This is a genomic window from Pantoea sp. SM3640 (assembly GCF_015654165.1).
Classification (GTDB): Bacteria; Pseudomonadota; Gammaproteobacteria; order Enterobacterales; family Enterobacteriaceae; genus Pantoea; species Pantoea vagans.
In genome coordinates this window covers 2,761,779-2,817,559 of record NZ_CP064872.1, presented here as the reverse complement: position 1 = coordinate 2,817,559, position 55,781 = coordinate 2,761,779, and the positions used below count along the sequence as shown (strand labels likewise).

Sequence of the window (55,781 nt, the reverse complement as noted above, 5' to 3'; positions counted from 1 at the left end):
GGCAGGGTAAAGCGTGCCGCGATACCCGGGTTACGCACCGGGTTATGCTGTTCCCCCTGCGTCACATTGTCGGTAAAGCGGGTCTCAATCGGGCCAGGCTCAATCAGGCTGACCCGGATGCCACGGCTGCGCACTTCGAGCCGCAGCGCATCGCTCCAGGCTTCCAGCGCATATTTACTGGCGGCATAGGCACCCCGGCCAGGCGTGGAGATCAGGCCCAGCACCGAGCTGGTATTAACAATGCGGCCATCACCGCTGGCCTGCAGCGCGGGCAACAGCCGCAGCGTCAGCTGATGGACGCCGAAAAAGTTGCTGGAAAACTGCTGCTCCAGCTGCTGACGCGAGAGCGTATGCAGCGGGCCATAGAGACCAAATCCGGCATTGTTAAACAGTGCGGCCAGACGGTTATCGCAGAGCGCGAGTACCGCATCCGCTGCCCGATCGACACTCTGCGGATCGTCGAGATCGAGCTGGATGCCCGTATAACCCAGCGTGTTCATGCGGGCGACATCGTCGGCTTTTCGGCAGGCGGCGATCACCTTATAACCCCGCGCCAGCAGATCGTGCGCGGCGACCAGGCCAATACCGCTGGAACAACCTGTAATCAGAATGGTTTTTTGCATTTCTTTACCCTTTTTGCGCATCCAGGCGCGCTACGGCTGCTTAACTAAGGGAGCCAGTTCTTTTGCCATTAATCCGGCGATAAACGGCTGAGCATCAGGATTGGGATGAATGCCATCCTGTTGCATCCACCCGGGCTTCAGATAGACCTGCTCCATGAAAAAGGGTACGAGAGGAATATCATGCTGCTGCGCGAGTCCAGGGTAGATGCCGCTGAACGCCTCGGTGTAGCGGCGGCCATAGTTGGCGGGCAGGCGGATCTGCATCAGCAGCGGCTTTGCATTGGCGGCTTTGACATCGTCGATGACTTTACTCAGATTCTGCGCGATAGCATCAGGCGGAAAACCGCGCAGACCATCGTTACCGCCCAGTTCGATTAACACCCATTGCGGCTGATGCTGTTTTAATAGCGCAGGCAGACGCGCCAGTCCCTGTGCGGCAGTATCGCCGCTGATGCTGGCGTTGACCACTTTCGGTTTTTGCTGCCACTGCTTATCGAGCAGGCTGGGCCAGGCCGCCGTGGCAGACATACGATAGCCTGCACTCAGGCTGTCGCCCAGCACCATCAGGGTATCTGCAGCAGCAAGACGCGACGCCATCAGAAGAATCAATAACAGGAAGGGATAATGCCAGCGGAAAACATTGTTGAAGTTCATCATCTTACTAAGTCCGTCGGTCAGGGAGAGCATCAGTTAACCATCCTCACCGGAGTTGAGTTGGTTGTCAAACCAGCCGAGACCATTGCGCTGATTGGCGAGTCCGGCTCCGGCAAGTCAACCCTGCTGGGCATTCTGGCCGGGCTGGACGATGGCAGCAGCGGCGAAGTTCATCTGCTGGGGCAGCCGCTGCACCAGATGAACGAAGAGCAGCGTGCGGCCCTGCGTGCCCGGCAGGTCGGCTTTGTGTTTCAGTCATTCATGCTGGTGCCGACCCTGAATGCGCAGGAGAACGTTCAGCTGCCATCACTCCTGCGCGGCGACAGCGACCGCCAGAGCCGCGAACAGGCACGGGAACTTTTGACGCTGCTCGGGCTGGGTGAACGTCTGCATCATCTGCCCGCTCAGCTGTCAGGCGGTGAACAGCAGCGTGTCGCGCTGGCCCGCGCCTTCAGTGGTCGTCCGGGTCTGCTGTTTGCCGATGAGCCGACCGGCAACCTCGATCGTAAAACCGGTGATCGCATCGCCGATTTGCTCTTTTCCCTTAATCGCGACTTCGCCACCACGCTGATTCTGGTGACGCATGACGAGCAACTGGCGGCGCGCTGCGATCGTCGTCTGCGGCTGCGCGACGGTAAATTGTGGGAGGAGCAATGATCTGGCGCTGGTTCTGGCGCGAGTGGCGCTCGCCCTCGCTGCTGATTGTCTGGCTGGCCCTGACGCTGGCGGTGGCCTGCGTACTGGCGCTGGGGTCGATCAGCGATCGCATGGAAAAAGGGCTGAATCAGCAGAGCCGTGATTTTATGGCCGGTGACCGCACGCTGCGCAGCACCGATGCTGCGCCTGAAGCCTGGCTGGAAAAGGCGCGGGAAACCGGCCTGACGGTCAGTTCCCAGCTCACCTTTATGACCATGACTTTTGCGGATCAGTCACCGCAGCTCGCCTCCGTCAAAGCGGTGGATGACCGCTACCCGATGTTTGGCACGCTGCAGACGCAGCCGCCGGGGCTGCGGCCCCAGGCAGGCACCGCGCTGGCGGCACCGCGCCTGATGGCGCTGCTGAATCTGAAAGTGGGCGACATGCTGGAAGTGGGAGATACCCAGCTGCGCGTCAGCGGTGAGGTGATTCAGGAGCCGGATGGCGGCTTTAACCCGTTTGAGATGGCACCGCGCCTGCTGATCAATCTGGCGGATGCCGCCAGAACCGGTGCGATTCAGCCTGGCAGTCGCATCACCTGGCGCTATAAATTCTCCGGCAATCCTGAGCAGCTGGCCCGCTATGACCGCTGGATTCAACCACAGCTGAAGGCGGATCAGCGCTGGATCAGCGTAGATAACTCAGAAGATGCGCTGGGCCGTTCGATGCAGCGCGCGCAACAATTCCTGCTGCTCTCTGCCTTACTGACGCTGATGCTGGCGATTGCGGCTGTGGCGGTTGCCATGAGCCACTATTGCCGCAGCCGCTACGATCTGGTGGCGGTGCTGAAAACCCTTGGCGCGACGCAGGGCGCATTGCAGCGTTTGATCATCGGTCAGTGGCTGGCGGTGCTGCTGCTGGCGGCGATTGCCGGAGGTGTGGTGGGGCAGGTCGTGGAAGCGATCCTGATGACGATGCTGAAACCCGTATTGCCTGCCAGCTTACCGGCGGCCAGCGTCTGGCCGTGGATTTGGGCGGTGGGTTCACTGTTTGTGATTTCGCTGCTGGTGGGTCTGCGTCCCTATCGTCTGCTGCTGGCAACCCAGCCGCTGCGGGTGCTGCGGCGCGATACGGTGGCGAACCTCTGGCCACTGAAATTTTATATTCCGGTAATGATCGTGGTGGTGGTGGCGCTGTTAGCGCTGCTGGTCGGCGGCAGTAAAATGCTCTGGGCGCTGCTGGCGGGTGTAGTGGTGCTGGCGGGATTACTGGCGTTACTCGGCTGGGGAACCCTGCTGCTGCTGCGTCGGCTGGTGGTACGCAATCTGGCACTGCGACTGGCGATCAACCGGCTGCTGCGCCAGCCCGGGATGACGCTGAGCCAGCTCGCGGCCTTTTCCCTGTCGTTTATGCTGCTGGCGCTGCTGCTGGTGATGCGCGGCGATCTGCTGGATCGCTGGCAGCAGCAGTTACCGGCGGATAGCCCGAACTTCTTCCTGCTCAACATGACGGCGGATCAGGTGCCGCAGGTGCGTGATTTCCTGCAAGCGCATCAGATTAAGCCTGAAACCTTCTATCCGATTGCGCGGGTGCGGCTTAGCGAACTCAACGGTAAACCGGCCGATCCGAAACTGGATAATGCCCTTAACCGCGAGCTTAACCTGACGGCGCTGGCCGATCGCCCGGATCACAATCCGCTGGTGGCAGGCAACTGGCCGCCGAAAGCGGGTGAAGTGTCGATGGAAGTGGAGCTGGCGGATCGGCTGGGGCTGAAGCTCGGCGATACCCTGACGTTCGACGGTGATACGCAGACGTTCAGCGCCCGTATTACCAGCCTGCGTAAAGTGGACTGGGAAAGTCTGAAGCCGAACTTCTTCTTTATCTTCCCGCCGGGTGCGCTCGACAGCCAGCCGCAGACCTGGCTCACCAGCTTCCGCATGGAGGCGAATCCTGTTCTGCTGGCGCAGCTGAACCGTGCTTTCCCGGCGCTGAGTCTGCTGGATATCGGCAGCATTATGCAGCAGATCGGTCAGGTACTGACGCAGGTCAGCCGGGCGCTGGAGATCATGGTGGTACTGGTCACTGCCTGCGGTGTGTTGCTGTTGCTGGCGCAGATTCAGGTCGGGATGCGGCAGCGTCGGCAGGAACTGGTGGTCTATCGCACGCTCGGTGCGGGCAAACGTCTGCTGCGCACCACGCTGTGGTGTGAGTTTGCGCTGCTCGGCGTGGTCTCCGGCGTGGCGGCCGCAATGGGAGCAGAAGCGGCGCTGTGGGGATTACAGACGAAGATTTTCGACTTCCCATGGCAGCCTGACTGGACATTATGGCTGGCGTTGCCGTTGTGTGGCGCGCTGCTGTTATCGCTCTGTGGCGGCTGGCTGGGAGTCCGGTTACTGAAAGGGAAAGCGCTGTTCAGGAAGTTTGATGCGGCATAAGGCAGGGCTGAAATAAGGCGGCGCCAGGCCGCCTTTGACCTTTATCCAGACGCACCCGTTACCCGCAATCGGGTAACGGGTTCAGGGAAACTACAGCTTTTCAACGGCCCAGGCGATGCCGCTGGCGTACTCTTCCGGAAGCTGAGGCACCAGCGCATTCAGCGCCGCTTTCAGCCGCTCTGCATTGCTGTCGGTCAGATTGAGGTGGCCCACTTTACGACCCGGACGCACTTCTTTGTCATACCAGTGCAGATGCACCAGCGGCTGCTGCAGCCAGCTGAGATTCACGTCGGTACCAATCAGATTCACCATTACCGACGGCGCAAACACCACCGGCTGCGGTAAGGCCAGGCCCAGAATGGCGCGCAGATGCAGCTCAAACTGGCTGATCGACGCACCGTTCTGTGTCCAGTGACCACTGTTGTGTACACGCGGTGCGAGCTCATTGATCAGCAGTCCGGCTGGCGTCACAAAACACTCCATCGCCATCACGCCCACGTAATTCAGCGCCTGCATGATCGCGCTCAGCATCGCTTCGGCCTGCTGCTGCTGTGTCTGATCCGCCTGCGGCTGTGCCACGCTGGTGCGCAGAATGCCGTCCTGATGCAGGTTATGCGTCAGCGGATAGAACACCACCGAGCCATCGTGACCGCGCGCGCCGACCAGTGACACTTCACCGGAAAAGTTAATGCCCTGCTCAACGATGCATTCGCCGTAGCATGCCTCCGGCAACTGGTCAGTTTCATCAGCACGCAGACGCCACTGACCCCGCCCGTCGTAACCGCCGGTGCGGCTTTTCACAATCGCCAGCTCGCCCAGTGAATCAAACACCGCTGGCCATTCGCTTTTATCCGCCAGCAACTGCCACGGCGCGGTGGCAAGCCCCAGCTGATCCAGCAGCTGTTTCTGCGTCAGGCGATCGGCCAGACGTGGAAAAATATCACGGTTCACAAAGGCCGGATGGCTCGCCAGCTCACGCGTCAGCGCCGTTTCCGGCCAGCGTTCGATTTCGGCGGTGATCACGCTGTCGGCGATCGGCAGGGAGGCAGGATCGGCATCCAGACCCACGGGATAGACCGCGATGCCCAGCGGTTCACCCGCCTGACGCAGCATACGACCTAACTGGCCGTTGCCCAGTACGCAGACCGGCTTCATGCATCCACCCGCGGATCGGGATGGTTCAGCACCTCATCGGTCTGGCTCTCACGCCAGGTATTCAGGCGGGATGCCAGCGCGCTGTCGTGCAGCGCCAGAATCTGTGCGGCCAGCAGGGCGGCATTGGCTGCGCCTGCTTTGCCAATCGCCAGTGTCCCGACCGGAATACCACGCGGCATCTGCACAATCGAATAGAGGCTATCGACGCCGCTCAGGGCTGCGCTCTGAACCGGCACACCCAGCACTGGTACCAGCGTTTTGGCCGCCAGCATACCCGGCAGATGGGCTGCGCCACCTGCGCCAGCAATAATCACCTGCAAACCGTTACCGGCTGCCGTTTCGGCGAAGCTGAACAGTTTATCCGGGGTGCGGTGCGCAGAGACCACTTCAACATGAAAAGGGACGTCCAGGCTGGTGAGGATTTCAGCGGCGAACTGCATGGTGGCCCAGTCACTTCTGGAACCCATAACAATGGCGATGCGGGCCGGGGCGTTGGATGACATGCGGTCAACTCCTGTGAATAAACAAACAGACCTGGCCGGGCGGACAGGTTTTGAAGGGCACCGAGAATAGCATGACAACGACGCAAGGAAAACGGTTGCGTCGGCCAGATGTCGTGGATTTAACCGGCGATCAGAAGTCGAAGTGGATAAGCTGAATGCCGCTGGCGTCGAGCTGAATCATCGAACCACGGCTGTGCCAGGCACCCAGCACCGCGCGTTGCGCCGTTTCACCTTTTAAGCTCAGCGTATGGATTGCCGGGCGATGGGTGTGGCCGTGGATCAGCAGCGGCACCTGCTGGCGCAGCATCGCGGCGGCCACGGCATCCTGATTCACATCCATAATGGTCTGGGATTTATGCTGGTTGGCCTGTTTACTGTCGGCGCGCATCCGGGCAGCGATGCGTTTGCGGATCCATAACGGCAGCGCCAGGAACAGTCGCTGAATCCAGGGATTGTGCACTTTGGCACGAAAGCGCAGATAACCCGCATCGTCCGTGCAGAGCGTATCGCCGTGCATGATCAGCAGCCGATGGCCATAGAGCGTCAGTACCTGTTCTTCCGGCAGCAGCGTCATGCCGCTGGCGCGCGCAAAGCGTCGGCCAATCAGGAAGTCGCGGTTGCCATGAATAAAATAGACGGGAACTGGCAAGGCGCGCAGGGCGCGGGCAATCTGCTGATGCAGCGGATTGGGATCGTCGTCGCCAATCCAGGCTTCAAACAGATCGCCGAGAATATAGAGCGCGTCGCAGTGGGGCGCTTCGCGCTGTAAAAAATGCAGAAAACCGGCGGTAATCGCCGGTTCTTCCTGACACAGATGGAGATCTGCGATAAACAGCGTGCGCGACATTACTCGCTGACGGTCACTTTCTGGATCACGACGTCATCTTTTGGCACATCCTGGTGCATGCCGCTGCGGCCGGTAGAAACGGCTTTGATCTTCTCGACCACGTCCATGCCTTCAACCACTTCTGCAAATACGCAGTAGCCCCAGCCCTGAACGCTTTCGTCACGGAAGTTCAGGAAGTCATTGTCAGCCACGTTGATGAAGAACTGTGCGGTCGCAGAGTGCGGTGCAGAGGTACGTGCCATTGCCAGCGTACCTTTGGTGTTTTTCAGACCGTTGTTCGCTTCGTTCTGGATTTCATCTTTGGTAGCTTTCTGCTTCATGCCCGGCTCGAAGCCGCCGCCCTGAATCATAAAGCCGTTGATGACACGGTGGAAAATGGTGTTGTCGTAAAAACCTTCACGGCAGTAATCCAGGAAGTTCTGTACGGTTGCCGGCGCTTTATCATCGAAAGTTTTGATTACGATATCGCCATGGTTCGTCTGGAAAGTTACCATTTTTGTTGTCCTGTAAAGGTTGTGATCAGTTGCCGGGATCGCGCTGTTAACTGGCGTACCCCTTTTAGTCGACCGTTCTTATATCATAATTTCCAATGACGCGTCAGCAGCACGGCGCAGTTGGCTTGCTTTGCGTCGCGCGAGCGATAAAAATACGGCACAATGTCTGGATACTTAAAAAAGCCAACCACACGCAAAAACGGAACCGTTCAATGCTTAAGATTTATAACACCCTGAGTCGACAGAAAGAGGAATTCAAACCCATTCATGCCGGTAAAATCGGGATGTATGTTTGCGGCATCACGGTGTATGACCTCTGTCACATTGGTCATGGGCGGACGTTCGTGGCGTTTGACGTGGTGGCGCGCTACTTGCGTTACCTCGGTTATCAGCTTAACTATGTACGTAACATCACCGACATTGACGACAAAATCATCAAACGCGCCAATGAAAACGGTGAGAGCATCGAAACGCTGACCAACCGTATGATTGGCGAGATGCACAACGACTTCGCCGCGCTGGGGATCCTGCCACCTGATGAGGAACCGCGCGCCACCCGCCACATTGCTGAAATCATTGAGCTGGTGCAGACGCTGATCGCCCGCAATCACGCCTATGTGGCGGACAATGGCGACGTGATGTTTGATGTGCTGAGCGACACCGATTATGGCGCGCTGTCGCGTCAGGATTTGGAGCAGCTGCAGGCGGGCGCGCGGGTTGAAGTCGCGGACGTGAAGCGTAATCCGATGGACTTCGTGCTGTGGAAAATGTCTAAAGCGGATGAGCCAGCCTGGTCATCGCCGTGGGGCAACGGTCGTCCTGGCTGGCATATCGAGTGCTCGGCGATGAACTGCAAACAGCTGGGCACCCATTTCGACATCCACGGCGGCGGTTCGGACCTGATGTTCCCGCACCATGAAAACGAAATCGCCCAGTCGAGCTGCGCCCATGACGGTCCTTACGTTAACTACTGGATGCACTCCGGCATGGTGATGGTTGACCGCGAGAAGATGTCTAAATCGCTCGGCAACTTCTTCACCGTGCGTGACGTGCTGCAACATTATGATGCGGAGACAGTGCGTTACTTCCTGATGTCCGGTCACTATCGCAGCCAGCTTAACTACGGCGAAGATAACCTGAACCAGGCGCGTGCGGCGCTGGAGCGTCTTTATACCGCACTGCGTCACACCGACAGCAGCGTTAAAGCGCACGGCGGCGAAGCGTTTGAAGCGCGTTTCCGCAGCGCAATGGACGATGATTTCAACACCCCGGAAGCCTACTCGGTGCTGTTCGATATGGCGCGTGAAGTTAACCGCCTGAAAAGCGAAGATGGCGCTTCAGCACATGGGCTGGCGTCGAAGCTGCGTGAGATGGCTAACGTGCTGGGCATCCTGCAGCAGGATCCTGAGCTGTTCCTGCAAAGCGGCGCTCAGGTGAATGACGAAGAGGTTGCCGAGATCGAACATTGGGTGAAAGCCCGTGCCGATGCACGTGCCGCCAAAGCCTGGGCGGAAGCGGACATCGCACGCGACAAGCTTAACGCGCTGGGGGTCATCGTCGAGGATGGGCCACAAGGCTCCAGCTGGCGTCGAAAATAAACCGGAGAGGGCGAGCAATCGCCCTTTTTTATTATGGCGATTGAACAGATTCAGATCCGCGGCTTCCGCTCAATACGTAACCTGACGCTGTCACTGCAGCAGCTGAATGTGGTGAGCGGTCCCAACGGCTGCGGTAAATCCAACCTCTACAAAGCGGTGCGACTGCTGCACGAAGCGGCCTCCGGTCGTCTGGCGCTGGCACTGGCTGACGAAGGCGGCATTCAGAAAACGATGTGGGCGGGTGGCTTGCGCCGGGGCGATCGCCGACACGATCCAAAGCGTCTGGAGCTGGCCGTGGTGATGGATGATATGGATTACCAGCTGGAGATTGGCTTTCCCGAGCCGCTGTCGACCAGCCTGTTCAATCTTGATCCGCTGGTGAAGCAGGAGCGGCTCTGGCTCAGCGGCCAGCGTCGTCGCCCTTCTGCCTGCATCATGCAGCGCGAAAATCAGACTGCTTTTCTGCACAACGTTGAAGGGGATCGCGTCGCTTATCCGGCGGTGCTGCATCCTGAAGAGTCGCTGTTTGGTCAGCTTGGCGAACCGCATCTCTACCCGGAACTTTCCCAGCTGCGTGAACGACTGCAGCAGTGGCGCTTTTACCATGAGTTCGCCGTCTGGCCTGGCTCACCGATACGTGCGCCACAGATTGGGGTGCGTGCGCCGGTGCTGAGCCATGATGGCAGCAATCTGGCAGCAGCCTGGGCAACCATCGTGGAGCGTGGTCATTCAGAACTGTTGTCTGAGGTGATGACGCAGGCGTTTCCCGACAGCCAGTTTGACGTCGACGTGCAGAACGGTCGCTTTCAGATGCTGATGTCCCGCCACGGCATTCTGCGTCCGCTGGAGAGCGCGGAGTTTTCAGACGGCACGCTGCGGTTTCTCTGTCTGGTTGTGGCGCTGCTCAGCCCGCGCCCACCCGCCTTTATGGCACTGAATGAGCCGGAAAACAGTTTGCATGAAGATCTGTTGCCTGCGCTGGCGCGTTTAATCGCCGAAGCAAGTCAGTACAGTCAGCTCTGGATCACCAGCCATTCACCCCGGCTTGCAACGCTGATTGCGCAGCATACGGCGGTGAATCATATTGCACTGGAACAGCGGGAAGGGGAGACGTGTCTCGCGGGGGATGAACTGCTGTGACAGCGTCCCCGCAGGGACGCCCGGGAATTACTCGACGACAGTAATGCGAAAACCGGCAAATTCCACGGTCTGACCGGCAACGATCTTGCAGCGCTTGCGGGTCTCTACCGCGCCGTTGACCTTCACTTCACCCTCGGCAATCACGACTTTCGCCTGTGCGCCGCTCTGAACCCAGCCTTCCAGCTTCAGCAGGTCACACAGATCGACATGCGGGAATTTACCCAGTGAAAAACTTGCCATTTAAACGTCCTCTTTATCGTGAAACTCTTCGCACGCCTGCAGCGTGTTTTGAATCAGTGTTGCGACTGTCATCGGTCCGACACCGCCCGGTACCGGGGTAATGTAAGAAGCGCGCTCTGATGCGCTGTCAAAATCAACGTCGCCCACTACTTTGCCGCTGTCCAGACGGTTAATGCCCACGTCGATAACGATGGCACCGGGTTTAATCCAGTCGCCCGGAATAAAGCCTGGCTTGCCCACCGCAACGACCAGCAGATCGGCATGCTCAACGTGATGGCGCAGATCTTTGGTAAAGCGATGAGTCACGGTGGTGGTGCAGCCCGCAAGCAGCAGCTCCATGCTCATCGGACGACCCACAATGTTAGACGCCCCGACCACCACAGCGTTCAGGCCGTAGGTGTCAATGTTGTAGCGCTCCAGCAGCGTCACGATACCGCGCGGGGTGCAGGGACGCAGGGTTGGCGCACGCTGGCACAGGCGGCCAACGTTATAAGGGTGGAAGCCATCGACATCTTTATCCGGCGTGATGCGCTCCAGCACCTTCACATTATCGATACCCGCTGGCAGCGGCAGCTGCACCAGGATGCCATCGATTTCGTTGTCCTGATTGAGCTTATCGATCAGCTCCAGCAGCTCAGCTTCGCGGGTGGTGGCAGGCAGATCGTAAGAGCGGGAGTGGAAACCGACCTCTTCACAGGCGCGGCGTTTGCTGGCCACATAGATCTGCGATGCCGGGTTTTCACCCACCAGTACCACGGCCAGACCTGGCGCACGTTTTCCGGCGGCCAGACGCTGCTTCACTTTGTCCGCAACCTCAACGCGCACCTGCTGCGCAATCGTTTTACCGTCAATAATTTTTGCTGCCATCAGAGAGGAAATCCACTGTGTTGTGTTGAATCGGGGAAGGGGGCTATTTTGTCAGAAGCGCGGCGCGCTGTCAGTCACAGTTTCAGCCGCGTATGCGCTTTCCGGCTTTTTCGTCGCGACGAGTGCCTGCCTGCATGCGTATGATATCTGCAGGACAATCCGGGGACGATGTAATGATTTGGATAATGCTTGCTACTCTGGTGGTGGTGTTTGTCGCTGGATTTCAGCTGCTCACCGCTGGCTCACGCCATGCCGCTCAGCGGCTCAGCAAACGGCTGCAGCTGCCACCGGTACAGGTGGAATCAATGCTCTCTATGATGGGGAAAGTGGCGGCGAAAGAGTTTACCGACTATCTCAGCAGCGATAATGAAACGCATCTGCATAACGGTGCGGCGGTACTGCTGATCTGGCAGGTGTTAATTGTTGACGGCAGCGAGGAGAACAGCCAGCGCTGGCATGCCATTCTCAGTCGTGCCGGTTTTCCACCGCTTATCAGCCGCCAGCAGTTGCTGCTCGCGCTGGGCTTTCTGCGCCAGCTGGAGCCGGACAGCCAGGAGCTGCACGCACTTCATGAGCAATACAATGCGCGTTTCACATCACAAGGGATTGAGCTGGAAGGAGAATTTACCGGCACCAGCAAACTCGTGTCGCTCAGCGAATGGCGCAGGCGTCACTGACGCCAATTGGTTATTACCGCAGCACTTCGCTGCGGTGAAACGGCAAAAACGTTGACGTACCCGCTTCCCGACGTATAATCCGTGCCATCTCCATGCGCCCTTAGCTCAGTTGGATAGAGCACCGGCCTTCTAAGCCGTAGGTCACAGGTTCGAATCCTGTAGGGCGTACCAAATTCTCTTCTGCATTGCATCCCGAGACTCACTTTTGCTTAACTCTCAGAAGCATACCTCAACGTTTTACTCTTATTCTTCTCCACGAAATTAATTGTCATCAGTACTTTCATGGCGTTTTGAACAGGTCTTTGATTTTTCGAGGCTTATAATGTGCTTGTTGTTTATCCTGCTGTTTATATTGAGCGCTATTATATTTTGCGCTTTAGGATTTCAGCTTGATGTTCAGGCAGAGCCTGCAAAAGTGAGGAAACATTGATACCAGAGCAAGCCAGTTGGTTAGCATGCGCCGGGTTCACTGTGCTATATTTCGCACGTATCGCAACGTCATTCAGGATGAATCAGATGAACGAATTTGAGCAAGAACTTTATGATAACGGCTTCTCTGCTAAAGACATTGGTAAGCTCAAAAGCATTATTAAAAAAGACGAGTCAAAAAAAGATACACTCCAAAGTCTTGTGATTGATCTGAGTAAACGCTTCTGGGGCGGAATGATTGCCCTTGTTATTTTGACACTGGTTGGATTAGATGGCATTTTCAATGCAGATGCTTCAAATGCCATTCCATATATTATTGTTCTGACGTTTGCATTCTTTGTAGTCTATTTTGTCACCCCTCTGAATCTGGCCTGGAAAGCGAACAGGTTTATCAGAAAAAACAGAGGTTAGTTTTGTGCGGGGCTATTTTTCATTTGATAAAGTTTTAAACCTATTCCAGCCCCATTATAGACTGATCCAGCGCCTTTTAAAGCAAGTGCTAATCTACTCATACCCTGAACTTTGCGATCATGAGCAGTTGGCAGATATTTGTATAACATCCAGACTTCTGACTTCAAAGTCAGCTTGCATAATATGATATACCTGCCTGTCTGAATACTGGACGCCATTCAGTGTTTAAAACGCAGCTCATCTTCCTGACGCTTGCCGTTGTCGTTCCCTCATCATTCATTTAAAAAGCACAAGCCAGCGAGTCTTCTTCTCAATGGCCAGGCCCAACACCTTACTGGCACCATAAACCACCGTGTGTTAAGCCCCTAAGGTACTTCTGATGGCCCGTAGATGATGAGCTTCTTGAGTGTCGCTTTATTATCGTCGGTTGGCTTTGCGATAAAGCCAGACACCAATAAAGGCTGGCAGCAGAGAAAAAACTGCTTTAAGTACAAGCACGGTGAATTCGAAACTATCCATAGCGCTTTCACCATCACCACTGATATGGCCTTCAACCAGTGATCTGATGAAACCTTCAGGTATGAGTATCCAGGAGGCGGATAGTATTACAATAAATATCAGTATTTTCATCGAGCGACACACTTTGTGAAATCAGGAACACCACGAACATCAATGCGGCCATATGCTAATAAACCATGACTACCTGGTACGACGACTTTTTTCCTCCGCAACAACGAACTGCGTAAAGTCTGGAAGTCAGTTGAGCGATAGAAGGTTATGCATCCCCATGATACGCCGGAACCGTCAGTATTAAGTGGGTGAAGCCTGAAGCTGCCGCGCTTTACGCCATTAACAAAAACGTAATCGCTCATGGTTTTTGCGCTGTACAGACCGAACCATTCGGAGTGGTGATTCCGGTACATATGGGCCAAATCAATCAACTCTGCGCGGGCACGATTTAGCAAACTGCCTTCTGGCCTGTCTACGATCCAGTACGTTCCTGGCGGAATGGCGGCCTTCTCAATGTCAGAACAATCTGGATTGTTTATATACCGTTCGATATCAGACAAAATATCAAAAGAAACGACACCATAGCAGTTTAGCTTCACACGTTTTCCATCACTGGAAAGTTGACCATAATCCATCATGCATATTTGCATCGTAAGGCTCCTGGTATCAATTCACAGCCCATTCATGCTGCTTCTGGCGGGTTACTCAAATGTCTCTTCCGGTCACTGATTTTTAAATCAGTCTGGCTTCGTTTATATTGCTACACCCAGCATCCTGTAGTCACCGTTCACCGGCAATCATAAATAAGCTATCTGCCGCCTCTAACCAGAAGCGGCATCCTTTCACCTCAACGCCATTAACCCGCAACCACACCCGACAACGCCAGCACCTGCTTCTTTTTCTTTGCAGGCAGCTTGTTCAGCTGCGCTAACGCGTTAACCAGTTGTTCATCGACAGGCTCGGGTGGCTTCACGGTCAGCACGATACGGCCCTCTGTGACACTCACCTCAACTTCGGTGCCGGTGGTGAATCCGGCGGCTGCCAGCCACTGGCCTTTCATAATGATCGACGGAATACGGATATAGTCAGGATACCGGCTGGCGTAACCCACGGTTAATTTACGCCGGGTAACGGAAGGGTCTTCTGGATTTAAACCAACTGCATTACACTCTGACTCAGTCATGATCTCTATTCCTGTTAAATAGGATTGTGATTAGCGATTCAGGGGTGCTCCAACACCTCTGGATCGCGCTAAATACCTGTACATATAATCAACTAATGCGAATAAATTCCAGTTGAAAATCGATGCAAATCAGCGAGTTTCCTCACAGTTAAAACGTTATTATTTGCGGCACAGATCGCAAAATAAAGTAATTAATCGCTGCACTTCATGTGAAGTAAAAGTGATAAAGGATTCGAATTTTCTGGAGTTGAAATATTGCCTTTCATCTGACTGTAATTATTTATAAAACGCTATAGTTCCAGAATTCAGCTAACTGATTATTTCGCCTGTACTCATCTCTCAAGCCTTTAAACCTGCCAGCCAGAATTCTGAGTAAACAAACTGCCACACCACGCCCGGACTCAAAATGTCACAGCACCTTTTTTTCCTCCCGCCGCAATGCCATGATAGCCGCCTCATAACTATCCTCTCCGGCCAGCCCGCCACAGAGCACATAAACAGGGAGCACTCCGTCATGGAAAGTAAAAATCTTGTTGATATTGCTGAGGCCTTTCCTCAGTCAGCCATCGATCTGAAATACGCCACCGCCGACAACCTGACCGGTCAGCCGATCTACCGCGACGCACGCTGTCTGCTGCATGTTGATGCGGCAAGAGCGCTGGCGAAAAGTATCGATATTGCAAACGTGGCGGGCTATTCGCTGCTGATCCTCGACGCGTACAGGCCACCTGCCGCGCAGGCAATTCTGTGGCAGGCCTGCCCTAATCAGGATTATGTTGCACCGCTGACGCGCGGATCAAACCACAGTCGTGGTACGGCGGTAGACGTGACGCTGATTGACGAGCAGGGTGAAATCGTGGATATGGGCACCGGCTTCGATGAGATGAGTGAACATTCCCATCCTTATCATCCTGCGGTGCCACTTCAGGCACAGCGCAACCGGCTGATGCTTAATGCCATCATGCTGGGTGGTGGCTTTACCGGTATTGCAACCGAATGGTGGCATTTTGAATTACCCGGTTCAGAAAGTTATCCGCTGATCGACGGCGTATTTGGCTGTTATTCCTCACCGCAGGCAGAAAATATCAGCCTGTGAGAAGACATAACAGTTTTGGTATATCTGTTGAGAGGAATGCAGAAAGCGGTATTCCTACAGATGAGCAGAAGGGCAGAGCGATAAAATAAGCGGGTTCGGGCAGTGTGATAACCAAAAATAGCGTAACGTGCAGAAATAGAAATAAGCCGTGGCAGGTGCCACGGCTAACGCTTTATGCAGACTGCCACTCGCTTTCGACATCCGCTTTAGATTTAGACAGGATGACTTTATTATCATCAACGTCTTTCACCCAGCTGAATGGAATAATGTGGTGCTTGCCGCCTGCTTCAGGATCGCTTTTCGCCAGCTTGATTTTGTCGTCGCCTTCGAAATGGTCAACAATCCCGACGTGTTCGCCATTCACATCAACAACCTGTGCGTGATCCAGAATCTCTGATTTATCTACCATGTTGACTTAATCCTTATGTTTGATGAGTTCAGTTGCCCTCAGACAGAACAAGCCTGGTTGTTAATCGCGGTTTGCGCCAGGCAATTAACAAAATGAAATAGTTAAGCCGACTGGACCTGAACGCGGTTATTTGTTTACGCGACACGAAAAAACGAAACCGCTAACCGATCCCGATGTTTACAGTTTCGGGTCTGCTCAGCTAAGCACTTTCCACTCCGGCATGTTCAGATTTGCCGCGATCCTCTCCGGCTGTTTCACCAATCAACGCTATGATAATCAGGCCTGTCGCCGCGCCCGGGTCTGCCTGAACGCAGCGATTTAACTCACATAAAGGAGTGCCTATGTCTGCAGTCAGCTCACTGACCACCGAAGGCGGCGTCTGGATTAATCAGCCGCCGGTACACAGTCTTGATGGCGATACGCTACAGTTCGAAACCGCGTTAAACAGCGATTTCTGGCAGCGCACCTGGTACGGCTTCGAACGGCATAGCGGCCACGCTTTTGGCTTCTGGGTGGAAAATGATTTTACCGTTCAGGTGCAGGTGAGTGCGGACTTCAGCCAGCTCTACGATCAGGCCGGTCTGTTTATTCAGGACAGTGAAACGCACTGGGTTAAAGCGGGCATTGAGTTTAACGATGACCAGCCTGCCATCGGTAGCGTGGTCACGCGTGAGTGTTCTGACTGGTCTACCGGTGTATTCCCTGGTGATGCGCGTCAGTTCTGGCTGCGCGCCACGCTGGAAAAAGGGGCGCTGAGAATTCAGTACTCCACCGACGGGCTGACCTGGCCGCTGTTGCGACTCTGCCCGTGGCCAGGTCAGGCGCGGCGTTTTGTCGGCGTGATGGGCTGTTCGCCTGAACGCGAGGGGCTGGCGATCCGTTTCAGCGACTTCACGCTGGGTCCGCCATCCGGCAAAGCCCTGCACGACCTTTCCTGACTTCATTGCATATCATCGCGGAATCAGCTTAATTGTCAGGTCCGAATTTGCGGTGACGCGTCGTCCATACCGAACGACGCCTTTACAGGGAAAGCTATGCGTTGCGCCATCTTACTGACCCGGCTGCTGGTCATCTTCTGCTGTACCGGATGGGCAGAGCAGGCCGCAGCCGATACCGTCTGGCTGAATAATGGCGATCGGCTGACCGGCACGATCCGTTACCTCAGCGACGGCAAGCTGGCGATTGAGACACACTACGCGGGCACCGTCACCCTGGCGTGGAATGCGGTCAGTACGCTCGCCAGCGACAATCCGGTTAATGTCGAAAACAAAAAGACCGGCGAACACTATCAGGTGCGGCTCTCTTCGTCCGATCCCGGTTATGTCTGGGTGGAACGCAATGAGCAGGAGCAGCAGGTCTCCGTCAGTCGCATCGATGAGTTTATGAAAGCCAAAGTCCGCACCGATCAGCTCGCCTGGACCGGCAACATCGATGCGGGCGTGAAGGTCAAAAAAGCCTCCACCAAGACCGACGACTACAGCTTTGCGCTCAACACTAAACTGAACCAGGGCAAATGGCGGCACGATATCGGTGCGACCTACAATCGCGAGCAGGAAAACGCGAGCATCAACACCAATAACTACAGCCTGCGCTACGCCTTCGACTATCTGGTCAGTGAGCAGTTCTTCTGGCAGACCCGCGCGACCTACAAGCGCGACTGGGTAGAGAACCTCTCACGGCAGGCGCTGCTCGGCACTGGCCCGGGTTATCAGCTGTGGGACACTGAACTCAGTTCCTTCTCACTCTCGCTGCTTGGCGGTGCCTTTGAGTATGGCTACAGCGACGATCGCGAAGAGCGGCACTTTGGCGGCTCGCTGCGCTGGAACTATCAGCGCTATCTGCTTGGCAAGTCGGTCACGCTTTACAGCAACGGCGATGTCGGTCACTCACTGGATGATGACGGAGTATTTATGCTGGATGCCGAAGTCGGGATGCGTTACAGCCTGACCTCCTGGTCAACGCTGCACCTTGGCTATCATCGCAATCTGGTCAGCGGCATTCCCGATACCCTTAACGAAGGCATCTTCTCAACCGGATTAGGCCTGAAGTGGTAACCCGCTGATAGTGGAGTCGCAGCAAATCCTTACTGTTTTTATCCGGTTACCGGCCCGGCTTTGGCTAAGCTGCATGTACTGTCACAACGGGAATGCAGAAGATGATCGTAAGCAGCAGGGTTTATCGTCCTGGAAGTGCGGGCGAAGAGGTCGACGTCGAAGATATCAGTGAAGTGATCAAAGAGCCGGAAGCGTTTATCTGGCTCGGGCTGTGGCAGCCAGACGCTGAATTTATGGCGAAGATTAAAGAGGAGTTCGGCCTGCACGAACTGGCGGTTGAAGATGCGCTTAATGCCCATCAGCGACCCAAAATCGAACATTACGGTGACTCACTGTTTATCGTGGTCAAGACGGTTTGTGCAAAGGATGACAGCTGCGAACTGGGCGAAACCCACTTCTTTGTCGGAAAAAAATTCCTGATCAGCATCCGTCATGGCGCATCTGAAAGCTATACACCGGTGCGGCAGCGGGCGTCTGAAAATCCGGCGCTGCTGAAGCTTGGCCCTGCCTGGCCGCTCTACTGCCTGCTTGATTTCATTGTTGATCGTTATGCCGCGCTCTCCACCTCACTGAATGAGCGGGTGGGGCAGATGGAGAACGATCTCTTCACCAGCGAATTTGACCGTAAGTCGGTCCAGTCAGTCTACACCATGCGGCGTCATCTGCTGTCACTACGCAATGCAGCGCTGCCAGTGGAAGAGATCTGTAACCAGCTTATCCACCTGCATGAAGATCTGATCCCGCGTCCGCTGCGCGCCTATATCCGCGACGTGCAGGATCACGCCCGCCATGTGGTCACCGACGCGGAAGATATGCGTGAGATGCTGACCAGCGCCATGCAGGTCAATCTGGCGCTGGTGACGGTGCAGCAGAATGAGGTGGTCAAAAAGCTGGCGGGCTGGGGCGCGATCCTGGTGATCCCGACCGTGGTGTTCAGCATGTACGGCATGAACTTCGAACATATGCCGGAGCTGAAGTCGCTGTATGGCTATCCGCTGGCGGTGGGGCTGACGCTGCTGGCCTGCGGCGGGTTGTGGGCTAAACTGCGCCGATCGGGCTGGCTGTAATCGTCGTCAGGCAGCATTGGATACTGAGACGTTTGGCGCAATTCTGAAACTGCGCCTTTGCGCTACGATTAACGTAATGATGGGTTTCCGTTCCTGATCCGCCTGAAGATGACCGGCATCAGTCCTGACGATGTGCTGGAAGCGGCGCGATCCGGTCCGGGGCTGGAGCGGTTCAATCAGATTAAATATGCGGTGCTGGAGGTTAATGGCCATATCTCGATTATTCCGCAGACTGATTAGCCGGGCGCTGGTTATAGCCTCTGACCGAAAAGGATTCACCTACGTCAGCGCCTCGGTTAACAGGAGGCGCTGGCATGATTTACCGGCATTTGCCTGTCAGGTCAGGCTCCAGGCACCGCAACGATGCTAACCGTTTAACGCTGCGCTTATTCTCCCGCTTCCCTTGTAATCCTGTGGATTTAGTTCAGACTCAGCACTCCACTCATGTTTTATTATCAGAGCTGGCCTGACCCCAATCAGCGTTATGCTTGTATAGTCAGGATCAAAGTGAATGAATTTAATCGTTTTATCTTCTATCCGGTTACCGGCTGGCATATTGGCCCCTTAAGCAATCATAAGGCGCTGGTCCTGCAGTTCAGCTACCTCGACCCTGAGGCCTCCCGCGAGCAGGCTCCGCAGGAGACGCTCTTTCTTGGCCTGACCATTGAGATGGCAAAAAAACTGGTCAGCAACCTCTCTAAACAGATCGAATACGCCGAAAATAATGTCGCTAAGCATTAATCCTGCGTTATCTGACAGACTGACCGGCGGGTGCATAAACCCGCAGCGCACGGGCGAGCAGGCGAAAGTGCGCGGGTGTCTGACCGATAATCTCGCCATCTGCATTGATATAGTGAGGACGACGCGTCTCAATGGTCAGTTCCGTGGTGCTGAATGCCCGCACGTTGCGCCAGCGGCCATGGGTGCCGCGCCGCAGAAAGGGCAGTAGCGCAATCAGCTGCCAGCTATGCTGCAACTCCAGGCTGTAGACATCCAGTAGCCCATCGTCGGGTGCTGCGCGCTGTTCCACTGTCATGCCACCGCCGTAGAAGCGCCCGTTGCCCACCGACACCTGAACCGTTTTGATTGGTATCCGCTGACCCTGATGCACCAGCGTGGCGCTGAACGGACGGCTCTGCCGCAGCAGCCGTAAAGCCGCCAGGGCATAACCGCCCACACCCCAGCGTTTTTTCGATTCCGCCGTAAGGTTATGCGCCAGCTCGGCCGAAAAGCCGATGCTGGAGACGTTGAGAAACAGGTGCTGATTCACTTCCCCCAAATCTACGGCGCGCAGCTGTCCATCTGCGATAATTTTCACCGCCTGTTCAAGGCTGGCGGGAATGCCCAGCGTACGGGCAAAATCGTTGGCGGTGCCCAGCGGTAAAATGCCCAGCGGCAGGCCGGTCTGCATCAGTCCCGGCGCGGCCGCGTTAAGCGTGCCGTCGCCACCGCCGACGATCACCGCATCGACGCGACCGGCATACGCCGCGATGAGCTGGCTGTAGCTGCGGGTCTCATCCTCGTCCGGTTGCAGCAGGGTGAAGCCAGCCTGAGCCAGCAGCGTCTGCGCCCGACTGGCCTCAATACGCCCTTTACGTGAGCGCTGATTAATCAGCAACAGAGCCGTTCTTTGAGGGTAAGACATACTTTTACATCATCCTGCTGTCAAAATGGGGAACGAGACGGCAAGTACAGCATCGGCCTGACCCGTGAACAACCCTGTTTGCGCGACTTTACGTACCCGTTCCATGCCATAAGCGGCGATAAAGATCGTCTACACTGCTTAGGATCAGTTCCATATTGAGGCGTTGCGATGACAGAACACGAATTCAGAAAATTGTTAGCCGAACAGGGTTTTGATGAGCCACTGCTGATTGAGCGTGCCGCATCAGCCCGGCTTGATAATCACGTCCATCCTTTTGAAGCGCTGGCCCTGATTCTCACGGGTGACATCACTATCAGTACCGAGCAGGGCGATACCACTTACTCTCCTGGCGAGACGTTTCACCTGCAGCCGAATGAACTGCATCGCGAAGCGTTCGGACCACAGGGCGTCAGCTATCTGGCAGGGCGTAAATATGAGTAACCGGCAATCAGTATGAACGTGTCTGACGACCTGTTTACCCGGCTGGCACGTTCGCCGTTTCGTCAGCGCTTTCGCCTGGGACGCGCTGAGTACGATTATGCGAGCAGCAAAGGCGAGCCGGTTTTGCGACAGCACGCCGCTGAGTTTGTCGCACAGCGACTGGCACCTGCTCAGCCGGAAAATGATGGCAAACAGACGCCGATGCGCGGTCATCCGGTGTTTATCGCCCAGCACGCCACCGCGACCTGCTGTCGTGGCTGTCTGAGCAAGTGGCACCACATCGGGCAGCATCAGCCGCTGAGTGCTGAGCAGCAGGAGTATGTCGTGACGGTGTTACTGGCGTGGATCACCCGGCAGATGCAGCAGCCCGCACCCCCTGCTCGCGTAAGCCGGACTAAGCCGAAACCGGACGACGATCCGCAGCTGGCGCTCTGGTAATGGATAAAAAAGCTACAGTCAGCGGATTTTTCTGGTGAAAACTGGCCCTTTTTCATTCCTGGTTTATTCTTAAATCTTTCCTGGGAAGGCTATGCCAGGATTAAAACCTACACGGCAACGATGAATACAGAGGGAATTATGAAGAAATCAATTATTGCACTGTCTGCTATTTTGCTGGCCTCGCCAGTATTTGCTGCTACTACTACCGATAACACCGTTGCGGAAGCGCATAAAGGCGCTGACACCGCGAAAGAAAAACTGCATCAGACCCAGAATGAAGGCAAAGAGCTGAAGCTGAAGTCTGAGCACGCCGCTGAAGGCAAAAGCCACACCACCGGTAGCAAAATCACCGAAGGTGCTCAGAAAGGCTGGCACAAAACCAAAGAAGGCACTGAAAAAGGCTGGGATAAAACCAAGCAGGGTGCTGAAGATCTGAAAAACAAAGCGACCAACTAAGACGCTGGTTTTCAGGTAAAAAAATAACCCACCGAAAGGTGGGTTTTTTTATGGCTGAACCGAATTACGCTTTGTTTTCCGCCGCCTTTCTTTCTGCGGCTTCTCTTTCCGCCGCCGCTAACGCCGACACTTTAATTTCCGCTTCAGCGGCCGCATCGGCTGCCGCAGACGCCGCTTCAGCTGCAGCTTCTGCGGCTGTCTCTGACTGCTTTTTGCCTTCTTCGATCACTTCTTCGTCAATGACTTCGATGTTTTCGCGGTTATCGCGACCGGAGAGCAGGTTCCAGCAGGCGATAAACAGCGCGGCAATCACCGGACCGATCACGAAACCGTTGATGCCGTAAATCTCCATCCCGCCCAGCGTGGCGATCAGAATCATATAGTCCGGCATCTTGGTGTCTTTGCCGACCAGCAGCGGACGCAGAATATTATCCACCAGACCGACAATCACCACGAAGAAACCAACCAGGAACAGCCCTTTCCACAGTGCGCCAGTGGCGAAGAAGAAGATCGCCGCAGGTACCCAGATGATGGCGGAACCGACCGCCGGAATCAGGGAGAGGAACGCCATCAGCGCGCCCCACAGCAGGCTGCCGTCGATGCCGGTAAACCAGAAGGCCAGCCCGCCGAGAATACCCTGCACGATACCGACCACCACCGTACCTTTCACCGTCGCACGCGCCACGGCAGCAAACTTCACCATCAGGTGATGCTTCACGTAGGTGGAAAGCGGCAGCGCTTCCAGAATCAGATGCACCAGATAGGAGCCATCTTTCAGCAGGAAGAACAGCAGATAGAGCATGATGCCAAAGCCGACGGTGAAGCTGAACGTCCCTTTACCGATGATAAAGGCGCTGCCCGCGACATACTGACCGCCCTTAAGCGCAAACGAGGAGAGCTTCTGCTGAATCTGTTCGGCATTATCCAGATTATTTTCAGCCAGGAAATGCTTCGCCCAGCGCGGCAGATGCTGCAGCAGATCGGCGAACACGGCCGGGAACTGCGATGAGTTGGTCTGCAATTTGTGATAGACCGCGTTGGTTTCAACCACCAGCGAGGAGGCGATAATCGCCAGCGGCGTGAAGACAATCAGGCAGATACAGAACAGGGTAATTAGCGCGGCCACGCCGTTGCGGTCACCCAGTCGGCTGCGCAGCCAGGTTTTCAGCGGATGGAAAATCACCGCCAGAATTGCCGCCCATAAAATCGGCGAGAAGTAGGGCGAAAGCACCTCGAAAAATGCGACGGTGGCGATAGCCAGAATCAAAATGAAAAACCCGATGTTCAATCCTTTAAAACGCATGGAGAAACCTCATCTGGAACAAACTCTGATAAACCCGACGCGCAAATTTGCTGTGTCCGGCTTCGCTTGCGCGGCAGCCTCGTCACAAATTAACGCTCAGGCTTTGCTCGTTAAATGCTGCTGCTGGCAGCATCATGCTGGCTAACTGTTTGAAAGGTCTTGCAGAAGTGATGAACGGGTAAGGTGCGTTCGCTGCGTGACTTCCGGTCGGTAGCGGGCTGCCTCTGACGGCAGCGCGCTGAATCCTACATTAGCGTAGCGGTTTCGACCATTATTGGTAGGTCAGAGACTCATGTTCCCGGTGTATGCTGCCGATAACATTATTAAGTGAGCAAAAAACAGGCAGTGAGAAATGAGTAAACAGAGAGTCTTAGTGGTGCTGGTGACGCTGGTATTGACCGGCTGCGCGACCAAGCATTATCCACAGGCGGCTGCGGTGACGCCGCAAGAGACAGCGACGCTGAACTGCAACGCCCTGAATCAGGAGCTGGTCAAAGCGCACGGCGTGCAGAGTGATATCGAGCAGACCGGCCAGTTTAATGCCCTGACCGTGCTGGGCTTTGTCGGGGATTTCGGACTGGGCAATGGCATTGCAAAATACAATGCCACCCGGAAAGCGGAAAATCGGGTCACTGCGTTGCAGTCACTGAAAGCCGCAAAGTGCAGCCAGCGTCTTTCATAACGGGCTGCGTCAGATCAGCCAAGCGTCCCTGCGCTGACATGTTGCAAACGGACATTTTCGGCCGCGCGTTTACCGGCCAGGAAGGCGTGATCCGAGTTGTAATATTCCCACTCGCTGTAACGACCCGACAGATGGATATCCTGAGTCAGCAGCCACTGGCGGATCAACGCCACGTTATCGCTGCGCGCATGGTCATAGACCACGTAGGCGTAAGGCATATCAACCTCAGATGCGCAGAGCAGCGGATCGTCCGCGGTGATCATGCCGACCCGGATGCAATCCTGACGGCAGCGCTCAATCAGCGCATCACCCTCCAGCGGCAGCGGATTAGCCGCGTTGTAGGTAATTTCACAGGTTAAGCCGAAACCGCCCGGCGGATTGCAGTGCGGACTGGCATTACCCTGCACAAAGATGCGGTGAAACAGCGTATCGCCAGGGTAGTAAATCCAGTGTTTTTCAGTGAGGTCAGCCCGGCCAATACCCAGATTCACACAGCGCACCGACACAAACTGCAGCTGCTGTGCCGCCAGCTGGACGCTCTCCGGTACCTCATCACCCATCAGCTTAATCAGCTCCGGCAGCGGCATGGTGCTGATCAACTGCTCATACCGGTAGTGGCGACCATCCGCCAGCAGGGCGACATGCGCCTGCGGGTAGATGCGCGTCAATGTTGTATCGGTCTCCAGCGTGCATTTCAGGTGCGGTAAAAATCCTGACATCAGTGCCTGGAAGCCACCGCGCAGCGGATAGCCGAAACGGGCGTTGGGGCCGACTGGTTTCGCCAGCGGTTGCAGCGCACCATCGATGATCTGTGACAGATCGGGCAGCGGCACGCGTCCGCCGAGCCATGAGGTTTCCATGTCGGTCAGCGGCACTTTCCACAGTTTCTGGTTGTAAGGCAGGGCGAAATGCCGCGCGATGCCTTTACCCCAGGTGCGCATAATAAAGTGCTGGAAATCCTCTTCGCCCTCCACCACGCTGGTGCTGCTGCCCTCATCGGGGATTGCGCCATCCGCACAGCAATCCCGCCGCGCACGCGCCCGATCCAGCGGCACAGCGGCGACGGCTGTTTCGCCATAGCGCGCTTCGATAGCGCCCAGCACGCACTCTTTTACCACCTCGACCGGCAGGCCGTGCAGCGCGGACTGGAAGGGATAGCGGGTATAAACACCGTCGCTGTAAACCCAGGCCTCGCGCGCCTGCCAGTGCAGATTGTCGCCCAGCAGCATCTCATAGAGCTGCAACACGTAGGGATCCTGCGAGAACATGATGTGACCGGCATAGTCGAAGGTGAACCCCTGATCGTCAATCGAGCGGCACCAGCCGCCTGGGGTGCTATTTTTCTCCAGCAGCACTGCGCCTTCGCCATAGTGATACCCGGCGCTCAGACCTGTCGGTCCGGCGCCGATAATCAGGCAGGGCACCGCGTCGCTCTCCAGCATCGCTGGCGTTAAAGGCATGACGTTAGCCTGCGCGCGGGTCTGGCTGGCTGACTTCAGAGCAGACTGACGCTGCGTCAGCGCCTGCTGGATCAGGCCATGTATCTGCTCTGCGGTGCGATCCCAGGAGGTGACATCGACTTTTGCCTGCATCCGTCCCGCCAGCGCCAGCCTTTCTGCGGCACTGATTGCCATTGCCTGTTCACAGGCGGCAATAAATTCCGCATGCGTCTCTGCTACCGCCACTTCCTCTGCGTAGTGGCGCGCCACATCGACAATGGCAGTACTGACAATCGGCAGCTGCGCCGCCATATACTCCAGCACCTTGGTCGGGGAGATGTAGCGGGTCGAAGCATTGATGGCAAAAGGCATCAGACAGACATCCCAGCCCGCCAGAAACTGCGGCAGAGCCTGATACGGCTGCTGACCGAGCCAGTGAATATTGGCGCGCTGCGGCAGGCTGGCGGGATCAATTTTCACCACCGGTCCGACCATAATTATCTGCCATTCGGGATGGCTGTCTGCCAGCGCGGCTATCAGCGGCAGGTCAATACGCTCATCCAGAACGCCGTAATAACCCAGACGCTGCGACGGAATGGCATCCTGTAACGGATGACGATTCGTGCGATCGCGCGCCTGTTCAAAATGAATGGCATCAACGCTGCTGGGGAAGCAGTAAACCTGAGCGTGTTTATCACGCTTCGCTTCATAGAGGCTGGAGCCGCCGGTAAAGACCAGATCGGCGCGGGTCATGAGCGCCGATTCGCGCTGCTGCAGCTGGCGCGGCGCATTCTGGAAGGCCGAAAGCTCATCCATACAGTCGTAAATTACCAGTGCCGGATCAAAAGGCGTCAGCAGCGGCAGTGCCATTGGCGTATAGAACCAGATCAGCGGCTGATCGTCCTCCTCCAGCAGCGGCGTCAGCAGCAGCAGCAGCGGGGCGATCTGGCTGTCGTGAAAGCCGGGCGCGTCGCTGTCGGTATGTGGCTGGATCACCGTGATATTGGCGGCAGGCGAACTCTGATGCAGGCCTGGTGGCCCTGCCTGCCAGACCGGCTCCTCGACAAACAGTACGCGATAGTGCTGTGCCAGGCGAGTCAGTAGCTGCTGCGGACGCTGAAAAACAAAACCCCAGCGTAAATGGCTGAAAACGATGAGAACAGGTGGTTTCATGGTGTGCTCCTGGCTGGGATGTTGTAGGGACTGGATGTGCTGCAAAAAGCGCTGCGCCTGACGCAGGGCGTCGGCATAAGGCTGCTGTAACTGACGGGCGTAAGGATCGGCGCCCAGAAGATCGAGATCCCACAGGCCGCTGCGGGTCCAGAAGGTGGTTTCCTCCCACAAGGGACGATCGAGAATCGGATAGAGGCAGATGCCGAGCAGATCAGCGCCCGCCAGCTGCGCCTGTGCAACCTGTGTGGCGATCTCACGGATCCAGGCGCCGCGGCCGCTGCCGACGTGGCTGGTTTCCGCCAGCAGCAGTGGCCGCTGATAACGCTGCCAGACCTGCAGCAGCAGCTGATGCAGCGGCTGGCGTCGACTGTCGCCCAGATGCCAGTAAAGCCGCCGGTTTGAACCCTGTTCCCACTGGTTGTCGTGGTAGTAATTCACGCCAATCAGATCGAGATAGCGGGGTGCGCCGCCCAGCTCCGGATTACGGCGACCACTGAGCATGTCCCATGCCTGATACTGGGTGTCACACATCTCACGTGCCAGACGGCCGCTGTCGGGATCGGCGGGATCGGGCGCGATATGGATCAGCGGATCGCAATGCAGCACACGGGCACGCGGATCGGCCTGCCAGATCGCATCACAGGCGGCCAGGGTAGCGCGTACCAGCTGCCGCTTGGCGACATCTGCCCGCTCCGGCTCCGGGATCGCCTCACAGGGGAACAGCCCGACCGAGATGCCCCAGCTGACAAAGGAGATCTCATTCATCGGAGAGTAGATCGGTGCCTGCTGATACCAGGGCGCCAGGAAGCGGGCCAGTGCGCCACAGAAGGCAGCGAAACGGGGGATAAAGTCGTGATCAAACAGGCTAACGCCCGCGGGCCAGCCGTAGTGACAGATTGTCCAGCTCAGCTGAATACCCTGCTGCTCTGCGGCCTGCATCCGTGCAGCGACCGTGGAGAAGTCATAGCGGCCGTCGCGTTCACATAGCCGCCAGCCGACGCTTTCCCGCACGGTGCGAATGGCAAAGGGGCTCAGTGCTGCATAATCTTCTGCCGCCCGCGCCTGATGCTGGTTCAGATCGTTCATCGACAACGCAAAACCGGCCGGATTGATATGATCGGCACCTTCATAGCCGGCCTGCCAGAAACTGGAAAAGGGCGTCATGGCATCTCCCGAAAAAAAGCAACACGCTTCCCGCTGACGAGCCGTTGTGAAACGGGTCAGGGCGTTACAGGTATGCAAAGCAGATTGGCGATCCTTGCCATAAGCCACAGACGCTAAATTGCAGGCAACAGAGCCTGTGGCGGTTTGGATGCGTGAGATAGCAGAACTAAACGTGCGGCGCTATCGGCAGGAAAAAGAGTGGCTTCTCTGAATGTTAACGGATTTTGCGGAAGCCTTACTGGAAAGTATAGACAGGGAGGGATGCTTCGCAAATTATTGAAGTGAAAAGGAAAAAGCGTAGCGGCAAAAGTCATCCACTCAGAAACAGGAATTTTTCACTATTGTCTGTGCTGTCGGGTTGATAAGCGCAGCGTGAAGCGCGTCAGCGTTATTTTCAGCTTTGTTAACCTTTTCCTCAACATGCAGAGCGGTCAGACTTACCTGTTTTAACGTTACTGCTTCGCTTGCCTTTTAACGGGCTGGCGGCAAGATTGACTTATTACTGGCCTGAATCTGCGGGCGATCAACAGGCGGCGGGTTAAGCGGCGCGGCTCTTAAAACAGGATGTTTAACCGACTATGTTCTCATTCGACTGGCACCGTTTTTTACTTAACGATCAACCAGCCACCTTTTTATTTGAAGTGGTGGCGCGGGTTCTGATCGCCTATCTGGTGGTTTTTACTTTTCTGAAAGTGTCAGGACGACGCGGCGTACGTCAGCTGTCGCTGTTCGAACTGGTGGTGATTCTGACGCTGGGTTCTGCGTCCGGTGACGTCACGTTTTATGACGATGTACCGGTGCTGCCGGTGATTATGGTGTTTGTGGTATTGCTGGCGCTCTACCGCCTGACCACCTGGCTGACGTCACACAGTCCGCGCTTTTCACGGCTGATTCAGGGCGACGTCATTACCCTGATTAAGGATGGCCTGTATGTGCTGGAAAGTCTGGATCAGCTGAATATTTCCGAAGATGAGTTCTATATGGAGTTGCGCCAGAGCGGCGTAGAGCATCTGGGGCAGATCCGGCTGGCGCTGGTGGAAGTCGATGGTCAGCTCAGCCTCTATTTCTATGATGATGACGAGATGCGCGCCGGATTAAGCGTGCTGCCGCCAGAGCACCGACAGGATTACAGCACCGTGCCGGTCAGCGCGCTCTACGCCTGCACCCATTGTGGCCAGACGCAGAGGATAGAGGCGGAGCAGCAGGCCGTCTGCCCGCGTTGTCAGCGACAGCGCTGGTCTGCGGCACTGAGCGTACGTCGGCTGCATTAGCTGCCAGCGCCAGCTCAGTATTCAGGTTGCGGCGTGTCGGCATTAACGTCGGCGAAAAAGGCACTGAGCGGACGCTTTTGCTGACCTGCGACGCTGAAATTATCCGCCCTCAGCCAGGCGCTCAGGGCGCGATGAACCTCCGGCCATTCACGGTCGATTATCGACAGCCAGTCTGTATCGCGGTTACGTTGTTTGCGAGTCATTACCTGACGAAAACGCCCCTCAAAGCGGAACCCCAGTCGTTCAGCTGCAAGTCGTGAAGCGACATTAGTAGAATCACAGCGCCACGCCACCCGACGATAGCCGAGAGCAAAAGCCTGTTGCAGCAGCAGAAAAATCGCCTCGCTGCCCATTGCACTGCGCTGCATCAGCGGCGACCAGGTGACGTGACCGATTTCAAGGGTGCCATGTTCTGGCTCTATGCTGGCGAAGGAGACCACACCACAGGGCTGCTGATTCAGCCCGCAGACCGTGAAGGGCACCAGGGACGCATCCGCCACTTTATCCGCAATCCAGCGCTGCATCTGCGGCAGTGAGGCGGGCCGCTCCGCGCTCAGCCAGGTCCAGTCCCGATCATCCGGTGCCTGCATAAATGCCAGCAACAGCGATTCCGCATGATCCATGCTTAATGGCAGGAGAAGGCAGTGCTGGCCGTGGATGGAGGCACTGGGCGGTCTGGCGACAGGTTGCCAGTCGGGCAGGGCTTCACCGACTGGCTGATCAAACTGATTGATGTTCACTGGCATCCTCCTGAAGAAAAACGGACGGTAAGCAGGGAAAATTAAGATGTGTTCTGACGGGCTATCCTGAACCGCGATTAAACCCGTCGCAGCTTGTTCCCGCTTTCCACATAACTTTGCCTGTTACTGACAGAAAATGAAAACCCGTCGGGCAGCATAGCGACACCGTTATCAGAGAGGTGTGCGTATGAAAGTGAGGGCGGCCAGTGCATTACTGTTTTTACTGTTATCGTTTGGTGCATTTTCACAACAGGTGATCAGCGAAAGTCATCCCCATTCACGCAGTGCGCGACTGCTGGAGCAGGGGAGTCAGGTCGATACGGCGGACTCGCCGGATGAACATCTGCTGGAGAGGCGGGAGTGGCGAAGCAGTCTTCAGCGCAAGCCGTATTAAAATGCGATCCCCGGCAGCGAGCTCTGCCGGGGATCCGGTAGTGAGGTTCAGGCGATTAAATCGTGGCCTGCGTGGCGGCCATGCCTGGCACCAGAATCACCTTCCGGCACTCCTCTTCGCGTTTAGCGAAAATATCGTAGCCGCGAGCGGCATCTTCGAGCGGCAGATGATGGGTCACAATCTCTTCCGGCGTCAGATGACCCTGTTCAATCAGCTTCAGCAGATCGGGCAGATACGCATGCACATGCGTCTGTCCCATCTTAAAGGTCAGCCCTTTGTCGAAGGCATCACCAAACAGGAAGCCGTGAATGAATCCGGCGTAGACGCCCGGCACGCTGACGATACCGCCACGCCGCACCGCAGCAATACACTGACGCAATGCTTTACCACTGCTGCCTTCCAGCTTGAGATTGGTGAGCACGGTTTCAGTCAGGCTGCCTTTCGCCTCGAACCCGACGGCATCGATCACGGCATCCACACCGCGATTGCCGGTACTGTGTTCGATAATCCAGCCGGCCGGATCATCGATCTCATCGAAGTTAATCGGGATGACGCCGTAGCGATCGCGGGCAAAGTTTAAGCGGTAGTTGTTGTGATCAATCATGTAAATCTGTTCGGCACCCTGCTGTCGGGCGCAGGCTGCACTGAGCAGGCCAACCGGGCCGGCACCGAAAATCGCCAGGCTGGAGCCGGGTTTAACTTCGGCATTTTTAACCGCCTGCCATGCGGTGGGCAGAATGTCCGACAGGAACAGCACTTTCTCATCTGACAGTATGGACGGCACCTTGAACGGACCGGTATTGGCTTTCGGCACTCTGACATACTCCGCCTGGCCGCCGGGCACACCGCCATAGAGCTTACTGAAACCAAACAGCGCCGCGGGCGGCGTGATGTTTTTACGGTTCAGAATAGCACCCCGTCCGCTGTTGGTATTTTCACAGGCGGCATACTGGCTCAGCAGGCAGAAAAAGCAGTCGCCACAGGCGATCACAAACGGAATGACGACCCGATCGCCTTTGGCGACGGCAGTCACTGCGCTGCCCGTCTCAACCACTTCGCCCATAAACTCATGGCCAAAAATATCGCCATGCCCGGTGCCGGGAATTTTGCCGCGATAAAGGTGCAGGTCTGAACCGCAAATGGCGGTAGCGGTCACGCGCAGGATAATGTCATCGGCCGCTTCCAGACCCGGGTCGGGTACGTTATCCACGCTGACTTTATGCGGGCCGTGATACGTTAATGCTTTCATTTTTTGATCTCCTGCTGACGGGGGAAGGGCGGCCAGACCAGAAGGTGTGGCTGCCTGCGAGAAAGACTCAGGGAATCTGAGATCGAAACCTGCCTGAAGTGTAGTAACCCTTTGAGGAGTAAGCCGAGCGGTGCTGGAGGCGAGGCGGTTTCAGACCGGCGGGCTGGATGAATGCCTTTGCAGTGTGGCGGCAGTGACGGACAGCGCATCCGGCTGCCAGCCAGTGAGATCAGCCAGCGCGCGCCGGTAAGGGGTGTCGATTTGTGCCGGAACCTGCCCGAGGTAGTGAAAAGCATGCTCACGTGTTTCACCGGTGAGGTTCTGCAGATAGTGTCGCGCATCATCCAGCGTCGGTATCTGCCCTTCAACTCCCGCCATGCGGGCAGGCAGACCGGTCCAGATTAATCCTTCGATGCCTTTCGCCTGCGCCCATTCCGCCAGCGGTCCCACTGAGGTTTCTGTCACCGTCATCATGCCGACGCCATCGACGCGGCTGTCTGGTATCGCCTCCCGAATGCGCAACGCGCGGCAGGCGCTCTCCAGTGAGGCGGTGTTCAGCCAGGCCCAGAACACTGTCACCGGGCGGGCGTTGAGACAGATCGCCGTTGATAGTTCACCGCCGTCAGCGATGCGCACAAACTCAATCGGAACGGCAGGTCCATCATGATGCCACTGACTGGCCACCGGCAGTGCGCCAGGTTTCCAGATTAACGATCCCCATCCCAGGCAGGCAATTTTCATTCTTTTCTCCTGTGTCCCTGTCGGCGTGATCGCGACAGCGTCAGATAAAGCGTAGCCCGTTACGCTTAATCGTTACAGGGATCACCTTTTCAGGGCAGTAAAGCGGGCGCAAAAATGGCATGATCGCCGCGCAGTCACTTTGCACAACCTGACGGTTTTATCATCAATCCATGCGTGTTTGTCTTCGCGGCTTGAACTTTTATCGTCAGGTAGTGTAAAAAGTGGCGCACGCAATCGATTACCTTTGTATGCGCGGATCATTTTACGCTTCACCGATCCGTCTGCAGCTGAGGCTGAGAGCGGGGCATACGTTTACCTGCCTGACGGCTCAGGTTTACTGGCGGCTTTTAACACGGACTATCTGATGAAAACCACGCAAACTGGCACGCTGGGCGCGCTTGAGAGTGACGTCGATACGGGATGGCGTAAAACCGACACGATGTGGATGCTGGGTTTATACGGCACCGCAATCGGAGCCGGTGTGCTGTTCCTGCCCATCAATGCCGGTGTCGGCGGGCTGATCCCGCTTATTATCATGGCGGTGCTGGCCTTTCCGCTGACCTTCTTCGCGCACCGCGCCCTGACGCGTTTTGTCCTTTCCGGTAAAAATCCGGCGGGTGATATCACTGAGGTGGTCGAGGAGCATTTCGGCGTTGGCGCGGGCAAGCTGATTACGCTGCTCTATTTCTTCGCGATTTACCCGATTCTGCTGATGTACAGCGTGGCGATCACCAACACAGTTGAGAGCCTGATGGTGAATCAGCTCGGCCTGGTGCCGCCGCCGCGGGTGCTGCTGTCGCTGCTGCTGATTGTCGGCCTGATGACCATTGTGCGCTTCGGCGAGAAGATGATTGTCAAAGCGATGAGCGTGCTGGTCTATCCCTTTGTGGCGGTTTTGATGCTGATGGCCTGCTATCTGATCCCGCACTGGCACGGGGCTGCACTCTCAACCCTGAACGTTCAGCCTGCGGGCAGCAGCCTGTGGATGACGCTGTGGCTGGCGATACCGGTTATGGTCTTTTCGTTTAACCATTCACCCATCATCTCCTCCTTTGCACTGGCGAAGCGCGAAGAGTATGGCGACGCCGCCGAGAAAAAATGCTCGCGCATTCTGGCCTGCTCGCACCTGATGATGGTGGTGACGGTGATGTTCTTTGTCTTCAGCTGCGTGCTGAGTCTGTCGCCTGACGATCTCCATGCCGCCAAGGCGCAGAACATTACCATTCTCTCCTATCTGGCGAACCATTTTCAGGTGCCGATGATTGCCTGGCTCGGGCCGCTGATTGCCATTGTGGCGATCACCAAATCGTTCCTCGGCCACTATCTGGGCGCGCGCGAAGGGTTTAACGGTATGGTCAATAAGGCGCTGCGCAGCCGCGGTAAAACTATCGCGCCTGCCAGACTGAATCGCCTGACGTCACTCTTTATGTTGCTTACCACCTGGCTGGTGGCAACGCTGGACCCGAATATTCTCGGCATGATTGAGACGCTGGGCGGGCCGGTGATTGCCATGATCCTGTTCCTGATGCCGATGTATGCCATTCACAAAGTGCCGGCGATGCGTAAGTACAGCGGGAAAATCAGTAACCTGTTTGTGGTGCTGATTGGTCTGATTGCCATCTCCGCGATTTTATATTCGCTGGTGAAGTAACAGATCAATCAACAGGCGCCTCTCCGCGGTATTGAGAGGCGTCTGCTGTTCTGCCCGCCACGCGTCATTTCTCCATGTATCGCCAGCCCTGGTCTCCCTGTTTTAACCAGCCGCCGCACAGTGAACCCTCTCCGTCAGACGCATCTCGTCAGCAATATTTACATTTGTTACTTTTTCACATGGTAGAGTTAACGCGAATAATTATTATTCCTTTAAAGGACAGGAGAAAAATGAAAATCGGGATTGTTGCTGCCACCACACTGTTACTGTCAACCGCCTGCGCGGCAACCACCTATCCGGTCACGGTGACTGATATGGATGGTCAGAAAATTACGCTGCAAAAAGAGCCGCAGCATGTGATTTTGCAGGACGGACGCGACGTGATGGCGCTGGCCTTACTGGATCGACAGAACCCGTTTCAGCGGGTCGTTGCCTGGAATAACCTGCCGAAAAAGCAGGATACCCAGACCTGGGATCTGCTGAAGCAGCGCTGGCCGCAGGCGGCATCGATTGTGGATATGGGCTTTAACGATCAAGGGCAGGTCAATCTGGAGAGCGTGCTGGCGAAGCAGCCCGACCTGATGATTGCGCAGCTGCGCGCCAAACCGGCACTGACGCAGTCGGGCGTTCTGGCTACCCTGAAAAATCTGCATATCCCGGTGCTGTTCCTGGATGATGAGCTCCACCCCAAAGAGAACACCCTGAAGAGTGTGAAAGTGCTGGGTACCGTTCTGAATCGCGAAACCGAAGCAAAAGCCTACGCCGATTTTTATCAGCAGCGCTGGCAGATGATTCAGCAAAAGATTGCGCAGGTGCCGCACAAGCCGACGGTATTTATTGAACCGATTGCCGGTAACAGCGACAACTGCTGCTTTACCCATGGTCATAACGGCTGGGGTGCGCTGGTGGAAGCGGTCGGCGGGAAAAATATCGGCTCAGCGCTGCTGCCCGGCAGCTCAGGTTTTGTGTCGCTGGAGAAGATTATCGCCATGAAGCCGGACGTTTACATCATGACCGGCTCGAAGCGTCCGAACAGCAACGTGCTGCCGTTTGGTTATGGTGCCAGTCAGACTGACGTGACCGCCACTTTTAATCGCCTGCAGAGCCGAACCGGCCTGGAGCAGATCGAACCGGTGAAACAGAAACGGGTCTATGGCGTTTATCACCATTTTTATAATCACCCTTACAACATCATCGGTATGGAAATTCTGGCTAAAGATCTCTATCCAGAGGTGTTCCGTGATCTCGATCCGACGGCCGATTATCACCATATCGTAAAACAGTTCACGGCGTTGCCGGATGCGCCGGTGATCCTCAGCACGCCATAACCGGGTAAAGCGTCGGGGTGCATTTCAGCACCCTGACGTTGAACAGGTTTTAACGGGTCAGCCCGAGACGTGATGTTCAGGCTGCCCGGTTAACATCTGGATTGCGTCAGAAGAGTTTTAAAGATATGACCTGTGTTAAGAAATCGCTAAGCAAGCGTAATACTGTGTAAGTTACCGGATTTTAAGACTTTTACAGATGTCTCCCGCCAGAATTATTGCCATGATGCCGATCAACGGTGCCTGGACAGCCGTTATTTTCGGAGGCAGTATCATGAAAAAAACAACATTAACGCTTATCGCTTCACTTTTAACATGCAGCACGCTCTTCTCTCAGGTTTCACTGGCAGACGATCATGATGACGGTCAGCGTAAGCCGGTGCCGCATCAGAACAGTGATAAACGCCCTGACAATCGCGGCCCCGATCAGAATCGCGACCGCGGTAACAATCGTCATGATGATAAAAAGCCTCACGACATGGGCAATAATCGGCATGATGAAGATAACAACCATCGTGGCAGAGAATCCCGCAATGACCGTGACCATTTCGCCTGGCAGGGCCACGATTTCCGTCGCGGCCATCCTGTCCCGCAGGAATATCGCGGCGACCATTATCGCGTAGCCGACTGGCATGAACGCGGTCTGCGTGAACCGCCGCGCGGTTATCACTGGGCAAACATCGACGGCAACTATGTGCTGATTGCTGCCGCGACCGGTGTGATTACCGCGCTGGTGCTGAACAGCGCCCTGAACTGATTCTATCCTGACCCGATCGCCAGGGATGGCTACGGCCATCCCTCTTTCTTTCCGTTTTGCTGCGCCAGCGGCTATCCTGAGACTCCACGCTGAAAATTTCCTGTGTAAGGAGTCATGATGACGACGGTTAAAATGGTTGCAGTCGATATGGATGGCACATTTCTGGACGATAATAAGCAGTACAATCGATCCCGCTTTCTCGCCTGCTATCAGCAACTCACCGCCCGCGACATCAAATTTGTGGTGGCCAGCGGCAATCAGTACTACCAGCTCAAATCCTTTTTCCCGGAGATCGCCAGCGATATCGCCTTTGTGGCGGAAAACGGCGCATGGATTATCGATCGTGACGAGGAGCTGTTTTGCGGTGCCTTTGAACACCGCGATGTAGAAGCGGTGATCAGCACTCTGCAAAACGGCAATTACCCTGGCCTGCGTTACCTGCTGTGTGGTCGTAACAGCGCGTATTACTTCGACGGCATGGAAGAGAGCTGGCTGAAGAAGATGCGCCATTACTGTCACCGGCTGAAGCCGATTCATCATCTGGATGAGGTGCAGGATGACCGGCTGTTTAAGTTCGCGCTGAACCTCTCGGATGATTACATCGAGCCACTGATGGCGGATATTGAGCGACTGCACCAGGGACGCGTGGCCGCGACGTCAAGCGGTCATGGCTCGGTCGATCTGATCGTGCCGGGAAATCACAAAGCGCACGGTCTGGATCTGCTGGCAAAACGCTGGGGGATTACGCACGACCAGGTGCTGGCCTTTGGCGATGGCGGTAACGATCTGGAGATGCTGAAACAGTCCGGCTTCAGTTTTGCCATGGACAATGCGCCAGAGCGGGTGAAGCAGGCGGCACGTTATGCCGCGGCGTCTAATAATGAGGAGGGCGTGTTGCAGATCATTGAGCAGATGCTGGCAGGTGAGGGGCCTTTTGCCGCCCCGCGGCGCTGAGACTGAACGTGCCAGGATAGCGCTGAGCTGCTGCATGACCTGCCAGGCTGGCAGGTCAGTGAAGGAGGCCAGCGCGTTGATCACGCCGTGATTTGCCAGGCCTGCGCAATCATCGTCTGCATCTGTTCGCGGCTGTAATTCACCAGCGAATTTTTACTGTTGGCACGCGCCAGGATCCACTCCACCTCAGTGCGGCTCAGCGACGGGCCATCCTGCCAGAATGGCGTGATGGCATGCTGCTGCAGCCACTGCTTCAGAAACTGTGCCGGTGAATCTGTGGATTCGCTGAAGAGCTGCGGGTGCAGCTCCGCCATCAGCGTACACTGCAGCGGCTGCTGGCTGTCAGACAGCAGATCCAGGAACGAAAACAGCAGGCGCCCGCACACTTCACCGTGATGGAACGGCTTAATCGCGCCCAGTTCCCCGGCAATACCGTGGATCACCCCCAGACCCGCGCTGCTGAGACTGACGCCCCCCAGCCACGATGCCATCATCATTGCTTCACGTGCCGCGTCACCCGCCGCATCCTCGCGATTGAGTGTAGGCCACGCCTGAACAAACTGACGCAGACCGGTCAGCGCCAGCTGGCGGGTGAAGAGGTTGCCTTTGCCGGAGAGATACGCTTCAAACAGATGGGTAAAAGCATCGATGCCGCAGGTCGCCAGCACCTGGTCAGGCGCGCCTTTCAGCAGATCCGGATCAAGAATCGCGACCTCCGGCACAAAGACCGGGTGGCGCAGTGACGCTTTGATCTGAATATCCTGCTGGTCTGTCACCACCGCATTTTGCGTGACTTCGCTGCCGGTCCCGGCCGTTGTCGGAACCGCAACCAGCGGCAGCGTGATGGGCTGAACCGCAGTGTCACCTACCTTCTCCAGATAGCGGGCCGTGGGCAGCGGGTGTTGGATCATGGCGCTAAAGGCTTTCGCCGCATCCAGCACGCTGCCTCCGCCAATCGCGACCACCCGATCAACATGACCGCGCCAGCGCGCAACCCAGCCATCGATCTCAGTGGGCGAGGCTTCATGGCTGACAATTTCATAACCGAGAATGTGATCGTTGAGGTCAGCTTTTATCCGGGCATAGGCTGGCCCCTGCAGGAAAGATTGTCCGCAAAACAGCAGGGTAGGTTGTGACCGGGCGGCCAGCAGCGGCACCAGTTTATCCAGACTACCGCGACCAAAGAGGGTTCGTTGATTACTGTACAGCTCACTCAGGTTCTCACTCACCGGCGCATCCTTTTTACATTTCGCTAAAATCTGAGTGTAACGAAAAGCGCGACGCCAGCATGGGCAAACTTTCTGATAACACACTGGCAAAAAGTTGATCATCTTCGCAAAACAGAAATTCACCGTCGGCGGGGTGGTGCTTTCCTGCGGATGTTACCCTTAACATGTTATCGGTAACAGCGTTTGTCGGGATGTGTAAGCATCTTACAGCGCACTGTTTTGCAGCCCTCCGGGGATCATGATAATAAACCGACACTGAATTTCCTTCAGTGCGCAAGGTGGAGAAAACCTATGCCATTACTCTATGTGGCGATTGGCGTCGCGTTACTGCTGCTGCTGATGATTCGCTTTAAGCTTAATGGATTTATCGCGCTGATCCTGGTGGCGCTGGCGGTCGGTGTGATGCAGGGCATGCCGGTAAATAAAGTCATTACCTCAATCAAAGCGGGCGTAGGCGGCACGCTGGGCAGCCTGGCGCTAATCATGGGCTTTGGTGCCATGCTCGGTAAGTTGCTGGCCGACTGCGGCGGTGCGCAGCGTATTGCCACCACCCTGATTGAAAAATTCGGCACAAAGCATATTCAGTGGGCGCTGGTGCTGACCGGTTTTATCGTCGGTTTTGCGCTGTTCTACGAAGTGGGCTTTGTCCTGATGCTGCCGCTGGTGTTCAGCGTGGCGGCGTCGGCGCGTGTGCCGCTGCTCTATGTCGGGGTGCCGATGGCGGCTGCTTTATCAGTGACGCACGGTTTTCTTCCCCCGCATCCTGGTCCTACAGCCATTGCCACGCTGTTTAATGCTGACATGGGTAAAACGCTGCTGTTCGGAACGCTGCTGGGTATCCCTACGGTAATTCTGGCGGGTCCGGTTTATGCCCGTTTCCTGAAAAACATCGACAAACCGATTCCACAGGGGCTTTACAACCCGAAGACCTTTACCGAAGCGGAAATGCCCAGCTTTGGCGTCAGCGTCTGGACGGCACTGGTGCCGGTGGTACTGATGGCGCTGCGTGCCGTGGCGGAGATGCTGCTGCCAAAAGGCCACGTAATGCTGCCCTATGCGGAGTTCTTTGGCGACCCGGTAATGGCAACGCTGATTGCGGTACTGATTGCGATTTTCACCTTTGGCCTGAATCGCGGTCGTACGATGGAACAGGTGATGGATACCCTGACCGACTCGATCAAAATCATTGCCATGATGCTGTTGATCATTGGCGGTGGCGGGGCCTTCAAACAGGTGCTGGTGGACAGCGGCGTGGATAAATATATCGCCAGCATGATGCACTCGACTCAGCTTTCACCCATCTTTATGGCCTGGTCGATTGCTGCTGTGCTGCGTATTGCCCTGGGTTCTGCCACGGTAGCGGCGATTACCGCCGGGGGCATTGTGGCACCGTTGATTGTCACCAGCGGTGCCAGCCCGGAATTAATGGTTATCGCCGTGGGTTCCGGCAGTGTGATCTTCTCGCACGTTAATGACCCTGGCTTCTGGCTGTTCAAAGAGTATTTCAACCTGACGATTGGCGAAACCATTCGCTCCTGGTCGGCGCTGGAGACCATTATTTCGGTCTGTGGTCTGGTGGGTTGCCTGCTGCTCTCCTGGGCCATTTGACCTCTGGCCGCTGGCAACCCTGCCAGCGGCTCCTCTCTTTGCTTCTCTCCGGCCCGTTTCTTTTTGTATCGCGGGCAGCCTCCAGAGCCGGCTTATTCGCAGCCTGTAACCACGAATATAAAAAGGGCCGCAAAACGCGGCCCACAGGTCTGTAATAACGTAAATCTGGCCTCTTAATGAGGCGGTTCAAAACCGGCTTTGACCATCTGTTCGCGTAGCGCTCGCGCAATTTCGCGATTGCCGCCGGTGACCGGATAGATAACGTTGTTTACCACATCATCAAGATAGTGCTCGTCAAACTCCTGCATAGAGAGCTGCGTGCCGCCTTCATCGTTGATGGCGAAAGAACCTTTGATGTGGTTACCGCTGTTTTTGGCCTTAAGGCTGTAGCGGCCCATGCTGGTATTAATCGTACTCATAAGATCTCCTCGCGACTCATTTCAATCTCATCACTACTGAGGCCTGCCTTGCCGCCTGAATTTTAGCCAGGAATGGTCTGTAAAACGAAGAAAGAGGGCCAGTAAGAAGTGGTGTTGCGATCGTTATCTCAGAACATAAATAAAAGCGAAATCTGCTGAACTTATGAGCAGTTGAACACTGAGTGAAGCGGCGTGACAAATTTTTCTGTCTATACTGCTTACAGGAAAAATGTTTAATCAGTGAGGGGAAAAGGAAATGAAAATTATTCTGTGGATTATCGCGATCATTTTTATCGTGGGCTTACTGACCCTGACAGGGGTGTTCAAACTGATTTTCTGATGTCATAGTTTTGTTAAAGCTTCAGCGACGGCGGGCACCTAATCAGGTGCCCGAACTGTTTTCTGGCTTGCTAACAAATACTGGCTAATGGGATCCATCGGCGTATTCGGTAGCAGATCCTGTGAGCCCAGCTGTTTTTTACAGCATGCACAGCAGGCACCATGAAAGTTGCGCTTACCCTCCCGATAATCAGTGAAAACGAACCGTGCGCTTCCACACTGGCTACAGCGTATCTTCATCACCATTCTGCGTCTCATCCTCCTTTTAATGCGCCCTGACGGATGCCTGCCTCTGTACGGTTAAGCAAATTTTATCTATTGCTGCGCAACATTATTCCGGACTGCGATGAGAAACGTAATTTCTTATAACGCTGATTGTTTGTTGCCAAATGCGAATTCAACCACTAAAAAGCACTTCATTGATCTCGCTCAATGTTTCTTTGCTGTTGGTTAAAATATCCGCGAACACCCCACTCTGACTGGGATTATTGGCACTTAACGCTTATCCTGGTGCAATTAAAAGCAGGAACCGCGCTCAGAAATTTAAGAATTTTTGCTCATTTGATGAGCATTTGTGCCGCAATGACTACGAGAGCCCTTAAAAATGGGTCAGGCAGAGAAAAGCGCTGTTCCGATGAAGATAAAAAAATTGCGTTTTTACTTCTGTCGCCTTCATTAAGAAGAGGAATACGTCTTAATAAGATTTTTCTTTTTAACGTAAGTGCTCTGTAACTTTTAAAGAGAAAAGGTGCGTCTTTCCAGCGGGTTAGCGCTCAGTGCAGGTCATCGACCTGCTAGCTGTTTACGGACGATTCGCAAGTCCGGAAGCAGGAAAGTGTGATGGACGCACGGAAAGGCGATATTTATCACTTTTTCATCAAATCATGCTGGACAAATCCCTCAGCAATTGCTGTACTAGACCCCGACACAGTTTAGTGTCCATTTTTCATGTAAAGGTAATATAGATGTCTAAGATCAAAGGTAACGTTAAGTGGTTTAATGAATCTAAAGGATTCGGTTTCATTACTCCTGAAGATGGCAGCAAAGATGTATTCGTACATTTCTCTGCAATCCAGAGCAACGGCTTCAAAACTCTGGCTGAAGGTCAGCGCGTAGAGTTTGAAATCACCGACGGCGCTAAAGGCCCATCTGCTGCTAACGTTATCAGTCTGTAAGTTAACAGTCAGAATTCTAAAAACCCGCCTGATGGCGGGTTTTTTTATGGCTGTAATCTGCGCTTCATCCCTTTCATCGTAACCTCCTGTATCGTCCCTGTGGCCGCACAAACTGCGCGGCGGTACACAATAAATTCCCGTAACATATTTATAACAACCTGACATGCAGCTTTTTAGTTTGCGACGCTATATAACTGAGCGACAGAACCCGGTGAGTGAGGAGGCAGGATGAACATACGTCAGGCAGAGTTGAAAGACAGTTTTGCGTTGAGTGCCCTGTTGAGCGAGTTAGGCTACGGCGGCACCGAAAGCTTCATTGAACAGCGCCTGGCGCAGTTATGCAGCGATCCCAGTGAAGCGCTGCTGGTGGCGGAACATGGCAGCCAGGTGCTGGGTTTTCTTTCCCTGCATTTTATTCCTCAACTGGCCCTGGCCGGTGATTTTGCCCGCATCAGCTACTTCTGCATTGCAGAGGGTGAGCGCAGTAAAGGTGTCGGCCAGCAGCTGCTTCAGCACGCTGAAACGCTGGCAGCGCGTCGTGGCTGCGACCGTATGGAAGTCCATTGCCATCAGTCACGTCTCAAGGCGAATCAGTTCTACGCCCGCGAAGGTTATACTGAGTCCCCCCGTTATCTCATCAAAGATCTGCAAGCGGGTTAACTTCTCGTCCGGAGGCGATGACCAGTGCCCCGGCAATCATCTCCCGCTGTTCATCCCTGAGGCTGGCGATGCTGACGCGAATAAACTGCGTGGGGCCAAGCCGACAGCGCTCGCCCGGCACGACCGCAATCCCGCGGGCCGCCAGCGTAATCATGGCAAACTGCTCCGACGCTACCGGGATATAGAGGCTTAACCCGTCGCGAAGCGGCAAAGGCAGACCGCGCCGCGCCAGCGACGTCAGCATCGCTTCGCGTCGTTGCCGGTAAATTGCGCGCGCGGTGGCAATCTGTTGTTGCGTTGCCTCATCCTCCAGCAGCCACGCGACTGCGTCCTGCAGAATGCGGCTGGTCCAGCTGACGCCAAAATTTCGCCATGACTGTATCCGCTTCACCATCTCCGAGGTGGCAGAGAGCACGGCCAGCCGCAGATCCGGCCCGTAGGCTTTGGAAAATGAACGGATGTGTAGCGTTCTCTCAGGAAAACAGACGCCAAGGCTCCAGCTCGCCTCCGCGGAGAGATCGCCAATCCCATCATCCTCAACAATCAGTGTGCTGCTCATTTGCAGAACCTGCGCCAGTGCCTGACGTCGCGCCACGCTGATGCTGTTCCCGGTAGCGGAGTGAGTACGGGGCTGATAGATCAGCATCACCGGTGCCTGCTCCAGCAGAACAGACAGGACATCCGGCAGCGGACCCTCCTCATCACACGCCAGCGGCAGGATCTCTGCGCCGACGTTATCCAGCATATCGAGCAGCCGGGTTGCGGTTGGATCTTCAATAATCACCCGGTCACCCGGCGAGACGAGGGTCTGTACCAGCAGGTTCATCGCATCAAAACCGCCATCCGTTGCCAGAAACGCTTCTGCCGCATAGGGCCAGCGCGGCTTAATCGCCTGAAGCAGCGGCGCTGAAATCGCTTCACGGGTGTAGCTATTGAGTTGCGGTGAGCGCAGGGCCGCCTGCAGCGCTTGCTGCAGATCAGGCAGCAGGGCAGGGTCGGGCGAGGCCAGAGTCAGATCGGCCCGGATGTTATCGCCGTAATTACCGATCTTCTCAAAGCGAATCGGACGCGGCATCACCGTGTTACCACTCACCCAGACACCACTGCGGCCCTTGCCCGCCAGCACTTTCTGCTTTCGCAATTGCGCCCAGGCAGCAGAAACGGTTGCCGGACTGACGCCCAGCTGCTCCGCGATATCCCGCACTGCGGGCATCTGCATGCCTGTCGCAATCTGTCCGTCCCGAATCAGGGCGGAGGCGGCCTGGGCGATGCCTTTCACTGAAGGCGATGTTATCTGGCTGCAAAACCAGTTGAGGTCGACGCTCTCTGTCATAAGAAAATACTTTGTTCAGTAACAAAATAGTAATTGTTCAGGTAAGTATTCCGGATCTAGTATCAAATTCAAGCACTATTTTAAGCCCCTTACCGATGGCGAAGCGTAAACGGAGAGATCATGGCAAAGCTACTCATCAGACTGGCGGTACGCGACTGGGACTACTTCACCCCACTGGCGCTGGGCGATATCAGACCGGAAGGCTTTGATCTGCAGATCGACCGCGTCGGCACGCTGGTGAATGACCTGGCGACCAGCCCCGATTATGACGCGGGCGAAGTCTCCTTCAGCCGTTACGCCCAGAGCCGGGCCAGAGGCGACGAAACCTTACTCGGCCTGCCGCACTTTCTGATGCGCGGCTTCCGTCAGCGCTGCATCATCACCACCGCCAGCAGCTCCCTCACTACGCCTGCAGAGCTGAAAGGCAAAAGGATTGGCGTCACCGGCTGGCAGGATTCGGGCAATACCTGGACACGCACGGTGCTGCGTGAAGCAGGCGTCGAAATTGATGATGTCTTCTGGTATGCCGGTCGTCTTACGGCAGAGCATCCGATAGTCGATCGGCTGGCGGGATTTGGCCGGCCCGGCCGCATTGAGCCGGCTCCTGACGAGCGACCGCTGATTGAGATGCTGCAGGCAGGTGAGCTGGATGCCATCTTCACTCCCTTTATGCCGGAGGGCTTTTTCCTGCCTGATTCGGGTCTGCGGCAGCTGCAGATCGATTTTTATCAGGCGGAACGGGACTACTTTCACCGTGTCGGCTATGTGCCGGGCATTCATATTCTGGCCCTTAAACCGGCGCTGGCGGCGGAACATCCGTGGCTGCCTGCGGCATTAAGTGAAGTGATCGATCGCTCTTATCAGCTGTGGATGCAGAAAAGAGAGAAATATGCCGACACCACGCCGTGGCTGCTGGACGATTTGCGACGCACTGCGCAGGAATTACCGGCGGACTGGAATCAGAATGGTTTTAGCGCTAACAGGAAGATGATTGCGGACTTTAGCCGCGAGCTTTATCAGCAGGGACTGACCCACCAATTACTGACGCCGGAAGCGATGTTTCCGGCCGCTGCGGGAGAAGAGAAATGATGAAAGTGGCACTGGGACAGTTTGCGGTAAGCCGCGAATGGCAGGACAACGCTCATATCTGTCTGGATTTAATGCAGCGGGCGTCAGACGGGGGGGCCGATCTGCTGGTCCTGCCGGAAGGTGTGCTGGCGCGTGATATTGCCGACCCTGATTTAGTGCTGAAGGCAGCACAGCCGCTGGATGGTCCTTTCCTGAGCCAGTTGCTGGCCGCCAGCAAGCACACTGCGCTGACCACCATGATGAGCGTTCACGTTCCCACCGATCAGCAAAAAGCGCTCAACGTGCTGATGGCTATTCGTAACGGTGAGATCATCGCCGCCTATGAAAAGCTGCATCTGTACGATGCCTTTGCGATGCAGGAGTCGCAGCGGGTCAATCCGGGCCACGTCATTCCGCCGCTGATTGACGTCGCGGGTATGAAAGTCGGATTAATGACCTGCTATGACGTACGTTTCCCGGAGCTGGCGCGTCGGCTGGTGCTGGATGGTGCAGACGTACTGGTGCTGCCTGCAGCCTGGGTTAAAGGTCCGCTGAAAGAGATGCACTGGGAGTTACTGACCCGCGCCCGTGCGCTGGAGAATACCTGCTATATGGTGGCGGTGGGCGAGTGTGGCCCACGCAATATCGGCAACAGTCTGGTGGTCGATCCGCTGGGCGTCGCAGTGGCGAATGCGGCGGAGTCACCCGCACTGCTGTTTGCCGATCTCGACCCTGAGCGCGTCGCCTATGCCCGCCGGGTACTGCCAGTGCTGGAGAACCGACGCTTCGCCCGTCCCGAACTCAACTGATCCGCTGAACCAGGAATTCCTTATGACGAAGAGAGCAACCGCCTTAATCGTGGCGCTGGGGCTGACTGCCTCCCTGGCGCAGGCTGCCGATGCTATTCCGGTGCAAAAAGTTGACCAGGCGCTGCATGATCAGCTGCCGGATGAGATCAAAAAAGCGGGCAAAATGATTTCAGTGAACAACGGTTCATTTCCTCCCTATGAAATCGTTAATGGCCCGCACGCGATGGAGGGCGCCTCAGCGGAGCTAACCACCGCGCTGGCGCAACTGCTGGGTGTGAAGATCGAGCATGCGACGGTGAGCGGCCTGTCAGGCGTGCTGACCGGCATCAATGCGGGTCGCTATCAGCTGGCGATTGGCCCGATTGGTGATTACCCGGACCGCCAGCAGAAAGTGGACTTCGTCGATTTTGTGCAGGAGTTTGTGGTGTTCGGCGTGCAGAAGGGGAATCCGGCAAAAATTAATCAGCTGGATGACACCTGCGGCAAGCGTATTGCTGTTATGGCCGCCGGCTCTGCGGAACAGGTTATCCGTAAACAGTCAGCGCAGTGTGTGGCCGATGGAAAGCCGGCGGTGACGGTGCAGGCCTTTACCGATCAGCCTTCGTCTATTCTGGCGGTGCGCTCTAAACGTTCCGATGCCTTCTTCTCATCACAGGCTCCACTGACTTACTTTGTTAATCAGGCGAAGGGACAACTTGAACTGGCGGGCAAAGGGCACAAAAACGGTTTTGGCGATATCTTCCAGGGTACTGTGGTGCCAAAAGGCTCACCGCTGGGCCTGGTGGTGCTGGATGCCTACAAAGAGCTGTATCAGAACGGCACTTATGCAGCGATCATGAAAAAGTGGCAGCTTGAGGGCAACATGACCAAAGCGCCCGGGCTGAATCTGGCGAAAGAGGCCAGCAAATGAGCCCGTCTCGCCATCTGCACCGCGATGAGAGTGGCGAGGGGCAGCTGCGCGACGTGGCGTTCGCCCGCAGCGCGCCCACTTACGGCCGCTGGATCAGCTGGATTCTGGTGCTGGTAATCGGCTCGAATCTGCTGTGGCTGGTGGCGACCAATCCTAATTTTGAGTGGCAGGTGGTGCTGAAGTGGTTTACCGAAGAATCCGTACTGAAAGGGTTGCAGGTCACTCTGGGGCTGACGGTCGTGTCGATGATACTGGGCACGCTGCTGGGTCTGCTGCTGGGCGTCTGGCGGCTCTCTGAAAACCGGCTGCTGCGCGGCGTCGCCGGACTCTATATCTGGTTCTTCCGGGGTACGCCGCTACTGGTGCAGCTGATCTTCTGGTACAACCTTTCTACGCTGTTTCCCGCGCTGTCGCTGACGCTGCCGTGGAGCAGCGTCACGCTGGCCAGCTGGAACACCAACGATCTGATTACGCCGCTGACGGCAGCCATTGCCGGGCTGGCACTGAATGAAGCGGCCTATATGGCGGAAATTATTCGCGCCGGTCTGCTGTCGGTGGATAACGGTCAGGTGGAGACCACGCAAGCCTTTGGCATGAGCCGGTCGCGGGCGCTGCGACGCATCATTATTCCGCAGGCGATGCGGTCTATCATTCCGCCCACCGGCAACCAGTTAATCAGCATGATCAAGGCGACGTCGCTGGTCAGCGTGATCGCGATGGGCGATCTGCTCTACTCGGTGCAGGCGATCTACAACCGCACCTTCGAGATCATCCCGATGCTGATGGTGGCAGTGATCTGGTATCTGCTGATCACCTCGATCCTCAATCTGGGCCAGTCCGCCATCGAGCGCTACTATGCGCGTGGCACCCGCCGGGTGGCCAGCGTCCCCAGACGCGCCGCGACGGTAGCGGGCAGCGCGCAATCTCAGCGGGAGGAACAATGAGTCAGAGTGAACCCCTGGTCTGTGCCCGTAACGTGCAGAAGAATTATGGCGACAATCAGGTCCTGAAAGGAATCGATCTGGATGTCTGGCCCGGCGAAGTGGTGGTGATTCTCGGACCCTCCGGGTCCGGCAAATCCACGTTTCTGCGCTGCATCAATCATCTTGAAGAGATGAACGCCGGATCGATTCGGGTCGGCGAAGAGCAGATTGGCTATGTGCTGAAAGGGCATGTGCTGCATCGGCTTTCGCCACGCCAGATCGCCCGTCAGCGTCAGAAAATCGGCATGGTGTTTCAGCAGTTCAATCTCTATCCGCATATGACGGTGCTGCAGAACATCATTGAAGCGCCCATCGGCGTGCATAAATTTCCGCGTCAGGAGGCAATGGCACACGCCCGAGCGCTGCTGGCGACGGTGGGATTAAGTGATAAAGCGGACGCCTGGCCGCGCCACCTGTCGGGTGGACAGCAGCAGCGTGTGGCGATTGCGCGGGCGCTGGCAATCAAGCCGAAGCTGATGCTGTTTGATGAACCAACCTCTGCACTCGATCCGGAACTGGTGGGGGAAGTACTGACAACCATGCGTACCCTGGCCGATCAGGGTTTGACGATGATTGTGGTAACCCACGAAATCAGCTTTGCGCGGGAAGCCGCCGATCGCGTCGTCTTTATGGATGGCGGGGTGGTGGTGGAGCAGGGCACTCCAGAAGAGGTGATCGCGAATCCGCAGCATCCACGGACCCAGGCGTTTCTCAGTCGTTTCATCTGAGATCTTACTCTGTTACAGATTCCAGTTGTCGCCGCAGGCAAACTGCGCGTAAATAACAGTCACCGTGATTCGATAAAGTTGAAAGGTTAAATATGGAAGGTATCAGTATTGCCAAGCTGCTGATTATCGGTGCGCTTATCGTACTGCTTTTTGGTACCAATAAGTTGCGCTCTCTGGGCGGCGATCTGGGCTCCGCGATCAAGGGCTTCAAAAAAGCCATGAAAGACGAAGATACCAGTGCAACCCGAACAACGGCTGAAGACGTGCCGGCAGAACGCGTCGTTCATAAAGATTAATCGGTTATTTGCTGCAAATAACTGTTACTTTTTATTTCAGGCCATTTCAGGCACGTATAAAAAAACCAGGCTGTTTCCAGTCTGGTTTTTTGTTTTTTAAGCTTCCTGAGAGGCTTCGTGATTATTTCACTTCTTCGCCTTTAGCCTGCATATCCGCATGATAGGAAGAGCGGACAAACGGACCACACGCGGCATGGGTAAAGCCCATCGCCATCGCTTCTGCTTTCATCTCATCGAACTCGGCCGGGCTGACGTAGCGCTGAACCGGCAGGTGGTGGCGGCTCGGCTGCAGATACTGTCCCAGCGTCAGCATGGTGACGCCGTGGCGACGCAGATCGCGCATCACTTCCACGATTTCGGCGTTGGTTTCACCCAGGCCAACCATCAGACCCGATTTGGTCGGGATATGCGGATGTGCTTCTTTGAAGCGCTCCAGCAGCTTCAGTGACCACTCGTAGTTCGCGCCCGGACGCACCTGGCGGTAAACGCGCGGTACGTTTTCCAGGTTGTGGTTAAACACATCCGGTGGCGTTGCGGTGAGAATCTCCAGTGCGCGATCCATACGGCCACGGAAGTCCGGCACCAGCGTTTCAATTTTGATGGTGGGATTTTTTTCGCGAATCGCGCTGATGCAGTCGGCAAAGTGCTGCGCGCCGCCATCACGTAAATCATCACGGTCAACCGAGGTGATGACCACGTAGCGCAGGCCCATATCGGCAATCGTCTGCGCCAGTTTCGCGGGTTCATTAGCATCCGGTGCATTAGGACGGCCATGCGCCACATCGCAGAACGGACAACGACGGGTACAGATTGCGCCCAGGATCATAAAGGTGGCGGTGCCATGGTTAAAGCATTCGGCAAGGTTAGGGCAGGACGCCTCTTCACAGACCGAGTGCAGCCCGTTTTTGCGCATCGCAGCTTTAATACCCTGAATACGACTGGAGTCGGCTGGCAGCTTGATTTTCATCCATTCCGGCTTACGCAACATCTCCTGCCGTTCAACAGCCACGGTTTTCACCGGGATCAGCGCCATTTTGTCTGCGTCACGATATTTGACGCCGCGTTCCATCTGAATTGGTTTACTCATAAATCAGCAGGTTCCGGTCGGATTGCGATTTGAAAGCGTTCCCAATCAAACCGGGAAGGGGGCTTTCAACTTTATTTGAAAAAAGTGCAAAAATTATATCATCTCATCGTCTGGGAAGCAGCCACCGTCAGCGCTGAAAAGTTACATATTTGTAAATTCGCATTCTGCGTTAAGGCTTAACGGGAAGATCGCCTGCTATCCATTCAACATTTTCATAACCTGCCAGCCGCGCAAAGGCGCTGACCAGCGGAGCGCGTACCTGCTCTGTGGTCACCTCTGGCTGGAAATGTTTTAACTGGGTCATGCTCATGCCAGCGTAACCACAGGGATTAATGCGCAGGAAAGGCGACAGATCCATGGCCACATTCAGCGCCAGACCGTGAAACGAGCAGCCTTTGCGAATGCGTAATCCCAGCGAGCAGATTTTCTCTTCCCCGACATAGACGCCGGGTGCATCTGCGCGGGCGCGGGCGCTGACGCCGAATTCTGCCAGCGTAGCGATCACCGTCTCTTCAAGAAAAGTCACCAGCTGGCGCACGCCGAGCTTACGGCGTTTTATATCGATCAGGACATACATGACCTGTTGTCCCGGCCCGTGATAGGTGACCTGACCGCCACGATCGCTCTGCACCACCGGAATATCACCGGGCATCAGCAGATGTTCTGCTTTTCCCGCCTGACCCTGCGTAAAGACCGGAGGATGTTCGACCAGCCAGATTTCGTCACGACTCTGGTCATCGCGCTGGTCAGTATAGTGGTGCATGGCGTCAGAGACGGATTGCCAGTCGCACAGACCGGACTGGCGGACAAAGAGGGTTTCAACTGACAAAGCGATAGCCCGCTAAAGGAAAAAACGCTGAGGATAACGTCGGCAAACCGTCAGGCTGTGGCGCCTTGCCGACCCGTAAATTACAGTACCATCCGCACAATTTCGATCTGGCCCAGCTCTTCGTACAGGCGTTCGACCTGCTCAATGTGGGTGGCGTTGATAGTGATGTTTACGGAGTGATAGTTGCCTTTGCTGCTCGGCTTAACTTCAGGGCTGTAGTCGCCGGGCGCATGACGTTGCACCACTTCAACCACTTGATCAACCAGCTCCGGTTGCGCCAGACCCATTACTTTATAGGTAAACGGGGTAGGAAATTCGAGCAGCTCATTCAGTTTGGTTTTCATATTTACTCCGGTGCATAAAAAACAGGCTCCCGCCTGAGCGGGAGCATCATAATATCTGTTAATGGGGACGAAGGGGCGATTTTTCAATCACCCTTTACGCTTAACCGAACCAGTGATGGAACATCAGTTTGATGTAATCCACGATACGGCCAAAGAAACCACCCTCAGAGATCTCGTTCAGCACCACCAGCGGACGCTGTTCGATCGTCTTGCCATCCAGCTGGAAGTTGATGCTGCCGACAACCTGGTTTTTCTTCAGTGGGGCGTGCAGTTCTGTGTTGGTCAGCACATAGCTGGCTTTAAGATCTTTCATACGGCCACGCGGAATGGTCAGGTAAGCATCTTTTTCCACGCCCAGTTGTACACGGTCATTATCACCAAACCAGACCGGCTCAGAGGCGAACTCTTTACCCGCTTTCAGTGGCGCAACGGTTTCAAAGAAACGGAAGCCCCAGGTGAGCAGTTTCTTGCTCTCAGTTTCACGGCCTTTAAAGGTATGACCGCCCATCACAGCAGAGATCAGGCGCATCTGGCCTTCGGTCGCTGACGCCACCAGGTTGTAACCGGCTGAGTTAGTATGACCGGTTTTGATCCCATCCACGTTCAGGTTGGTGTCCCACAGCAGACCGTTGCGGTTCATCTGGCGGATATTGTTGAACGTGAACTCTTTCTCTTTATAAACAGCATACTCTTCCGGCACGTCGCGGATTAGCGCCTGGCCAATCAGCGCCATGTCGCGCGCGGAGCTGTACTGACCTTCAGCGTCCAGACCATGGACGGTCCCGAAGTGAGTATTCTGCAGGCCAATCGCTTTAACGTAGTTGTTCATCAGATTAACGAAAGCATCCTGGCTGCCGGCGACATAGTCAGCCATCGCAACACAGGCGTCATTACCGGACTGCAGCACAATTCCACGGGTCAGCTGAGAAACCGGTACGCGGTCGCCTGGCTTCAGGAACATCAGCGAGGAGCCTTTGAACACCGGGTTTCCGGTCGCCCAGGCATCCGGACCGACGGTGACCATATCGTCCTGATGAATTTTGCCCGCTTTCACGGCCTGTCCAATGACATAGCTGGTCATCATCTTGGTCAGACTGGCAGGATCGCGGCGTGCATCGGCGTTTTTCTCTGCCAGCACTTTGCCCGAGTTGTAGTCGATAAGGACATACGCTTCGGCATCAATGTCCGGCACGCCCGGAATCATGGTCTTGAGATTGACGTCATCAGCAATAGCAGCATGGCTGAGAGAGAAAGCGATCAGTGATCCCACTGTCAGGCGTTTCAGCAAACGAGATGATTTCAGCGTGTTCATGTGTAGGACTACAACATCCGTGAGTTTGAGGTTAAAAATGTCACTCATCATACCCAATGCCAGTGAGTCTGGCACCGGGCGTGATGATTGGGTTGTTAGCAGACGTAACGTGTCGCTGTCTGATAAACCGATCAGCGACGCGTGTTAGTAATAAATGAGGCGGTCTGGCCTTCACTGCTCAGGCGCTGTTGTAGCGCAGCCGCTTCGGCGCGTGAGCTGTAGCCGCCGAGCTGAACGCGATAAACGTTGTTGCCCGCGTCTTCGACCTTGCCGGGCACACCGTAACGCTGGCTCAGGCTTTTCATCATCTGCTGAGCACGCGCCGGGTCATTTAGTGCACCGACCTGTACGACATATCCGGCTGCGGCACCACTGCTGGCTGCAGCCGCGGCGCTGGCGACTGCAGGAGCAGCACTGCTGGCGGCTGGTGCGGAACTGGCAGGCGCGGCGGCGGGTGGTTCACTGCCTTCCAGCACGCCGTTCGCTAATGGCTGAGGTGCGCCAAGAAAGCCGCTGCTCTGTACCGGCGCGCCCATGTTGTCACCGCCCTGCAGCGTGCTGTTGCTGATGGCTTCCACGTTTTGAGCAGGCGGTTCAGCGTTTGCGGCGTTGCCGCCATTCATCACCGCACCACCACTCAGGTCCGGGCGGGCAGGCAGCGAGTAGCTCTGTTTGGCGACCACAGTACCAATGGTGCCCGGGCCTGAGAGCGTACCGTCGGGAGCCACCTTGATATAGTCGACCCGCACCCGAGAATTATTGGAGATGTTCAGACGGTCACCGGCTGCCCGCGACAGGTCGATGATGCGTCCTGGCGTGTAGGGGCCGCGATCGTTAACGCGCACCACAATCTGACGGCCGTTCGCGATATTGGTCACGCGCACATAGCTCGGCAGCGGCAGAGTAAGGTGGGCGGCCGTCAGCGCATCGGGATCGTAGGCTTCGCCGGTAGCGGTGCGGTTGCCCTGTGCCTCTTCGCCGTACCAGGTGGCCAGGCCGACCTCGCTATAGTTCGACGGATCTTTGATGATGCGATAATTTTTGCCATTAACGCTGTAATCCTGGCTGGTGCCCGGATTAACTGGCTCATAACGAGGCTCAACGCCTGGAATCTCTACGACCGGTCCATTGTAAGCCGGTTGCGGCGGCGCCGTATTTTGGGGTTCGGGCGTGGTACAGGCCGCCAGAACCAGTGATGCCAGTGCAACGCCAAGCCATTCCTTACGCATCTGCAGCCTCTTAGACACTTTTAGATAACATTTTTCGGTGAGTGTGGATCGACATCACAATGCCGAATCCCGCCATAAGCACGATAAGCGCGGAGCCGCCGTAACTGACGAGCGGCAGCGGCACGCCAACTACCGGTAAGATACCACTAACCATGCCAATGTTAACGAAAACATAAACGAATAAAATCAGCATTAAACCGCCCGCCATGACCCGGCCAAACGTGGTCTGCGCGCGGGCTGCGACAACCAGTCCCCGCATGATCAGCAGCAGATAAAGGGTCAGCAGCAGCAGTACGCCAACCAGACCCAGCTCTTCGGCCAGAACCGCGAAGATAAAGTCGGTATGACGCTCCGGCAAAAATTCCAGCTGAGACTGGGTGCCCTGCAGCCAGCCTTTGCCGCGCAGTCCGCCTGAACCGATGGCGATTTTCGACTGGATGATGTGATAACCGGCACCCAGCGGATCTGTTTCAGGGTCGAGCAGCATCATGACGCGGTCACGCTGATAGTCGTGCATCAGGAAGAACCACAGAATCGGGATAAAAGCCGCGACCAGCAGAACGGCAACGCCAATCAGTTTCCAGCTCATTCCCGAAAGGAACAGGACAAACAAACCGGAAGCGGCAACCAGAATCGAGGTGCCGAGATCGGGCTGTGCGGCGACCAGCAGGGTCGGCACGAAGATCAGCAACAACGCAATGCCGGTGTTTTTCAGGGTTGGCGGACAGACATCGCGGTTAATAAAGCGCGCCACCATCAAGGGCACCGCGATTTTGGCAATCTCCGAGGGCTGAAAGCGAACAAAGCCGAGATCGAGCCAGCGCTGTGCGCCTTTACTGATCTGCCCGAAGGCATCGACCGCCACCAGCAGAATGACGCAGACAATATAGAGATAGGGGGCCCAGCCCTCATAAACGCGCGGCGGCACCTGCGCCAGCACAATCATAATCACCAGTCCCATCGCGATCTGACCGAGTTTACGCTCCATCATGCCGGGATCCTGACCACTGGCACTCCAGATCACCACGGCGCTGTAGGTCAGCAGGCCGAGAATGATCAGCATAAACAGCGGATCGATGTGGATGCGCATCCAGATCGATCGTTTCTGCGGACTATCTTGCATCGACATGTTTATTCACCTTCATAACCGGGCGGCACAGGGGCGGCGTCCGGCAGGACAGTATTGTTATCACCCAACATAATGTGATCCAGAATCTGGCGCATGACGGTGCCGACAGCCGGACCGGCGCCACCGTTTTCCAGGATAATGGTCACTGCGACCCGAGGCTTGTCATAAGGGGCAAACGCGGTCATTAATTTATGGTCACGTAATCGTTCAGCAATTCTGTGGGCGTTATAGGTTTCGTTCTCTTTCAGGCCAAAGACCTGCGCCGTACCGGACTTGGCGGCAATTTTATAAGGCGCATCAGCAAAGCTTTTGTGTGCAGTACCGTTGGGGCGATTCGCCACGCCGTACATACCATCTTTGGCGATTTCCCAGTAGCCGGAATGAATATCACCGATCGGGGCTTCTGGCGGCTGGCGATAGGGTACAAGGGTCCGGCCTTCGCGGGTGGCGCGCAGCATATGCGGCACCTTGACGACGCCGTCGTTGATCAGAATCATCATCGCTTTGTTCATCTGCAATGGGGTAGCCGTCCAGTAACCCTGGCCGATCCCCACCGGAATTGTGTCACCCTGATACCACGGCTTTTTAAAGCGTTTCATTTTCCAGTCGCGGGTTGGCATGTTACCGGCGCTCTCCTGCGGTAAGTCGATGCCGGTCCGGCTGCCGTATCCGAATTTATTCATCCACTCTGACAGTCGGTCGATACCCATGTCATAGGCGACCTGATAGAAGAAGGTATCGGCAGACTCCTCCAGCGCTTTGGTGACGTTAAGACGACCGTGCCCCCACTTTTTCCAGTCGCGGAAGCGCTTTTCTGAACCAGGAAGCTGCCACCAGCCCGGATCGAACAGGCTGGTGTTGCGGTTAATCACGCCCGCACTCATGGCAGAGACCGCCACATAAGGTTTCACTGTTGAAGCCGGTGGGTAAGCCGCCTGAATCGCACGGTTATAGAGTGGGCGATTTTCATCTTCCAGCAGGCCGCGATAATCCTTACTGGAAATGCCGTCGACAAACAGGTTGGCATCGTAACTGGGTGTGGAGACCATGGCGAGAATTTCGCCGGTGCGCGGATCGCTGACGACAACAGCAGCGCGACTGCCCGCCAGCAGGGTCTCGACATACTGCTGCAGTTTGAGATCGATAGTCAGATAGATATCACGGCCAGCCTGAGGTGACTCCTCGTGCAGCTGGCGAATAACCCGGCCCCGGTTGTTGACCTCAACCTCTTCAAAGCCGGTTTTGCCGTGCAGCAGACTCTCGTAATACGCTTCAATGCCCAGCTTGCCGATGTCGTGCGTGGCGGCGTAGTTCGGCCATATGCCTTCTTTATCGAGGCGTGCAACGTCACGATCGTTGATTTTTGAGACGTAGCCGACCACATGCGTCAGCGTGGCGCCGTAGGGGTAGTAGCGGCGCTGATAACCTTTAACTTCCACGCCG

At 55.9% G+C, this 55,781-nt stretch carries 59 protein-coding genes and 1 tRNA gene (2 of these 60 cut by a window edge); 32 read left to right on the top strand and 28 right to left on the bottom strand.

From position 1 onward, the window contains the following. Both IV493_RS13185 and tesA read right to left on the bottom strand, forming a co-directional pair. Positions 1–623, bottom strand: the 5' portion of a protein-coding gene (locus IV493_RS13185; protein WP_107320161.1) for an SDR family oxidoreductase. 151 nt of this gene lie to the left of the window's left edge; 623 of the gene's 774 nt are visible here — the first part of the coding sequence; the start codon lies at positions 621–623; its stop codon lies beyond the left edge, outside the window. A 30-nt stretch (positions 624–653) separates the two neighbouring features. Beyond that, entirely contained in the window at positions 654–1,280 is a 627-nt protein-coding gene (gene tesA, locus IV493_RS13180; protein WP_187266175.1) for a multifunctional acyl-CoA thioesterase I/protease I/lysophospholipase L1, read from the bottom strand. On the opposite strand from tesA, the gene ybbA reads away from it, so the two are divergent. Both ybbA and ybbP read left to right on the top strand, forming a co-directional pair. Next, the gene (gene ybbA, locus IV493_RS13175; protein ID WP_010259059.1) at positions 1,248–1,934 is read left to right on the top strand and encodes a putative ABC transporter ATP-binding protein YbbA; all 687 of its coding nucleotides are present in this window, start codon (positions 1,248–1,250) and stop codon (positions 1,932–1,934) included. The two genes, tesA and ybbA, sit on opposite strands and share 33 nt — an antisense overlap. Further along, on the top strand, positions 1,931–4,348 hold the full coding sequence (gene ybbP / locus IV493_RS13170; protein ID WP_195857271.1) for a putative ABC transporter permease subunit YbbP: 2,418 nt from the start codon (positions 1,931–1,933) through the stop codon (positions 4,346–4,348). Before ybbA ends, ybbP begins: the two co-directional genes overlap by 4 nt. Positions 4,349–4,438: 90 nt before the next feature. On the opposite strand, the gene purK is transcribed toward ybbP, so the two are convergent. From purK to ppiB, 4 genes are all read right to left on the bottom strand, one after another. Next, positions 4,439–5,503, bottom strand: coding sequence for a 5-(carboxyamino)imidazole ribonucleotide synthase (purK, locus tag IV493_RS13165; protein WP_033782233.1), 1,065 nt, complete (start codon positions 5,501–5,503; stop codon positions 4,439–4,441). Next, complete coding sequence (gene purE, locus IV493_RS13160; RefSeq protein WP_195857270.1) at positions 5,500–6,006, bottom strand: 5-(carboxyamino)imidazole ribonucleotide mutase; 507 nt, start codon at positions 6,004–6,006, stop codon at positions 5,500–5,502. Before purE ends, purK begins: the two co-directional genes overlap by 4 nt. Positions 6,007–6,136: 130 nt before the next feature. Next, entirely contained in the window at positions 6,137–6,853 is a 717-nt protein-coding gene (lpxH, locus tag IV493_RS13155; RefSeq protein WP_195857269.1) for a UDP-2,3-diacylglucosamine diphosphatase, read from the bottom strand. Beyond that, positions 6,853–7,347, bottom strand: a complete 495-nt coding sequence (ppiB, locus tag IV493_RS13150) for a peptidylprolyl isomerase B (protein WP_013357047.1) — start codon at positions 7,345–7,347, stop codon at positions 6,853–6,855. The genes lpxH and ppiB overlap by 1 nt, the downstream gene beginning before the upstream one ends. Before the next feature lie 212 nt (positions 7,348–7,559). On the opposite strand from ppiB, the gene cysS reads away from it, so the two are divergent. Together cysS and IV493_RS13140 are read left to right on the top strand one after the other, a co-directional pair. Then, positions 7,560–8,945, top strand: a complete 1,386-nt coding sequence (cysS, locus tag IV493_RS13145) for a cysteine--tRNA ligase (RefSeq protein WP_041456690.1) — start codon at positions 7,560–7,562, stop codon at positions 8,943–8,945. A 33-nt stretch (positions 8,946–8,978) separates the two neighbouring features. Then, on the top strand, positions 8,979–10,085 hold the full coding sequence (locus tag IV493_RS13140; protein ID WP_195857268.1) for an AAA family ATPase: 1,107 nt from the start codon (positions 8,979–8,981) through the stop codon (positions 10,083–10,085). 27 nt (positions 10,086–10,112) lie between these two features. On the opposite strand, the gene ybcJ is transcribed toward IV493_RS13140, so the two are convergent. Both ybcJ and folD read right to left on the bottom strand, forming a co-directional pair. Continuing rightward, positions 10,113–10,325, bottom strand: a complete 213-nt coding sequence (ybcJ, locus tag IV493_RS13135) for a ribosome-associated protein YbcJ (protein WP_013357050.1) — start codon at positions 10,323–10,325, stop codon at positions 10,113–10,115. After that, positions 10,326–11,192, bottom strand: coding sequence for a bifunctional methylenetetrahydrofolate dehydrogenase/methenyltetrahydrofolate cyclohydrolase FolD (gene folD / locus IV493_RS13130; RefSeq protein WP_033782248.1), 867 nt, complete (start codon positions 11,190–11,192; stop codon positions 10,326–10,328). It lies immediately after the preceding gene. A gap of 173 nt (positions 11,193–11,365) precedes the next feature. Between folD and IV493_RS13125 the strand changes: the two genes are divergently transcribed. From IV493_RS13125 to IV493_RS13115, 3 genes are all read left to right on the top strand, one after another. Beyond that, entirely contained in the window at positions 11,366–11,869 is a 504-nt protein-coding gene (locus tag IV493_RS13125; protein WP_195857267.1) for a DUF1198 family protein, read from the top strand. A 94-nt stretch (positions 11,870–11,963) separates the two neighbouring features. Further along, a tRNA-Arg gene (locus IV493_RS13120) sits at positions 11,964–12,040 on the top strand. A 345-nt stretch (positions 12,041–12,385) separates the two neighbouring features. Next, positions 12,386–12,709, top strand: a complete 324-nt coding sequence (locus tag IV493_RS13115; protein ID WP_195857266.1) for a hypothetical protein — start codon at positions 12,386–12,388, stop codon at positions 12,707–12,709. Here the strand turns inward: IV493_RS13115 and IV493_RS13110 are convergent. The 3 genes from IV493_RS13110 to IV493_RS13100 form a co-directional block, all read right to left on the bottom strand. Beyond that, positions 12,706–12,858: a hypothetical protein gene (locus IV493_RS13110; RefSeq protein ID WP_195857265.1), complete on the bottom strand. Its 153-nt coding sequence runs from the start codon at positions 12,856–12,858 to the stop codon at positions 12,706–12,708. The two genes, IV493_RS13115 and IV493_RS13110, sit on opposite strands and share 4 nt — an antisense overlap. Positions 12,859–13,335: 477 nt before the next feature. Beyond that, positions 13,336–13,869 (bottom strand): DUF2778 domain-containing protein, encoded by a 534-nt coding sequence (locus IV493_RS13105; RefSeq protein ID WP_195857264.1) that lies wholly within the window; start codon positions 13,867–13,869, stop codon positions 13,336–13,338. Between the two features lie 206 nt (positions 13,870–14,075). Beyond that, the gene (locus IV493_RS13100; RefSeq protein ID WP_195857263.1) at positions 14,076–14,402 is read right to left on the bottom strand and encodes a SymE family type I addiction module toxin; all 327 of its coding nucleotides are present in this window, start codon (positions 14,400–14,402) and stop codon (positions 14,076–14,078) included. 514 nt (positions 14,403–14,916) lie between these two features. Between IV493_RS13100 and ddpX the strand changes: the two genes are divergently transcribed. After that, positions 14,917–15,498, top strand: coding sequence for a D-alanyl-D-alanine dipeptidase (ddpX, locus tag IV493_RS13095; RefSeq protein WP_195857262.1), 582 nt, complete (start codon positions 14,917–14,919; stop codon positions 15,496–15,498). A 172-nt stretch (positions 15,499–15,670) separates the two neighbouring features. Here ddpX and IV493_RS13090 read toward each other — a convergent pair whose 3' ends face one another. Further along, on the bottom strand, positions 15,671–15,907 hold the full coding sequence (locus IV493_RS13090; RefSeq protein WP_013357057.1) for a DUF2171 domain-containing protein: 237 nt from the start codon (positions 15,905–15,907) through the stop codon (positions 15,671–15,673). A gap of 341 nt (positions 15,908–16,248) precedes the next feature. Here IV493_RS13090 and IV493_RS13085 point away from each other — a divergent pair, with 341 nt between their 5' ends. The 5 genes from IV493_RS13085 (at position 16,249) to IV493_RS13065 (ending at position 19,769) form a co-directional block, all read left to right on the top strand. Then, on the top strand, positions 16,249–16,845 hold the full coding sequence (locus IV493_RS13085) for a DUF1349 domain-containing protein (protein ID WP_195857261.1): 597 nt from the start codon (positions 16,249–16,251) through the stop codon (positions 16,843–16,845). A gap of 96 nt (positions 16,846–16,941) precedes the next feature. Beyond that, a complete protein-coding gene (locus IV493_RS13080) occupies positions 16,942–17,961 on the top strand; it encodes a DUF481 domain-containing protein (protein WP_095707577.1) in 1,020 nt (339 codons plus the stop codon). 101 nt (positions 17,962–18,062) lie between these two features. Continuing rightward, a complete protein-coding gene (locus tag IV493_RS13075) occupies positions 18,063–19,028 on the top strand; it encodes a magnesium and cobalt transport protein CorA (protein WP_013357061.1) in 966 nt (321 codons plus the stop codon). A 108-nt stretch (positions 19,029–19,136) separates the two neighbouring features. After that, positions 19,137–19,268 carry a hypothetical protein gene (locus IV493_RS13070; protein WP_013357062.1) on the top strand — a complete coding sequence of 44 codons (132 nt, stop codon included), beginning with the start codon at positions 19,137–19,139 and terminating at the stop codon, positions 19,266–19,268. Positions 19,269–19,535: 267 nt separating this feature from the next. Beyond that, on the top strand, positions 19,536–19,769 hold the full coding sequence (locus IV493_RS13065) for a hypothetical protein (protein WP_195857260.1): 234 nt from the start codon (positions 19,536–19,538) through the stop codon (positions 19,767–19,769). A 7-nt stretch (positions 19,770–19,776) separates the two neighbouring features. Here the strand turns inward: IV493_RS13065 and IV493_RS13060 are convergent, their stop codons facing one another. After that, positions 19,777–20,673: a lipid kinase gene (locus IV493_RS13060; protein WP_195857259.1), complete on the bottom strand. Its 897-nt coding sequence runs from the start codon at positions 20,671–20,673 to the stop codon at positions 19,777–19,779. Between the two features lie 168 nt (positions 20,674–20,841). On the opposite strand from IV493_RS13060, the gene IV493_RS13055 reads away from it, so the two are divergent. The 3 genes from IV493_RS13055 to IV493_RS13045 all read left to right on the top strand — a co-directional run bounded on the left by IV493_RS13055 (position 20,842) and on the right by IV493_RS13045 (position 22,008). Then, complete coding sequence (locus tag IV493_RS13055) at positions 20,842–21,114, top strand: cupin domain-containing protein (RefSeq protein ID WP_013357065.1); 273 nt, start codon at positions 20,842–20,844, stop codon at positions 21,112–21,114. Between the two features lie 12 nt (positions 21,115–21,126). Next, the gene (locus tag IV493_RS13050; RefSeq protein WP_195857258.1) at positions 21,127–21,552 is read left to right on the top strand and encodes a DUF4186 domain-containing protein; all 426 of its coding nucleotides are present in this window, start codon (positions 21,127–21,129) and stop codon (positions 21,550–21,552) included. Between the two features lie 138 nt (positions 21,553–21,690). Beyond that, the gene (locus IV493_RS13045; RefSeq protein WP_033731819.1) at positions 21,691–22,008 is read left to right on the top strand and encodes a hypothetical protein; all 318 of its coding nucleotides are present in this window, start codon (positions 21,691–21,693) and stop codon (positions 22,006–22,008) included. A gap of 64 nt (positions 22,009–22,072) precedes the next feature. Here the strand turns inward: IV493_RS13045 and IV493_RS13040 are convergent, their stop codons facing one another. Further along, positions 22,073–23,311: an AI-2E family transporter gene (locus tag IV493_RS13040; RefSeq protein WP_013357068.1), complete on the bottom strand. Its 1,239-nt coding sequence runs from the start codon at positions 23,309–23,311 to the stop codon at positions 22,073–22,075. Positions 23,312–23,663: 352 nt separating this feature from the next. Here IV493_RS13040 and IV493_RS13035 point away from each other — a divergent pair, with 352 nt between their 5' ends. Beyond that, entirely contained in the window at positions 23,664–23,993 is a 330-nt protein-coding gene (locus tag IV493_RS13035) for a hypothetical protein (RefSeq protein WP_195857257.1), read from the top strand. A 14-nt stretch (positions 23,994–24,007) separates the two neighbouring features. Here the strand turns inward: IV493_RS13035 and IV493_RS13030 are convergent, their stop codons facing one another. After that, positions 24,008–27,769 (bottom strand): NAD(P)-binding protein, encoded by a 3,762-nt coding sequence (locus IV493_RS13030; RefSeq protein ID WP_195857256.1) that lies wholly within the window; start codon positions 27,767–27,769, stop codon positions 24,008–24,010. 578 nt (positions 27,770–28,347) lie between these two features. Between IV493_RS13030 and IV493_RS13025 the strand changes: the two genes are divergently transcribed. Further along, positions 28,348–29,040 carry a YetF domain-containing protein gene (locus IV493_RS13025; protein ID WP_013357072.1) on the top strand — a complete coding sequence of 231 codons (693 nt, stop codon included), beginning with the start codon at positions 28,348–28,350 and terminating at the stop codon, positions 29,038–29,040. A 14-nt stretch (positions 29,041–29,054) separates the two neighbouring features. Here IV493_RS13025 and IV493_RS13020 read toward each other — a convergent pair whose 3' ends face one another. Continuing rightward, positions 29,055–29,780 (bottom strand): GNAT family N-acetyltransferase, encoded by a 726-nt coding sequence (locus IV493_RS13020; RefSeq protein ID WP_195857255.1) that lies wholly within the window; start codon positions 29,778–29,780, stop codon positions 29,055–29,057. A gap of 187 nt (positions 29,781–29,967) precedes the next feature. On the opposite strand from IV493_RS13020, the gene IV493_RS13015 reads away from it, so the two are divergent. After that, a complete protein-coding gene (locus IV493_RS13015) occupies positions 29,968–30,174 on the top strand; it encodes a hypothetical protein (protein ID WP_013357074.1) in 207 nt (68 codons plus the stop codon). A gap of 55 nt (positions 30,175–30,229) precedes the next feature. On the opposite strand, the gene IV493_RS13010 is transcribed toward IV493_RS13015, so the two are convergent. Together IV493_RS13010 and IV493_RS13005 are read right to left on the bottom strand one after the other, a co-directional pair. Beyond that, positions 30,230–31,423, bottom strand: a complete 1,194-nt coding sequence (locus tag IV493_RS13010) for a zinc-dependent alcohol dehydrogenase (protein ID WP_195857254.1) — start codon at positions 31,421–31,423, stop codon at positions 30,230–30,232. 150 nt (positions 31,424–31,573) lie between these two features. Continuing rightward, positions 31,574–32,164, bottom strand: coding sequence for a hypothetical protein (locus tag IV493_RS13005; protein ID WP_195857253.1), 591 nt, complete (start codon positions 32,162–32,164; stop codon positions 31,574–31,576). A gap of 364 nt (positions 32,165–32,528) precedes the next feature. Between IV493_RS13005 and IV493_RS13000 the strand changes: the two genes are divergently transcribed. The 4 genes from IV493_RS13000 to IV493_RS12985 all read left to right on the top strand — a co-directional run bounded on the left by IV493_RS13000 (position 32,529) and on the right by IV493_RS12985 (position 36,851). Then, the gene (locus tag IV493_RS13000) at positions 32,529–33,815 is read left to right on the top strand and encodes an HAAAP family serine/threonine permease (protein WP_195857252.1); all 1,287 of its coding nucleotides are present in this window, start codon (positions 32,529–32,531) and stop codon (positions 33,813–33,815) included. 230 nt (positions 33,816–34,045) lie between these two features. Beyond that, positions 34,046–35,143: an ABC transporter substrate-binding protein gene (locus IV493_RS12995; RefSeq protein ID WP_013357078.1), complete on the top strand. Its 1,098-nt coding sequence runs from the start codon at positions 34,046–34,048 to the stop codon at positions 35,141–35,143. Between the two features lie 271 nt (positions 35,144–35,414). Continuing rightward, positions 35,415–35,897 carry an RcnB family protein gene (locus IV493_RS12990; RefSeq protein WP_013357080.1) on the top strand — a complete coding sequence of 161 codons (483 nt, stop codon included), beginning with the start codon at positions 35,415–35,417 and terminating at the stop codon, positions 35,895–35,897. Between the two features lie 117 nt (positions 35,898–36,014). Further along, a complete protein-coding gene (locus IV493_RS12985) occupies positions 36,015–36,851 on the top strand; it encodes a Cof-type HAD-IIB family hydrolase (RefSeq protein WP_061061889.1) in 837 nt (278 codons plus the stop codon). Positions 36,852–36,931: 80 nt separating this feature from the next. Here IV493_RS12985 and IV493_RS12980 read toward each other — a convergent pair whose 3' ends face one another. Next, entirely contained in the window at positions 36,932–38,080 is a 1,149-nt protein-coding gene (locus IV493_RS12980) for an iron-containing alcohol dehydrogenase (protein ID WP_195857251.1), read from the bottom strand. A gap of 291 nt (positions 38,081–38,371) precedes the next feature. Between IV493_RS12980 and gntT the strand changes: the two genes are divergently transcribed. Continuing rightward, on the top strand, positions 38,372–39,688 hold the full coding sequence (gene gntT, locus IV493_RS12975; RefSeq protein WP_195857250.1) for a gluconate transporter: 1,317 nt from the start codon (positions 38,372–38,374) through the stop codon (positions 39,686–39,688). A 173-nt stretch (positions 39,689–39,861) separates the two neighbouring features. Here gntT and IV493_RS12970 read toward each other — a convergent pair whose 3' ends face one another. Further along, complete coding sequence (locus IV493_RS12970; RefSeq protein ID WP_013357084.1) at positions 39,862–40,107, bottom strand: hypothetical protein; 246 nt, start codon at positions 40,105–40,107, stop codon at positions 39,862–39,864. 1,304 nt (positions 40,108–41,411) lie between these two features. Between IV493_RS12970 and cspE the strand changes: the two genes are divergently transcribed. Then, entirely contained in the window at positions 41,412–41,621 is a 210-nt protein-coding gene (gene cspE / locus IV493_RS12965; RefSeq protein ID WP_006118399.1) for a transcription antiterminator/RNA stability regulator CspE, read from the top strand. Between the two features lie 228 nt (positions 41,622–41,849). After that, entirely contained in the window at positions 41,850–42,281 is a 432-nt protein-coding gene (locus IV493_RS12960) for a GNAT family N-acetyltransferase (protein ID WP_033782287.1), read from the top strand. Here the strand turns inward: IV493_RS12960 and IV493_RS12955 are convergent. Continuing rightward, positions 42,259–43,614 carry a PLP-dependent aminotransferase family protein gene (locus IV493_RS12955; RefSeq protein ID WP_095707568.1) on the bottom strand — a complete coding sequence of 452 codons (1,356 nt, stop codon included), beginning with the start codon at positions 43,612–43,614 and terminating at the stop codon, positions 42,259–42,261. The two genes, IV493_RS12960 and IV493_RS12955, sit on opposite strands and share 23 nt — an antisense overlap. A gap of 120 nt (positions 43,615–43,734) precedes the next feature. Between IV493_RS12955 and IV493_RS12950 the strand changes: the two genes are divergently transcribed. The 6 genes from IV493_RS12950 to tatE all read left to right on the top strand — a co-directional run bounded on the left by IV493_RS12950 (position 43,735) and on the right by tatE (position 48,408). After that, complete coding sequence (locus IV493_RS12950; RefSeq protein ID WP_033782292.1) at positions 43,735–44,703, top strand: ABC transporter substrate-binding protein; 969 nt, start codon at positions 43,735–43,737, stop codon at positions 44,701–44,703. Then, complete coding sequence (locus IV493_RS12945) at positions 44,703–45,491, top strand: deaminated glutathione amidase (protein WP_195858184.1); 789 nt, start codon at positions 44,703–44,705, stop codon at positions 45,489–45,491. Before IV493_RS12950 ends, IV493_RS12945 begins: the two co-directional genes overlap by 1 nt. A gap of 22 nt (positions 45,492–45,513) precedes the next feature. Beyond that, entirely contained in the window at positions 45,514–46,401 is an 888-nt protein-coding gene (locus IV493_RS12940; protein WP_095707567.1) for an ABC transporter substrate-binding protein, read from the top strand. After that, entirely contained in the window at positions 46,398–47,345 is a 948-nt protein-coding gene (locus IV493_RS12935; protein ID WP_095707566.1) for an amino acid ABC transporter permease, read from the top strand. The genes IV493_RS12940 and IV493_RS12935 overlap by 4 nt, the downstream gene beginning before the upstream one ends. Then, entirely contained in the window at positions 47,342–48,112 is a 771-nt protein-coding gene (locus IV493_RS12930) for an amino acid ABC transporter ATP-binding protein (RefSeq protein ID WP_095707565.1), read from the top strand. The genes IV493_RS12935 and IV493_RS12930 overlap by 4 nt, the downstream gene beginning before the upstream one ends. Before the next feature lie 92 nt (positions 48,113–48,204). Further along, positions 48,205–48,408, top strand: coding sequence for a twin-arginine translocase subunit TatE (gene tatE / locus IV493_RS12925; protein WP_003854033.1), 204 nt, complete (start codon positions 48,205–48,207; stop codon positions 48,406–48,408). Positions 48,409–48,529: 121 nt separating this feature from the next. On the opposite strand, the gene lipA is transcribed toward tatE, so the two are convergent. The 7 genes from lipA to mrdA all read right to left on the bottom strand — a co-directional run. Beyond that, complete coding sequence (gene lipA / locus IV493_RS12920) at positions 48,530–49,495, bottom strand: lipoyl synthase (protein ID WP_013357091.1); 966 nt, start codon at positions 49,493–49,495, stop codon at positions 48,530–48,532. Positions 49,496–49,664: 169 nt separating this feature from the next. Next, the gene (gene lipB, locus IV493_RS12915) at positions 49,665–50,324 is read right to left on the bottom strand and encodes a lipoyl(octanoyl) transferase LipB (RefSeq protein WP_033782303.1); all 660 of its coding nucleotides are present in this window, start codon (positions 50,322–50,324) and stop codon (positions 49,665–49,667) included. Between the two features lie 80 nt (positions 50,325–50,404). Further along, positions 50,405–50,668, bottom strand: a complete 264-nt coding sequence (gene ybeD / locus IV493_RS12910) for a DUF493 family protein YbeD (protein ID WP_013357093.1) — start codon at positions 50,666–50,668, stop codon at positions 50,405–50,407. A gap of 100 nt (positions 50,669–50,768) precedes the next feature. Next, on the bottom strand, positions 50,769–51,980 hold the full coding sequence (gene dacA, locus IV493_RS12905) for a D-alanyl-D-alanine carboxypeptidase DacA (protein ID WP_033732040.1): 1,212 nt from the start codon (positions 51,978–51,980) through the stop codon (positions 50,769–50,771). 131 nt (positions 51,981–52,111) lie between these two features. Beyond that, positions 52,112–53,209: an endolytic peptidoglycan transglycosylase RlpA gene (gene rlpA / locus IV493_RS12900; protein WP_195857249.1), complete on the bottom strand. Its 1,098-nt coding sequence runs from the start codon at positions 53,207–53,209 to the stop codon at positions 52,112–52,114. 10 nt (positions 53,210–53,219) lie between these two features. Further along, positions 53,220–54,332, bottom strand: a complete 1,113-nt coding sequence (gene mrdB / locus IV493_RS12895; RefSeq protein WP_033784531.1) for a peptidoglycan glycosyltransferase MrdB — start codon at positions 54,330–54,332, stop codon at positions 53,220–53,222. Between the two features lie 8 nt (positions 54,333–54,340). Continuing rightward, a protein-coding gene (gene mrdA / locus IV493_RS12890; protein WP_195857248.1) for a peptidoglycan DD-transpeptidase MrdA crosses the window boundary here: on the bottom strand, positions 54,341–55,781 show its 3' portion. The gene runs 464 nt beyond the window's last position; the window shows 1,441 of its 1,905 coding nt (coding positions 465–1,905); the start codon falls outside the window, past its right edge — the gene reads right to left on this strand; its stop codon occupies positions 54,341–54,343.

Coding starts and splice junctions, on each gene's coding strand:
- IV493_RS12990 (WP_013357080.1), top strand. CDS start 35,415: ATGAAAAAAACAACATTAACGCTTATCGCTTCACTTTTAACATGCAGC.
- IV493_RS12945 (WP_195858184.1), top strand. CDS start 44,703: ATGAAAGTGGCACTGGGACAGTTTGCGGTAAGCCGCGAATGGCAGGAC.
- ppiB (WP_013357047.1), bottom strand. CDS start 7,347: ATGGTAACTTTCCAGACGAACCATGGCGATATCGTAATCAAAACTTTC.
- ybcJ (WP_013357050.1), bottom strand. CDS start 10,325: ATGGCAAGTTTTTCACTGGGTAAATTCCCGCATGTCGATCTGTGTGAC.
- dacA (WP_033732040.1), bottom strand. CDS start 51,980: ATGAACACGCTGAAATCATCTCGTTTGCTGAAACGCCTGACAGTGGGA.
- gntT (WP_195857250.1), top strand. CDS start 38,372: ATGCCATTACTCTATGTGGCGATTGGCGTCGCGTTACTGCTGCTGCTG.
- IV493_RS13005 (WP_195857253.1), bottom strand. CDS start 32,164: ATGAAAATTGCCTGCCTGGGATGGGGATCGTTAATCTGGAAACCTGGC.
- IV493_RS13030 (WP_195857256.1), bottom strand. CDS start 27,769: ATGACGCCCTTTTCCAGTTTCTGGCAGGCCGGCTATGAAGGTGCCGAT.
- rlpA (WP_195857249.1), bottom strand. CDS start 53,209: ATGCGTAAGGAATGGCTTGGCGTTGCACTGGCATCACTGGTTCTGGCG.
- lpxH (WP_195857269.1), bottom strand. CDS start 6,853: ATGTCGCGCACGCTGTTTATCGCAGATCTCCATCTGTGTCAGGAAGAA.
- IV493_RS13035 (WP_195857257.1), top strand. CDS start 23,664: ATGAGTAAACAGAGAGTCTTAGTGGTGCTGGTGACGCTGGTATTGACC.
- tatE (WP_003854033.1), top strand. CDS start 48,205: ATGGAAGGTATCAGTATTGCCAAGCTGCTGATTATCGGTGCGCTTATC.
- IV493_RS12955 (WP_095707568.1), bottom strand. CDS start 43,614: ATGACAGAGAGCGTCGACCTCAACTGGTTTTGCAGCCAGATAACATCG.
- IV493_RS13050 (WP_195857258.1), top strand. CDS start 21,127: ATGAACGTGTCTGACGACCTGTTTACCCGGCTGGCACGTTCGCCGTTT.
- IV493_RS12935 (WP_095707566.1), top strand. CDS start 46,398: ATGAGCCCGTCTCGCCATCTGCACCGCGATGAGAGTGGCGAGGGGCAG.
- IV493_RS13045 (WP_033731819.1), top strand. CDS start 21,691: ATGAAGAAATCAATTATTGCACTGTCTGCTATTTTGCTGGCCTCGCCA.
- IV493_RS12970 (WP_013357084.1), bottom strand. CDS start 40,107: ATGAGTACGATTAATACCAGCATGGGCCGCTACAGCCTTAAGGCCAAA.
- ddpX (WP_195857262.1), top strand. CDS start 14,917: ATGGAAAGTAAAAATCTTGTTGATATTGCTGAGGCCTTTCCTCAGTCA.
- IV493_RS12985 (WP_061061889.1), top strand. CDS start 36,015: ATGACGACGGTTAAAATGGTTGCAGTCGATATGGATGGCACATTTCTG.
- ybbP (WP_195857271.1), top strand. CDS start 1,931: ATGATCTGGCGCTGGTTCTGGCGCGAGTGGCGCTCGCCCTCGCTGCTG.
- mrdB (WP_033784531.1), bottom strand. CDS start 54,332: ATGCAAGATAGTCCGCAGAAACGATCGATCTGGATGCGCATCCACATC.
- lipA (WP_013357091.1), bottom strand. CDS start 49,495: ATGAGTAAACCAATTCAGATGGAACGCGGCGTCAAATATCGTGACGCA.
- tesA (WP_187266175.1), bottom strand. CDS start 1,280: ATGATGAACTTCAACAATGTTTTCCGCTGGCATTATCCCTTCCTGTTA.
- cysS (WP_041456690.1), top strand. CDS start 7,560: ATGCTTAAGATTTATAACACCCTGAGTCGACAGAAAGAGGAATTCAAA.
- IV493_RS12960 (WP_033782287.1), top strand. CDS start 41,850: ATGAACATACGTCAGGCAGAGTTGAAAGACAGTTTTGCGTTGAGTGCC.
- IV493_RS13040 (WP_013357068.1), bottom strand. CDS start 23,311: ATGCGTTTTAAAGGATTGAACATCGGGTTTTTCATTTTGATTCTGGCT.
- IV493_RS13000 (WP_195857252.1), top strand. CDS start 32,529: ATGAAAACCACGCAAACTGGCACGCTGGGCGCGCTTGAGAGTGACGTC.
- purE (WP_195857270.1), bottom strand. CDS start 6,006: ATGTCATCCAACGCCCCGGCCCGCATCGCCATTGTTATGGGTTCCAGA.
- IV493_RS12950 (WP_033782292.1), top strand. CDS start 43,735: ATGGCAAAGCTACTCATCAGACTGGCGGTACGCGACTGGGACTACTTC.
- purK (WP_033782233.1), bottom strand. CDS start 5,503: ATGAAGCCGGTCTGCGTACTGGGCAACGGCCAGTTAGGTCGTATGCTG.
- IV493_RS13085 (WP_195857261.1), top strand. CDS start 16,249: ATGTCTGCAGTCAGCTCACTGACCACCGAAGGCGGCGTCTGGATTAAT.
- IV493_RS13080 (WP_095707577.1), top strand. CDS start 16,942: ATGCGTTGCGCCATCTTACTGACCCGGCTGCTGGTCATCTTCTGCTGT.
- ybbA (WP_010259059.1), top strand. CDS start 1,248: ATGCCAGCGGAAAACATTGTTGAAGTTCATCATCTTACTAAGTCCGTC.
- IV493_RS13090 (WP_013357057.1), bottom strand. CDS start 15,907: ATGGTAGATAAATCAGAGATTCTGGATCACGCACAGGTTGTTGATGTG.
- IV493_RS13060 (WP_195857259.1), bottom strand. CDS start 20,673: ATGTCTTACCCTCAAAGAACGGCTCTGTTGCTGATTAATCAGCGCTCA.
- IV493_RS13140 (WP_195857268.1), top strand. CDS start 8,979: ATGGCGATTGAACAGATTCAGATCCGCGGCTTCCGCTCAATACGTAAC.
- folD (WP_033782248.1), bottom strand. CDS start 11,192: ATGGCAGCAAAAATTATTGACGGTAAAACGATTGCGCAGCAGGTGCGC.
- IV493_RS13115 (WP_195857266.1), top strand. CDS start 12,386: ATGAACGAATTTGAGCAAGAACTTTATGATAACGGCTTCTCTGCTAAA.
- IV493_RS13125 (WP_195857267.1), top strand. CDS start 11,366: ATGATTTGGATAATGCTTGCTACTCTGGTGGTGGTGTTTGTCGCTGGA.
- ybeD (WP_013357093.1), bottom strand. CDS start 50,668: ATGAAAACCAAACTGAATGAGCTGCTCGAATTTCCTACCCCGTTTACC.
- IV493_RS13010 (WP_195857254.1), bottom strand. CDS start 31,423: ATGAAAGCATTAACGTATCACGGCCCGCATAAAGTCAGCGTGGATAAC.
- IV493_RS12930 (WP_095707565.1), top strand. CDS start 47,342: ATGAGTCAGAGTGAACCCCTGGTCTGTGCCCGTAACGTGCAGAAGAAT.
- IV493_RS12995 (WP_013357078.1), top strand. CDS start 34,046: ATGAAAATCGGGATTGTTGCTGCCACCACACTGTTACTGTCAACCGCC.
- IV493_RS13070 (WP_013357062.1), top strand. CDS start 19,137: ATGACCGGCATCAGTCCTGACGATGTGCTGGAAGCGGCGCGATCCGGT.
- cspE (WP_006118399.1), top strand. CDS start 41,412: ATGTCTAAGATCAAAGGTAACGTTAAGTGGTTTAATGAATCTAAAGGA.
- IV493_RS13015 (WP_013357074.1), top strand. CDS start 29,968: ATGAAAGTGAGGGCGGCCAGTGCATTACTGTTTTTACTGTTATCGTTT.
- IV493_RS13025 (WP_013357072.1), top strand. CDS start 28,348: ATGTTCTCATTCGACTGGCACCGTTTTTTACTTAACGATCAACCAGCC.
- IV493_RS13110 (WP_195857265.1), bottom strand. CDS start 12,858: ATGTTATACAAATATCTGCCAACTGCTCATGATCGCAAAGTTCAGGGT.
- IV493_RS13055 (WP_013357065.1), top strand. CDS start 20,842: ATGACAGAACACGAATTCAGAAAATTGTTAGCCGAACAGGGTTTTGAT.
- IV493_RS13105 (WP_195857264.1), bottom strand. CDS start 13,869: ATGCAAATATGCATGATGGATTATGGTCAACTTTCCAGTGATGGAAAA.
- IV493_RS12940 (WP_095707567.1), top strand. CDS start 45,514: ATGACGAAGAGAGCAACCGCCTTAATCGTGGCGCTGGGGCTGACTGCC.
- IV493_RS13100 (WP_195857263.1), bottom strand. CDS start 14,402: ATGACTGAGTCAGAGTGTAATGCAGTTGGTTTAAATCCAGAAGACCCT.
- IV493_RS13075 (WP_013357061.1), top strand. CDS start 18,063: ATGATCGTAAGCAGCAGGGTTTATCGTCCTGGAAGTGCGGGCGAAGAG.